Source organism: Pseudomonas sp. FW305-E2 (assembly GCF_058782925.1).
The window spans coordinates 32,412-88,109 of the sequence record NZ_JBYSYE010000004.1; the positions used below are offsets into that span (position 1 = coordinate 32,412).

A 55,698-nucleotide genomic window follows, 5' to 3' on the forward strand; every position below is an offset into this window, starting at 1 on the left:
GGGCGTAGCTCAGTTGGTAGAGCGCTGGATTGTGATTCCAGTTGTCGTGGGTTCGATTCCCATCGTCCACCCCATATTTTTCAAGGGCGCCTCGATAGCATCTGGCGCCTTTGTTTTAAGCGTTACGCGGACGTGGTGAAATTGGTAGACACACTGGATTTAGGTTCCAGCGGCGCAAGCTGTAAGAGTTCGAGTCTCTTCGTCCGCACCATGCTTCTGTAAGGTTGTACCGCAAGACCGCAATATGGTGGGCGTAGCTCAGTTGGTAGAGCGCTGGATTGTGATTCCAGTTGTCGTGGGTTCGATTCCCATCGTCCACCCCATATTCCTGAAAGGCGCCTTGATCGTGAGATCGGGCGCCTTTTTGTTTTGGGTCTGCGTAGCGGTGATGAGCCGCGCCTCAGCCAAAACACCTCCTGCCCCTTGTAATCCTCTGGTGGCACCCCAATAAAAGCTGTTAGATTTCAGCCGGTTGAAACACCGGCCTGTTCGGCCGGCAAAGGACATCACGATGATTGCAAAAGAAGCCCGTCAGGCCCTGGCGCTGCAGCGCTTTGCCGACGCCAATCCGCAGTTGCTCGAGGAGATCCGCGAGCTGGATGCGCGCGAACAGGCCCAGCAGATCGAGTGGGCGTTCGAGGATGCCGCCGAGGAGCAGGGCATTGAGCCCTGGGAGCTGGCGCTGCAATTGATTGCTGAGTCCCCGGAGCAGTTGCAGGCCATGCGCCTGGAAACGCACCGTGAAGTGGCTGAGGCGCTGGGGCTGGAATGGGAGGAATACTGCCAGTTCAACGACATTGATCCTCAATAAAGGAGGCGAATGCGTTGCGGGTAGTTGTTTGACAAAGTATTTCGGCTGCAGGCCGCCCTCCGGCGCCGTGCAGCCCCTGTTGGAAGCAGGCCTGGCGCTGTGCCGTGCGGGCCTTGAAAGTTAATCGACCGGCGTTGTTTTCAGTCGTCCCGTGTGGGGTGACTTCTGCTGCGTGACTCACTAGAATGTTTGCCCTTGATTCTGGAGTCGGGCTAACGCCGGCTAACGTCTGTGCAACGAGGAATATCCATGCAAGTTTCTGTTGAAAACACTTCCGCTCTCGAGCGCCGCATGACCATCGCCGTTCCGGCCGAGCGCGTCGAGAACGAAGTCAACAAGCGTCTGCAGCAGACTGCCAAGCGCGCCAAGATTGCGGGCTTCCGTCCTGGTAAAGTACCGATGACCGTGATCCGTCAGCGTTTCGAGGCGGACGCTCGTCAAGAGGCTTTCGGTGACCTGGTCCAGGCCTCCTTCTACGAAGCCATCGTCGAGCAGAAGCTGAACCCGGCTGGCGCCCCGGCTGTAGAGCCCAAGTCCTTCGAAAAGGGCAAGGATCTGGAGTTCGTCGCCATCTTCGAAGTGTTCCCTGAGTTCACTGTTGCGGGCCTCGAGTCGATCAAGGTCGAGCGCCTGAGCGCCGAAGTGGCTGACAGTGACCTGGACAACATGCTGGAAGTGCTGCGCAAGCAGAACACCCGCTTCGAGGCCGTCGAGCGCGCTGCGCAGAATGACGACCAGGTCAACATCGACTTCGTCGGCAAGGTCGACGGTGAAGCGTTTGCCGGTGGTTCGGCCAAGGGCACCCTGCTGGTGCTGGGCTCCGGCCGCATGATCCCAGGCTTCGAAGAGGGCCTGGTAGGCGCCAAGGCTGGCGAAGAGCGCGTTGTCAACGTGACCTTCCCAGAGGACTATCAGAACCTGGACCTGGCTGGCAAAGCCGCCGAGTTCACCATCACCGTCAACAGCGTTTCGGCACCTGTACTGCCAGAACTGAACGAAGCGTTCTTCGCCCAGTTCGGCATCAAGGAATCGACGCTGGAAGGCTTCCGCGCCGAAGTTCGCAAGAACATGGAGCGTGAGCTGCGTCAGGCGATCAAGACCAAGGTCAAGAACCAGGTCATGGACGGTCTGCTGGCCGCCAACCCGATCGAAGTGCCAAAGGCCCTGCTGGAAAACGAAGTCAACCGTCTGCGCGTGCAGGCTGTTCAGCAGTTTGGTGGCAACATCAAGCCTGAGCAGCTGCCAGTCGAACTGTTCGAAGAGCAAGCCAAGCGCCGCGTCGTGCTGGGCCTGATCGTGGCCGAAGTGGTCAAGCAGTTCGAGCTGAAGCCGGACGACGCCAAGGTTCGCGAGATGATCGAAGAAATGGCTTCGGCTTACCAAGAGCCTGAGCAGGTCATCGCCTGGTACTACAAGAACGACCAGCAACTGAACGAAGTGCGTTCGGTTGTGCTGGAAGAACAAGTTGTAGATACTGTTCTGCAGAAAGCGACTGTGACCGACAAATCGGTCTCGTACGAAGAAGCCGTCAAACCAGCCGAGGCGCCTGCCGCTGCTGAGTAACGGTCTTCTCTCGTAGGAAACCTCCACAAGCCAGCCTTCGAGCTGGCTTGTGCGTATTCAAGCCATGACTATTTGGGAGTGAGCGCAGGACATGTCCCGCAATTCTTATATTCAGCAGAGCTCTGACATCCAGGCCGCAGGCGGCCTGGTCCCGATGGTTATCGAGCAGTCCGCCCGTGGCGAACGCGCTTACGACATCTACTCGCGCCTGTTGAAGGAGCGAGTGATCTTCCTGGTTGGCCCGGTAGAGGACTACATGGCCAACCTCGTCGTTGCGCAACTGCTGTTCCTTGAGGCGGAAAACCCGGACAAGGATATCCATCTGTACATCAACTCGCCGGGCGGTTCCGTCACCGCCGGCATGTCGATCTACGACACCATGCAGTTCATCAAGCCGGACGTTTCGACCATCTGCATCGGCCAGGCCTGCAGCATGGGCGCCTTCCTGCTGGCGGCAGGTGCCAAGGGCAAGCGTCATTGCCTGCCTAACTCGCGCGTGATGATCCACCAGCCGCTGGGCGGCTTCCAGGGTCAGGCCACCGATATCGAGATCCACGCCCAGGAAATCCTCAATATCAAGGCCCGTCTGAACGAGCTGCTGGCCTATCACACCGGCCAGGATCTCGAAACCATCAAGCGTGACACCGAGCGTGACAACTTCATGAGCGCCTCGCGCGCAGCCGAGTACGGCCTGATCGACTCGGTCTATGACAAGCGGCAACTGGCCTCCTGAACCGGGGGGTCAGAGCAGGTGGGCGTCGAAAGCGCCTACCTGCGGACTTGAAAAAGCCCGCAATTGCCTTCATCTTGTGTTGCAAGCCTACCGGATTGGATCGATCGAATGACTGACACCCGTAACGGCGAGGACAGCGGCAAATTGCTTTATTGCTCCTTCTGCGGCAAAAGCCAGCACGAAGTGCGCAAACTGATTGCCGGGCCCTCGGTATTTATCTGCGACGAGTGCGTCGACCTGTGCAACGACATCATCCGTGAGGAGGTGCAGGAAGCCCAGGCCGAGAGCAGCGCGCACAAATTGCCTTCGCCGAAAGAAATCAGCGGCATCCTGGACCAGTACGTGATTGGTCAGGAGCGCGCGAAGAAGGTGCTGGCCGTAGCGGTGTACAACCACTACAAGCGCCTGAACCAGCGTGACAAGAAGGGTGACGAAGTCGAACTGGGCAAGAGCAACATCCTGCTCATCGGGCCGACCGGCTCGGGTAAGACCCTGCTCGCCGAAACCCTGGCACGCCTGTTGAACGTACCGTTCACCATTGCTGACGCCACCACCCTGACCGAAGCCGGTTATGTGGGTGAGGACGTCGAAAACATCATCCAGAAGCTGTTGCAGAAGTGCGACTACGACGTGGAAAAGGCCCAGATGGGCATTGTCTACATCGACGAAATCGACAAGATCTCGCGCAAGTCGGACAACCCGTCCATTACCCGTGATGTCTCGGGCGAGGGCGTGCAGCAGGCACTGCTGAAGCTGATCGAAGGCACCGTGGCCTCGGTCCCGCCGCAAGGCGGCCGCAAGCACCCGCAACAGGAATTCCTGCAGGTTGATACCCGCAACATCCTGTTCATCTGCGGTGGTGCGTTCTCGGGCCTGGAAAAGGTCATCCAGAACCGCTCCACCAAAGGCGGCATCGGTTTTGGTGCCGAAGTGCGCAGCAAGGAAGAGGGCAAGAAGGTTGGTGAGTCCCTGCGTGAGGTCGAGCCGGACGATCTGGTCAAGTTTGGCCTGATTCCGGAATTCGTCGGCCGCCTGCCGGTACTGGCTACCCTCGACGAGCTGGATGAGGCTGCGTTGATGCAGATCCTCACCGAGCCGAAGAATGCCCTGACCAAGCAGTATGCCAAGCTGTTCGAGATGGAAAGCGTCGACCTCGAGTTCCGCAGCGATGCGCTCAAGGCCGTTGCACGCAAGGCCCTGGAGCGCAAGACTGGCGCTCGTGGCCTGCGTTCGATCCTCGAAGGCGTGCTGCTCGATACCATGTATGAGATTCCTTCGAAAAAGGATGTCAGCAAGGTGGTTATCGACGAGAGCGTCATTGAAGGTACCTCGCAGCCGCTGATGATTTACGAAAACAGCGAACCGCAAGCCAAAGCCGCGCCAGACGCCTGATTCAGGCAATGGCCGGTTCTCGGTTGCAAGCAAGAAGGGGGCCTACGGGCCCCTTTCTGCTTTTCCTGTGCAAGCGCTTGTAATTTCTCAAGCGTGCCCCCACATTAGGTCCAAGCATCATTTCCACCGGTTTCCGGCCATAAGGCCGCTGTAGAGGCGAAATCATGAAGACCACCCTCGACTTGCCTCTTTTGCCATTGCGCGATGTCGTTGTTTACCCGCACATGGTTATCCCGCTGTTCGTGGGGCGCGAAAAGTCCATCGAAGCCCTCGAGGCGGCGATGACGGGCGAAAAGCAGATCCTTCTGCTGGCCCAGAAGAACCCAGCCGACGACGATCCGGGTGAGGACGCCCTGTACCGCGTCGGTACCGTTGCCACCGTGCTGCAACTGCTGAAGCTGCCTGATGGCACCGTCAAGGTGCTGGTCGAAGGCGAACAGCGGGGTGCGGTCGAGCGCTTCTCCGAAGTTGAAGGGCACATCCGTGCCGAAGTCTCCCTGATCGACGAAACCGACACTGCCGAGCGCGAGTCGGAAGTGTTCGTGCGCACGCTGCTGTCACAGTTCGAACAATACGTTCAACTGGGCAAGAAGGTGCCTGCCGAAGTGCTGTCTTCGCTGAACAGCATCGACGAGCCAGGGCGCCTGGTCGACACCATGGCCGCGCACATGGCCCTGAAGATCGAGCAGAAGCAGGAAATTCTTGAAATCGTCGACTTGACGACCCGTGTCGAGCACGTGCTGGCACTGCTGGATGCCGAAATCGACCTCCTGCAGGTCGAAAAGCGCATTCGCGGCCGGGTCAAGAAGCAGATGGAGCGCAGCCAGCGCGAGTACTACCTGAATGAGCAGATGAAGGCCATTCAGAAAGAACTTGGCGATGGTGATGAAGGCCACAATGAAGTCGAAGAGCTGAAAAAGCGCATCGAAGCCGCAGGTCTGCCTAAAGATGCCTTGACCAAGGCTCAGGCGGAGCTGAACAAGCTCAAGCAAATGTCTCCGATGTCGGCCGAAGCTACCGTGGTGCGCTCGTACCTCGACTGGTTGGTGCAGGTGCCGTGGAAGGCTCAGAGCAAGGTGCGTCTGGACCTGACCAAGGCCGAGGAAATCCTCGATGCCGATCACTATGGCCTGGAAGAGGTCAAGGAACGCATCCTCGAATACCTTGCCGTGCAGAAGCGCGTCAAGAAGATCCGCGGTCCGGTGCTGTGCCTGGTCGGGCCACCCGGTGTCGGCAAGACCTCGCTGGCCGAGTCGATCGCTGCCGCCACCAACCGCAAGTTCGTGCGCATGGCCCTGGGTGGCGTGCGTGACGAGGCCGAGATCCGTGGCCACCGCCGTACCTACATCGGCTCCATGCCGGGTCGCCTGATCCAGAAGATGACCAAGGTGGGCGTGCGCAACCCGTTGTTCCTGCTCGACGAGATCGACAAGATGGGCAGCGACATGCGCGGTGACCCCGCTTCGGCACTGCTGGAAGTGCTCGACCCTGAACAGAACCACAACTTCAACGACCACTACCTGGAGGTCGACTATGACCTCTCGGACGTGATGTTCCTGTGCACCTCGAACTCGATGAACATCCCGCCGGCGCTGCTGGACCGGATGGAAGTCATCCGTCTGCCTGGCTACACCGAGGACGAAAAGATCAACATCGCGGTCAAGTACCTGGTGCCCAAGCAGGTCAAGGCCAACGGCTTGAAGAAGGAAGAGCTGGACGTCGACATCTCGGCGATTCGCGACATCATCCGCTACTACACCCGTGAAGCCGGTGTGCGGGGCCTGGAGCGGCAAATTGCCAAGGTCTGCCGCAAGGTGGTCAAGGAACATACCGGGCAGAAGCAGGTCAAGGTCAAGGTGGCCAGCGAGCAGCTGGAGCACCTGCTGGGCGTGCGCAAGTTCCGCTATGGCCTGGCCGAGCAGCAGGATCAGATCGGCCAGGTAACCGGCCTGGCGTGGACCCAGGTGGGTGGCGAGTTGCTCACCATCGAGGCCGTGGTCATCCCCGGCAAGGGCCAGTTGATCAAGACCGGCTCGCTGGGCGATGTCATGGTCGAGTCGATTACCGCCGCGCAGACCGTGGTGCGCAGCCGCGCCCGCAGCCTGGGGATTGCTGCCGACTTCCACGAGAAGCATGACGTGCACATTCACATGCCTGAGGGCGCCACGCCGAAGGACGGCCCAAGTGCCGGTATCGGAATGTGCACCGCACTGGTGTCGGCGCTGACGCAGATTCCGGTACGTGCCGACGTGGCCATGACCGGCGAAATCACCTTGCGTGGCCAGGTATTGGCCATTGGCGGGCTGAAGGAAAAACTGCTGGCGGCACACCGTGGAGGGATCAAGACGGTGATCATTCCCGAGGAGAATGTTCGCGATCTCAAGGAGATTCCTGAAAATATCAAACAGGATCTTCAGATCAAACCGGTCAAATGGATTGACGAAGTCCTGCAAATTGCGCTGCAATACGCCCCGGAGCCCTTGCCAGATGTGGCTCCGGAGATTGTCGCGAAAGACGAGAAGCGCGACGGCGATGCTAAGGAAAGAATCAGCACGCATTAGTAGTTTTTGGCTGGGGGGCTTTCCTTGACAGTATTTTCGGCGCCTTGCTATAAAGCGGCACGTTATTGTCGCCATGCCTCCCAGCACACGTTTCATAAGCTTTTCATTACATACTTAGAAACAAACTCAATAGAGAAATAAGGGGACTTAGAGTGAACAAGTCGGAACTGATTGACGCTATCGCCGCATCTGCAGACATCCCGAAAGCTGTAGCCGGCCGTGCGCTGGACGCAGTCATCGAATCCGTCACCGGCGCCCTGAAGCAAGGTGACGATGTGGTACTGGTTGGCTTTGGTACCTTCTCGGTCAAGGAGCGCGCCGAGCGTACCGGCCGCAACCCGCAAACCGGCAAGGCAATCAAGATCGAAGCCGCCAAGGTTCCAGGTTTCAAGGCAGGCAAAGGCCTGAAAGACGCCGTCAACTAAGTCGTCTTTCAGCCGGACCCGGCCTGGCCTGGTCCGAGCACGGTGATGGCGGGGCGCAAACGTTCCCGCCTGACACGTTTGCTAAGAAAAGGCGCATCCTCGGATGCGCCTTTCTTTTATCAGGATTCTACCCACGCTCCGCGGTTGTCGACGCAGTGGTACAGCCGTTTCTGGGGGACGCATGCTGCAAAATATCAGGGACAATTCACAAGGTTGGATTGCCAAGACCATCATCGGCCTTATCGTCGTGTTGATGGCATTGACCGGTTTCGAAGCCATTTTCCAGGCCGCCACTCATAGCCAGGACGCCGCCAAGGTGAACGGCCAGACCATCAGCCAGAACGAGCTGAGCCAGGCGGCCGACATGCAGCGCCGTCAACTGATGCAACAGTTGGGCAAGGATTTCGACCCGGCGCTGTTGGATGACAAGTTGCTGCGAGAGGAGGCACTCAAGGGGCTGATCAGCCGCAAGCTGCTGCTGCAAGGTGCTGAGGATGCCAAGTTCGCATTCTCCGAGGCCGCGCTGGATCAGGTGATCTTGCAGACCCCTGAGTTCCAGGTGGACGGCAAGTTCAGCGCTGACCGTTTCGACCAGGTGATCCGCCAGATGGGCTACGGTCGCATGCAGTTCCGCGAGATGCTCGGCGAGGAAATGCTCATCGGCCAACTGCGCACCGGCCTGGCCGGCAGCAGCTTCGTCACCGATCAACAGGTCGATGCTTTTGCTCGCCTAGAGAAGCAGACCCGCGACTTCGCCTCCCTGACGTTCAAGGCCGACCCGGCCGCAGTCAAGGTCAGCGACGAAGAGGTCAAGGCGCACTACGACCAGCACGCCAAGGAGTTCATGTCGCCTGACCAGGTCGTGATCGACTACATCGAGCTGAAGAAGTCGGCGTTCTTCGATCAGGTCAAAGTGACCGACGAAGAGCTCAAGGCCCAGTACGAGAAGGAAATCGCCAACCTGGCCGAGCAGCGTCATGCCGCGCACATCCTCATCGAGGTCAACGACAAGGTCACCGACGCCCAGGCCAAGGCCCGCGCCGAAGAGATCGAGCAGCGTCTGGCCAAGGGTGAGGACTTTGCCGCTTTGGCCAAAGAGTTCTCTCAGGACCCAGGCTCCGCCACCAGCGGTGGTGACCTCGGCTTTGCCGGCCCGGGCGTATACGACCCGGCCTTCGAAGAGGCGCTGTACCAGCTGCAGAATGGCCAGGTATCTGCTCCGGTGCGCACCGAGTTTGGCTACCATCTGATCAAGCTGCTGGGCGTCCAGGCGCCAGAAGTACCGAGCTTCGCCAGCCTGAAGGACAAACTGACCCGCGATCTGAAGATGCCGCTGGTCGAGCAGCGTTATGTCGACGCCAGCAAGCAACTGCAGGATGCTGCCTACGAGGCTTCCGACCTGGCCCAGCCGGCCCAGGACCTGAACCTCAAGGTGCACACCTCCGCGGCCTTCGGCCGTGAGGGCGGTGAAGGCATTACCGCCAACCGTGCGGTGGTGCAGGCGGCGTTCTCTGAAGAAGTGCTGGATGAGGGTGCCAACAGCACCGCCATCGAGCTCGACCCTGAGACCACCGTGGTGCTGCGCGTCAAGGAACACCGCAAACCAGAGCAACTGCCGCTGGACGCTGTGGCCAAGAACATCAGGGAGCACCTGGCCAAAGAGAAGGCGACTGCCGAACTCAAGGCCAAGGCAGACAAGCTGATTGCCGGCCTGCGTGACGGTTCCATCGCAGCAGGCAGCGTTCACGAAGGCCAAGGCTGGAAAGCCTATGAAGCAGTCACCCGTGGCGAGGACGGTATTGACCCGGCCGAACTGCAGGCACTGTTCCGTCTGGGCAAGCCGCAAGCCAAGGACAAGCCTGTGTATGGCAGTGTGGTGCTGCGTGACGGAAGCCTGGTGGTGTTGCAGCTCAAGGGTGTGAACGACGGCGCTACCGCCACCGACGAAGAGAAGCAGCAGATTCGCCGCTACCTCGCGTCCCGTGCTGGCCAGCAGGACTTTGCGGCTTACCGCAAGCAGCTGGAAGCCAATGCAGACATCACCCGTTACTAAGGTGTTCGTTGCATGAAGAAACAGGCCGCCTCGTGCGGCCTGTTTCGTTTTTGCCAGCCGCGAGCACGGTCATTGTCGAAGACCACACCGCCTTCAGGGGCGACGCCAACCAGGTGCTACCGCTTCACCCCTTCATAACTGTCCAGCGTATCGCGTGCAATCTCTCGCCCCAGGGCGATGAGCTCCGGCGCTTTGTAGAACTCGAAAAACCGGCACACCCGCTTGGGCACGTTGATCAGCACATCCGGTGGATAGCCGGCAATCTTGTACTGTGCCAACGAAGTCTGCATGACCTCGAAGCTCTGGTTGATCAAGTCCAACAGCGAGGCTGGCCCCACGTTGTCGATGATGAAAGAGCCGGTGGCCGACTTCGGTGCGCCCTCGCGCTCCGGGGCCGCTGCCGGTTGCTGGTTTTCCGGGTCGGCGCTGTCGGCAAGCCACGGGCTTGGCGGTGCCAACCCCTCGGCGACGATTTCCTTTTCGATGCGGATCAGCTCTTCCGCCGGTTTGCGCCGGAATGGCAAGCGTGAACCCAGCGAGCTCAACAAGGCGTCAAAGCGCATCTTGAATGCCGCCGGGCGCTCGATCACCGGCAACTGGTACTGCTTCTGGTTGGTGGCGTTGAGGTTGACCGCGATGATCAGGTCGCAATGGCTGGACACCACCGGCACGATTGGCAGCGGGTTGAGGATGCCACCGTCGACAAGCATGCGGTTGCCTTGCATCACTGGCGTGAACAGGCTGGGAATGGCCGCTGAGGCGCGCATGGCCTGATGCAGGCAACCCTCCTGGAACCAGATTTCCTGCTGGTTGGTAAGGTCGGCGGCCACTGCGGTGTAGGGTATGCGCAGTTGCTCGATGTTTATCTCGCCGACGATCTTGCGGATCTGCCCGAACACCTTGTCGCCGCGAATCGCACCGAGGCGAAAGCTGACGTCGACCAGGCGCAGCACATCCAGGTAGTCGAGGCTTTCGATCCAGTTGCGATACTCGTCCAGCTTGCCGGCGGCATAGATACCGCCAATCACCGCGCCCATGGAACACCCTGCGACGCAGGCTATGTCGTAGCCGCGGCGCTCGATTTCCTCAATCACGCCGATGTGCGCATACCCTCGGGCGCCGCCCGATCCCAGTACCAGTGCCACACGTTTGCTCATGAACTTTCCCCGGCCAGTGCCATCATGGTCCTACAATGCACCCATCGCTGCCTGTGCTTCAATGTAGATCGTGCTGAGCTACTGTAATAAAACTGGCCAGGCAAAGCCGGCTGGGCATGGCACTTTCCAGCTGTCGGAGCGTCGAACAGCCACTGTTTTTCCATAGAGGTATTACTGATGAAAGCCTGGATCTGCCTTCCACTGATTGCCTTGGCCCTAGCTGGCTGCGCGGGCAAGACGGCCTACCGTGACAGCTGCGCGACCCAGCTGGATGCCGCCTGGAAGGAACTGGACCTGGCCAAGGCCGAAGGCTTTGCCGGTGCTGTAAGTTATTCCAAAGCCTTGTCACTGCTGACCGGGGCCAAGACCCAGCAGCAGTTCGAAGGCTACGAAAGCTGTACCCGCAAAGCCGAAAAGGCGCGGTTCTACATTCGTGAATCTCGCGCCGGGCGCTGAACAGGGAGCATCGTATGTCAGCCATGCTCGACCATGTCGTTGCCCAGATACTGACCTTGCAGGTGCGCTTGCTGGCCTGTCGTGAACGCCTGGCTGCCAATACCGACAGCGAGGCCTTGCACGACCTGCGTATCACCTTGCGGCGCCTGCGCAGTCTGCTGAGGCCGCTGCGTGGGCTGCCTGGCGTGGAGCAGCTGGAGGATGCTGCACGTTCGCTGGGGACCCTTACCACGCCGCTGCGTGATCGCGAGGTGCTGGCGGCCGAGCTGATCGGGCGCGGTCATGCGGCAGCCGGCCAGCGGCGTCTGGAGGGGCGAGACAGGACTTTCGCCAGTGTCGCTGCCAGCCCACAGCTGGCCAGGGTATTGGCAATTCTCGACGCCTTTCCATTGTTCCTGCGAGCGGCGGGCCGGGAGGGGCTGGTCAAGTCGCTGGGCAAACGCATCGACAAGCGCCTGGTCAAGCAGTGGCGCAAGTTGCACAAAGCGTTGCAGGACCCGGCTCACGATCGCCACCGCCTGCGTTTGCTGATCAAGCGTGCGCGCTATGGCGATGAGGCCTACCCGCAACTCGATCACGCTGGGAAGAAACTGCAACGTCTGTTGAAAAAGGCACAGGGCAACCTGGGGGATTGGCACGACCGCCTGCAATGGCTGCTGCAAGCCCGCGATCATGCCGACCTGCTCCCCTGCAAGGCTGGTTGGGAGCAGGGGTTGCATGAGGCGGAGCGCCAGTCAGATGTGACGCTGGACGCCCTGCAAGAGGCGCTGGCGCGGCGTTATCACGGAAAATGACCGATATGCGGGCTGATTGCCCGGCGTTTGCTGGCTAGGATGAGCGGACTTTTTCTTTGCAGGCAGGAGCCGGCCAATGAATTTCAACCAACTCCTCGACGCCGTACGGGCCAACCCGGATTCGGTCAGCATTCCGCCCAGCTGGGCCCAGGGGCGCGCTGCCTTTGGCGGGCTGATGGCGGCTATGGTCTATGAAATCATGCGCCTCAAGATCAGCGACAACCGCCCGGTACGCTCATTGGCCATCAGCTTCGTGGCACCCGCGGCGGCGGATGTGCCCATCCGCTTCGAGGTGGAGGTTTTGCGCGAAGGCAAGGCGGTTAGCACGTTGCTGGGCCGCGCGGTTCAGGATGGCCAGGTGGTGACTTTGGTGCAGGGCAATTTCGGTGCGGGCCGCCCTTCGGTGGTCGAAGTGCCGGCGTTACCGGCCATTGAAATGCCTGCGCTCGAAGAAGCGGCCCCGGAGTTGCCCTATATCAAAGGCGTCACCCCGGAGTTCATGCACCATGTGGCCCTGCGCTGGGCAGTAGGCGGGCTGCCGTTCAGTGGCAATCAGTCGCGCAAGATGGGCGGCTGGGTGCGTTTGCGGGATGTGGCTGACGAGCCGGTGAACGAGGCGCACTTGCTGGCGTTGGTGGATGCGTGGCCGCCCAGCCTTATGCCGTTTCTCAAGCAGCCCGCTGCGGGCAGTACGCTGACCTGGACCATCGAGTTCATCCAGCCAACGGCGAAGCTTTCGACCCAGGAATGGTGCCGGTACTGCGTGGAGACCGAACATGCGCGGGATGGCTATGGTCATGCTGCCGCAGCGTTGTGGACGGCGCAGGGCGAGTTGTTGGCCTTGAGCCGGCAGACCGTCACCGTTTTCGCCTGATCCTTACCAGGCTGCTCACAAGCAGTGCTCCGGCAGCTGGCTCAGTGTCGGTGCTTGTGCCGTTCGCGCCAGGCCCTCCACCAGGCCCCGCTCACCACAAAGCGCGGAAAGGTGATGAACTGCTCGGTCAGTAAGCGCTGCACAGCATCCTGGCGGTTGGCGAACGGCTCGGGCTGCTGGGCTTCAAGGCGGTGGCCTTGGCGCTGCAGGCCCAGCGCGGCGACCAGGGCAATCACACCCACCGCGATCTGGCCGAGGTCGAAACCGAACAGGCCGGACAGCACCAGTAGTGTCCCTAGAATGAACAACGGCACAGCAATCAGGTGCAGCACCAGGTTGGCCGGGTGGCGGTGATTATGGTGGTAGCCGCGCCATTGCCAGGCGGGAAGATTGGGCAGGCGTTTGCTCATGGGGATTTCCTCTCGGTCATGCCCAAAGCTTAGTGCGGCCCCCACGCGGGGGCCAATCGAAGCTGGCTATGGTGACTATAGCTTGAGCTGGCCAATGGCCTTGTTCAGTTCGCCGGCCAGGGTCGCCAGTTCGCTGCTGGTGGTCGCCGAGCCGACCGTCTGCTGCACGGTCCGCTCGGTGACATCGCGGATGCTGACCACCGCGCGGTTCATTTCCTCGGCTACCTGGCTTTGCTGCTCGGCCGCTACAGCGATCTGGGTATTGCTTTCGCGCATCTGCGCCACGGCACCGGTGATTTCAGCCAGCGCCTCACCGGCTTCCTGTGCCTGACGCACACAGTCGTCGGCCTTGTACGAGCTCTCCTGCATGAACTCCACCGCATCGCGGGTGCCCGACTGCAGGGCCGAAACCATGGTGGTGATCTCATCCGTAGAGGTTTGCACGCGTTTGGCCAGGTTGCGCACTTCATCGGCCACCACGGCAAAGCCACGGCCCAGGTCGCCGGCGCGCGCGGCTTCGATGGCAGCGTTAAGCGCCAGCAAGTTGGTCTGTTCGGCAATACTGTGGATCACACTGACTACACCGTTGATCTTCTGGCTGTCCTCGGCTAGTTGTCGAATCATCTCGGCAGTTTGTTGCACGCCGCTGGAAAGCCCGGAAATCGAATCCTGCACTCGGCTGACCACCGCTTGACCGCTGCCGGCCAAGGTGTCGGCGGTTTGTGACAAATCGCGGGTGGCACCGGCGTGCTGGGCAATGTGGTGCACGGTCGCCGACATTTCGTTGATGGCAGTGGCGGCCTGGTCGGTTTCACTCTGCTGGCCGAGCATGCCATGGCGTACGTCGCTCATGCTGGCGGCCAGGCGTGCAGCGCCCGAGTCCAACTGTGCTGCGCTGTGGGCGACGGTGCTGACCACGCGGTGATAGGTGGACTGCATGGCGTTGAAGGCCCCAGCCATCTGGCCGACCTCGTCGCCACTGGCTAGCGGTACGCGGGCCGACAGGTCGCCGGTCTTTTCCACGTGCAGCATCACGTCCTTGAGGGTGTTGAGTTGGCTGAGCAGGAAGCGGATCAGCAGTTGGGAGGCGCCGAGCATGGCCAGCATCAGGATCAGCACACACACCGCGTAATTGCTGAAACGATCGAAGAAGACCTGGCGCAAACTGGGTGACTGGGCCAGCACAGCTAACTGCTGGTCGCCACTGCGCAGCACCTGTGCGCCACGCAGTGGGTTCTCGCCGAGGACCCAGGCGCTCGGCAATGCTACCCAGCCTTGGGCGTTGCGCAGGGCATCGAGCGCCTCCCCGGCGTAGGTTGGCGTTTGCCCGGTTGACCAACTGATGACGTTGGCCGGGCGTGGCAGTGCTTGCCCGGCTGGCCAGGCGGCCAGCAACTGGGCTTGTGCGACCGCCTGGCCCTGAGCCGCCTCGGCACGTGCGCGTTGCTCCAGGTGCACGGCGTACAGCACCAGCAGCAAGGTGGTGACAAAGGCCACTGCGTTGACGGCCCAGAACTTGTACTTCAGGGAAACATTGCTAAGCCAGGCACCCATGGGCAGGTCTTCTCTGAGTTGAGCGGAAACAATATTGGCAAGGTGCCATCATTGTGCCCTCATCCTCCTAGACATGTGTTGATGCATATCAACTGTGCTCACCCGCCCCGCAGAAACACGCGAGACTCAGGGGAGCTGGAAGAAAGCCCGCGCCGTTGCCGTCGTATGCGCCGCCGTGTGCTCGGCTGATTCACCGCGATGCGAGGCCACCTCGCGCAGTACCTCCGGCAAGAACGCCGGCTCGTTGCGCCCGCTCTTGGGCTTGGGCCGCAAGCTGCGCGGCAGCAGGTAGGGCGCGTCGCTTTCCAGCATCAGCCGGCCTTGAGGAATGTTGCCCACCAGCGGGTGCAGGTGGGTGCCGCGGCGTTCGTCGCAGATCCAGCCGGTAATGCCGATGTGCAGGTCCAGGTCCAGGTAAGCGAACAGCGCCTCACGCTCACCGGTGAAGCAGTGCACCACCGCGCCGGTCAGGTGGTCGCGGTAGTCCTTGAGAATCGCCAGCAAGCGCTCGCTGGCATCGCGCTCGTGCAGGAACACCGGCAGACGCAGCTGCGCAGCCAGTGTCAGCTGGGCTTCCAAGGCTTTCTCCTGCAGCGGGCGAGGGGAAAAGTCGCGGTTGAAATCCAGGCCGCATTCGCCCACCGCGCGTACGCGCGGTTCACTCAGCAACCGTCGCAGCTGGCGCTCGCTGTCGGCATCCCAGGCCTTGGCATCGTGAGGGTGCACGCCGGCCGTGGCGAACAGGTGGGCGCCGCTTGCATCCAGTTGTTGGCACAGTTCCAGGGCTTGTTCGCTGACCGCCAGGCTGGTGCCTGTCAGCAGCATTTGCGTAACGCCGGCCTCCAGCGCGCGCTCGACGATTGCGGCCTGTTGGTCGTGGAAACTGCTGTTGGTCAGGTTGACGCCGATATCGATCAGTTGCATGGTGCTATCTCGTGCCGCGGGGCGGCCAGCATAGCAAAAAGCGCGTTTTTCTGAAAAAACCAAGAACTTCATGCTGTTGCCGTGGTCATTTACCGTCGTTTATCACTTGGCGGTGCAACCCATGGATGCCGCTCACCGACCACGGACACGTTTTCGCATGCAGCGATGCTGGCTCATTTTTCTGCTGACGTTGGGGTTGATCTTTACCGGCCCCGCCCAGGCGCGCTCGCCGGGCCCACAGCAGCACATACCGCCTGCCAAGGTGCGTGACCTGCCGCAGATTCGTACCAGCAAAGTACTGCGAGTGCTGGTCAACCAGAGCCGCAACAGTTCCGGTGAGGTCAAGGGCGAGCCAGTCGGCATTGAGTATTATCGCCTGCGCGCCCTGGAGCATTTCCTCAATGCTCGTACGGCCGACGACCAGCAGATCCAGCTAAAGCTCATCCCGCGGGCCAAGGAACAGTTGCTGGGCGCCCTGGCCCGCGGCGAGGGTGACCTGGCCGCGCCAGGCGAGCTGCTTGACCCCACTACGGTGAATGGTGTTCGTAGCAGCGCGCCGATACTCGACCAAGTGCCGCTGATGCTGGTCGGGCGCAAAGGCGAGCGAAGTTTCAGCAAGGTCGAACAGCTGTCAGGGCGTACCGTGGCGTTGACCAGCGCCAGTGCCGCCGGACCATTGATCCAGCAGGTCAACCAGCAACTGGCACTGCGCAAGCGGCCGCCGATCAAAGTGGAGTGGGTCGATTCGACGCTGGCGGTGGAGGATGTGCTGGAGATGGTACAGGCAGGCATCTACCACCTGACCATGGTCGAGCAGCCCATTGCCCGGCGTTGGGCCCGGGTTATGCCGCGCCTGCGCCTGGACAGCCGGGTGCGCCTGGGTGCGCCGCAAGCCATGCGCTGGTATGTAGGGCGTGATGCGCCGCAATTGTTGGCCGCAGTCGATCACTTTCTGCAAGGTTACCGCGCGCCAGATAACCAGGATGCGGCGTTCGAGCGCATCTACCGCCGCCAGTACCGGGTACACAACCCGTTGGCCAGCAAGGACCGCCAGCGTCTGGCATCGGTGCGGGCGGTGTTGCAGAAGCATGGCCAGGCGCAACAGATCGACTGGCTCAACCTGGCTGCATTGGCCTTCAAGGAGTCGACGCTCAACCCGGCTGCACGCGGTACTGGCGGTGCCCATGGCCTGATGCAGATTACCCCTTCGGCAGCCCAGCGGGTGGGGGTGAGCAACACTGCAACGGTAGATGGCAATGTCCTGGCCAGTGCCCGTTACCTGGCGCTTATCCGGCGCAAGTTTTTTGCCAGTGCCAAGATCAACGAGCGTGAGCGCATGGCCTTTGTGCTGGCAGCCTACAACCTCGGCCCCGAGCGGGTTCAGGCCATGCGCGCAGAGGCTCGACGGCGAGGTCTAAACGGTAACCAGTGGTTCTTCCAGACCGAACGCATCGCCATGGAGCAAGTGGGGATGGGACCGGTCAATTTCGTCAATAGCATCAACAAGTACTACCTGGCGTTCAACCGCGAACGCGCGGCACTGGAGCGCGTGGCGAAGCGTTAAAATCGATTTTATCGATTGTTATGTTGGGTTTTTTGCGATTTTCATATCAGTGGAATTGATTATGATGGCGCCCATACCCACACAACTGCTTCACTTCAAGGACGCTTCGACATGAACAACACTACCCTCAACGCGCTGTTCTCTACACGTGCTGGCGCTGGCTTGAGCGTTATCCGCATCCTGGTCGGCATCATCTTCATGGCTCATGGTGCGCAAAAACTCTTCGGCCTGTTCGGTGGCTACGGCCTGGAAGGCACCGGCCAATGGATGGAAAGCATCGGCCTGGCGCCGGGTTATCTGATGGCCCTGCTGTCCGGCAGTGCCGAATTCTTCGGCGGCCTGGCCTTGGTGGTCGGCCTGCTGGCTCGCCCGGCGGCCCTGGCGCTGACGGTGACCTTGGTAGTGGCGATCGTTTCGGTGCACATCGGCAACGGCCTGTTCATGTCCAACAACGGCTATGAGTTCGCCCTGGCGCTGTTGGCCGGCACTGTTGCAGTCATGATCGAAGGCGCTGGCCGCTTCTCGCTCGACCGCCTGATCGCCCGGTAATCAGCTGCACGCTGTGAGCTACGAGCCGCAGGCAAGCGCGGGCCAATACTCGGCGTGTTCTTGCTTGCGGCTTGTCGCTTGCAACTTGGGGCTCATCGCTCTAGCATACCGCCTGCGCCGATTTAAACAGCTACTTGCGGGGCGCAGGAAAGCCCCACCTCCGGGCCGTCCGAAATACCGCTAAAGCGCTGGTTCGGTGACGCCTCCCACCGCTGCCCAGCGGGATTCGCGAGGCGGAGAGAAGCTCCATGAGTTGCCCACGTACCAGTGTCTGTTTAAGCCCTTTGCCTGCCAGCCAGGCGTCCCGCACACCGCGCATCCTGCTCGGCGGCCGGCATCAACCCACCCTTTTGCGTCATCTTGAAGGCCTGTCACGGCGCAAGGGGCAGGCGCGTGCCTTTCTGATCCAGTTCGCCGACAGTGGCTGCCACCTCGCGCAGTATGGCAATGACCGTTTCGACCTGGCTGTGATCCAGGCGCCGGCACCGGACGAGGCCGCCGAAGTCATCGGCCATCTCACCCGCATCGCGCGTCAAGGCCTGATTACCCGCCGCTGAGGAATGCGCTATTGAGCACCAATATCATCACCACAGAAGGCCATGAGGCGCTGAAGAAAGAGCTGGACCACCTGTGGCGGGTGTATCGTCCGGAAATCACCCAAAAGGTTGCCTGGGCCGCTTCGTTGGGTGACCGCAGCGAGAACGCGGACTACCAGTACAACAAGAAGCTGTTGCGAGAAATCGACCGCAGGGTGCGATACCTGCGCAAGCGGCTTGAAGATGTGAAAGTGGTGGCGTACTCGCCCGAGCAGGAAGGCAAAGTGTTTTTCGGTGCCTGGGTTGAGATCGAGAACGACGAGGGCGAGACCATGAAGTTTCGCATTGTCGGCTACGACGAGATCTACGGGCGCAACGATTACATCTCGATCGATTCGCCCATGGCCCGTGCCTTGCTGAAGAAGGAGGAGGGTGATGAGGTGGTGGTGCATACACCTACCGGTGAAGCGACCTGGTATGTGAGCAGCATCCGTTACGGCCAGTCAGTTTCGACGGACTGACTGGCCCGTCTTGCGTCAGCTTGAGGCCTGTGCTGTCCCGGCAGAAGCGCTGACAGCCAGGCCTCAAGCCTCGCGCAACACCGCCAGCGGGCTGGCATTCAACGCCCGCCGCGTTCCCAGCACCCCCGCACCCCCTACCAGCAATGCCCCTGTCAGCGGCAACACCAGCAGCCACGGGTGCGGGCTCCACTGCAAGTCGAAGGCATAGCGGTACAGCACCCAGGTAATCAGTTCGCAGCCCACGGCCGCCAATAGCCCGCTGGCCGCGCCCAGCAGGCCGAACTCGATACGTCGGGCTTTTACCAGCAAGGGCCGCGCCGCGCCCAGTGCGCGCAACAGTGCGCCTTGGCGAATGCGCTCGTCCAGCGTGGCCTGCAAGCCAGCGAACAACACTGCCAGCCCCGCGGCCAGCACGAACAGCAGCACATACTCCACCGCCAGGGTTACCTGGGCGAGAATGCTGCGCAGCTGGTCGAGCAAGGCATCCACCTGCAGGATGGTCACCGCCGGAAATGCCCGTGACAGCGCGACGACATCCAGGTCATGCCCCAGTGCCAGGTAGAAGCTGGTCAGGTAAGTGGTCGGCAGCCCCTGCAGCGTGCCAGGCTGGAAGATCATGTAGAAGTTCGGCTGGAAGCTGTCCCAATGCACGTTGCGCAGGCTGCTGACGCGGGCCTGGCGCTGCTGGCCGCCAATATCGAACGTCAGCAGGTCGCCCATCTGCAGTTTCAGGCTGCTGGCCAGTTCCGCCTCCACCGAAACCCCGGGGATATCGTTGTCGGCTGGCAAGGCTTGCCACCAACTGCCTGCGGTCAGCACGTTGCCTTCGGGCAACTCGGCGGCCCAGGTCAGGCTGAGGTCGCGCTGCACGGCGCGCTCGCCTGCCGAGTCCTTGCTGACCACCTGCTGTACCGGTTTTTCGTTGATTTGCACCAGGCGCCCGGGCGTCACCGGGTACAGCGGCGCTGAGGCGGCATTGACCTGGTGCAGGTGTTGGATGAACGGCTCACGGTCATCTGGCAGGATGTTCAGGGCGAAGTGGTTAGGCGCATCCTTGGGTAGCTGTGCTTGCCAGGTATCGAGCAGCTCTGCGCGCAGCAGGGCGACCAAGGCCATGGCCAGCAGTATCAGGCCGAATGCCAGGGCCTGGCCTGCTGCCGCCATGGGGTGGCGCAATAGCTGGCCCAGCCCCAGACGCCAGGTGAGTGGCGCACCGGCCAGCAGCTGGCGCAGGCTGCGTAAACCGAGCAACAGCAGGCCGCCGAGCAGAAGTGCAGCGACCAGGCCACCACCGAGCAGGGCGAAGGTGAGCAGCAGATCGAGGCTCAGGCGCCACATGATCAGGCCCAGGGCGAGCAGGGCGGCGCCGTACACCAGCCAACTGCTCGCAGGTATCGGCAGCAGGTCACGGCGCAGCACGCGCAGTGGCGGCACCTGGCCCAGCGCCGCAATGGGCGGCAGGGCAAAGCCAGCCAGTGCCACCAGTCCGGTACCGATACCTGCCAGCGCAGGAACGATGCCGCCAGCGGGCACCACGCTCGGCAGCAAGCCGTGCAGCAGGCGGAACAGGCCCAGCTGAGCCAGCCAGCCGAGCAAGGCGCCGGCCAGGGCAGCGACCAGGCCGAGCATGGCCAGTTGCAGGCAATACAGGCCCAATGCCTGGTGGCGCGACAGGCCCAGGCAGCGCAGCAGGGCACTGGCGTCCAGTCGGCGTGCAGCATAGCGACTGGCCGACAGTGCCACGGCTACGCCTGCCAGCAATACAGCCACCAGGCTGGCCATGTTCAGGTAGCGTTCGGCTTTGCCCAGCGCGCCGCCGATCTGTTGGTTGCCATCACGGGTGTCACGCAGGCGCTGGTTGGCGGCCAGGTCTTTTTCCACGGCCTGACGGTACTGCGCCAGCGCCTCGGCATCGCCGCGCCACAGGTCACGGTAGGTGACCCGGCTGCCCGGCTGGATCACGCCGGTGGCCTCCAGGTCGGCCAGGTTCATCATCACGCGCGGGGTAAGGCTGTAGAAGTTGTTGGCGCGGTCCGGTTCGTAGGTAAGCACACGGCTCATGCGCAGGGTTTTCATGCCCACGTCGATGCTGTCGCCGATTGCCAGCCCCAGTGCTGCCAACAGGCGTGGTTCGACCCACACTTCGCCAGGGGCAGGGCCGCCGCCGGGTGTTTCTTCGGCATAAGGTGCCGGAGCGCTGCGTACTTGCCCGCGCAACGGGTAGGCGCCGTCGGCGGCCTTTACGCTGGACAGCTGGATGCCATTGTCGCCGCCGACCACGCTGGTGAACTCGACCACGCGTGCATGGCGCAAGCCCAGTGCCTTGCCGGCATCGAGTTGTTGCTCGCGGGCCGGGGCGCTGCCCTGCAGTACCAGATCGGCGCCCAGGAACTCGCTGGCGCGCAGCTGCATGGCGCCGTTTAGGCGGGCGCCGAAATAGCCGATGGCGGTGCTGGCAGCTACCGCCACCAACAGGGCAAAGAACAGCACGCGCACTTCACTGGCGCGAACATCGCGCAGCAACTGGCGCAGTGCCAGGCCACACAGGCGGGACAGCGGCATACGGCTCACCGGGCCTCCATCGGCGCCACAAGGCGGCCCGCGTCCAGGCGGATCTGGCGCCGGCAGCGGCGGGCCAGGCGTTCGTCATGGGTGACCAGCACCAAGGTAGTGCCGCGCTCCTTGTTCAGCTCGAACAACAAGTCGCTGATGCGTTCGCCGGTGTGGCTGTCGAGGTTGCCGGTGGGCTCATCGGCGAACAGCACCGCAGGCTGCGCGGCGAAGGCGCGGGCGATTGCCACGCGCTGCTGCTCGCCGCCCGACAGCTGCCGAGGTGTGTGGCTCAGGCGCTTGCCCAGGCCGACCCGCTCCAGCAAAGTGCGAGCCTGTTCGCGGGCATCGCGGCGGCCGTCCAGCTCCAGTGGCAGCATGACGTTTTCCAGTGCATTGAGGCTGTCGAGCAGCTGGAACGACTGGAACACGAAACCCACATGTTCGGCGCGCACACGGGCGCGTTGGTCTTCATCCAGTGGCCCCAGGTCGTGGCCGGCGAGCACGACATTGCCAGCGCTGGGGCGGTCGAGGCCGGCGAGCAAACCGAGCAGGGTCGACTTGCCAGAGCCCGAGGCGCCGACGATGGCCAGGCTATCGCCTTGGGCCAGGTCGAGAGACAGTGCGTGGAGGATGGTAAGGTCACCTTCCGCGCTGGGGACCACTTTGCTAAGGTTCTGCGCAACGAGAATGCTGGGGCTCATGGAGAATCCGATGCGAGTGTGGTGGTTGAGTGCCGGTCTGGCCCTGTATTGCCTGGCCCAGAGCGCAGCGGCAGGAACACTGCTGGTTGTTGGCGATAGTATCAGCGCCGGTTTTGGCCTGGATAGCCGTCAGGGCTGGGTGTCTCTCTTGCAGGCCCGCCTCAGGGACGAAGGTTTTGACGACAAAGTGGTCAATGCTTCGATCAGTGGCGACACCAGCGCAGGTGGCCAGGCGCGGCTGCCGGCGCTGCTTGCAGCACATAAACCGAGCCTGGTGGTGCTGGAGCTGGGCGGCAACGATGGCCTGCGCGGGCAGCCGCCTGCACAATTGCAACAAAATCTTGCCTCGATGATCGAGCGTTCGCGTCAGGCAGGGGCCAAGGTGCTGCTATTGGGCATGCGCCTGCCGCCCAATTATGGTGTGCGTTACACCACCGCCTTTGCCAAGGTGTATGAACAGCTGGCAGCGGACAAACAGGTTCCCTTGGTGCCGTTTTTCCTCGAAGGGGTAGGGGGCGTACCTGAACTGATGCAGGCTGATGGCATCCATCCGGCCCAGGGGGCTCAGCAGCGCCTGCTGGAAAATGCCTGGCCAGCGATAAAACCCTTGCTGTGAAGCTTTAAACGGGGGCGCCTTTCGGCTAATGTTGCGCCCCCCGTTTCGAGTGCTCCAAATGCCGCGCCCTGCCTGGTCCCTGTATGCCTATCAACTGATCGAGCCCGACGAGCAGCTCGACCTGTTCGCCTGCCAGGAAATCCGCGTCCACCTCGTGGCCCGCCAGCTTGAGCTGGGCGTGCCGGTCGACCGTACCTTGTGTGGCGGCCTGCTGCCAGCCCAGCCGCGTTGGTCGGGGGTGCCGCGATCGATTTACCGCGATGGCCGCCTGTGCGAGCTGTGCCGTGCCATCCTCGATGCCCAGCGACGCGGCATGCGCCCGGTGTGGCCTGAGCTGCATGGCAGCTGAACGACAAGCGCCTTTCATCATCTGAAACGCTTGCAGCGTGCCAATGCCTCCCGCTTGCATCGGCGCGGGTGTACAATCGATTCTCTTGACCCATCTTTCGAAGGATTTACCGGATGTTGCCGCGCTTTCCTGCCGTCACCCGTAGCCTGTCCCTGGCCGCCCTGTTGGTAGCGGGCCCCGCTGCTGCGCTGGAGCTGCCACTGCCACCGCCCGGTGAAGACATCGTCGGCCAGGTGCATGTGATCAAGGCAAAGTACGAGGACACGTTCGCCGATATCGGCACCGCAAACGACCTCGGCTACCTGGAAATGATTGCCGCCAACCCCGGCGTGGACCCTTGGCTGCCGGGTGCCGGCACCGAGATCATCCTGCCGACCCGTTTCGTTCTGCCGCCGGGGCCGCGCGAAGGCATCGTCATCAACCTGGCCGAGTACCGCATGTACTACTTCCCCAAGGGGGAGAGCGTGGTGTACACCTTCCCGCTGGGCATTGGTCGCGAGGGGTGGGGGTCGCCGATCGCCAACACCAAGATCACCGCCAAGACGCCCAACCCGACCTGGACGCCGCCCGCTTCGATTCGCAAAGAGCACGCCGAGGACGGTGACATCCTGCCGACGGTGGTGCCGGCTGGCCCGGACAACCCGCTGGGGCCGTTCAAGTTCACCTTGGGCGTACCGGGCTATCTGATCCATGGTTCGAACAAGAAGTTCGGCATTGGCATGCGCACCAGTCACGGTTGCTTCCGCATGCTTAACAACAATGTGCTTGAACTGTCGAAGATGGTGCCGGTGGGGACGCCAGTGCGCATCATCAACGAGCCTTACAAGTTCGGTATCAGCGCCGGCAAGGTCTATCTTGAGGCACACACGCCGCTGGATGACCAGGGTAACCCGTCAGTGGTCGACAAACACACCGCAGTTATCAATGCCTTGCTCAAGCGTGAAGACCTGGCCAATAACCTACGCATGAACTGGGACATGGTACGTGACGTGGTGGCTGCAGAAGATGGCATGCCGGTAGAAATTGCCGTGCCGGTGGAAAACCAAGGGGCCGCACCGATGGTGTCGAGCATTCCGCCCGAACTGCAGTAAGGTGATTTCGACACACCCAGGCCTGCCTTAGTGCAGGCCTTTTTGTACCTGCTGGCCGCGTTTGTCGGATTCAAAGGCAATAAAAAAGCCGACCCACAAGTGGGTCGGCTTCTTAACAATCCGTGAGGATTATTACTTGCGGCTGGCTTTGTCCAGCATACGCAGAGCGCGCTCGTTGGCTTCGTCAGCGGTCTGCTGAGCCTTCTGAGCGGCTGCCATTGCGTCGTCAGCCTTACGGTAGGCTTCGTCAGCACGAGCTTGAGCGCGAGCTGCTGCGTCTTCAGTCGCAGTCAGACGAGCTTCGGTTTCTTTGGATACGCTGCTGCAACCGGTAGCCAGAACTGCGGCCAGAGCCAGAGCAGAGAATTTCAGAACGTTGTTCATCGTGTTCCCCTTCAAGGACTTTCTATTAAATAGCCATCTCTCAGGAAAGAGAAACTGGCCGGCGTACATAGTACCCATTACTTGTAGTAAGTAAACTGACAGAGCGCAAGAACTGCAAAAAAAATGTTGCTTGACTCCGCGCCGACAAGATTTGCGACGTGTCTGTGAAAAAAATGTGCAGGGTTCGCAAGCGGTTGTGGTACAGGAACTTTTTTGTTGAACTAAGGGTGACTTTAACTGTCGATCAGCGTCTTAAGCCCTAGAACATCCGGTGGCTGTTGCGCGGGCTTGGGAAAGTCACCCGGGCGGCGTTTTGACCTTTTTTAAGCGCCACCACCTTGAGCAATCCCGCTCGCGGTGCCTACTATCTTGTGAGTGCCAGACGATCCGAACGATTACAATCGTCCAATGGTCGAAGCGGCAACAGGTGGCGTAGAGGATTCTGTGCCGGATAAACCACCATCGGTTAAGGTAAGGGTCTGCCGAGAAGACCTGCGAGGAGTAGTGATGAGCGAAGCGCTGACCATCCACCATGACCAGGCCGGTCATCAGTTCGAGACCAACGTGGACGGTCATCGTGCCTACCTGACGTACATGGATCTGGGCAAGCAGACGCTGGACATCTATCGCACCTTCGTGCCCAACGCCCTGCGCGGCCGTGGGATCGCTGCCGCCCTGACCGAGCGGGCGCTGGAGTACGCCGAGCAGATGGGCTACACGGTGATCCCGTCTTGCTCGTATGTGGAGCGTTACATGGAGCGCCAGCAGCGGCATTCGAGCAAGGCCTGAGCTGACCATAGGCCCCGACACAACAAAAAAAACGCCGGGCAGTGCCCGGCGTTTTTTATTCCCGCAATGTTCAGCTGCGCTTACGCTGCGGCAGCACATCCTTGAGCTTGGCATGCATGCTGCGCAGGGTTTTCTCGGTCGCCGACCAGTCGATGCAGGCGTCCGTGATCGACACGCCATACTGCAACTCGTCCAGGTTTTTCGGAATGGACTGACAGCCCCAGTTCAGGTGGCTTTCGACCATCAGGCCGATGATCGACTGGTTGCCTTCGAGAATCTGGTTGGCGACGTTCTCCATCACCAGCGGTTGCAGGGCCGGGTCCTTGTTGGAGTTGGCATGGCTGCAGTCGACCATGATGTTGGCCTTGATCTTGGCCTTGGCCAGGTCCTGTTCGCACAGGGCGACGCTGACCGAGTCGTAGTTCGGCTTGCCATTGCCGCCGCGCAGTACCACGTGGCCATATGGGTTGCCCTTGGTGGTGACGATCGACACGCCGCCTTCCTGGTTGATGCCCAGGAAGCGGTGCGGCTTGGACACCGACTGCAGGGCATTGATGGCAACGGTCAGGCCGCCGTCGGTGCCGTTCTTGAAACCCACCGCCGAGGACAGGCCCGAGGCCATCTCGCGGTGTGTTTGCGATTCGGTGGTGCGGGCACCGATGGCCGACCAACTGATCAGGTCTTGCAGGTACTGCGGGGAAATCGGGTCGAGCGCTTCGGTGGCAGTCGGCAGGCCCATTTCGGCCAGGTCCAGCAGCAGCTTGCGGCCGATGTGCAGGCCGTCCTGGATCTTGAACGAGTCATCCAGGTACGGATCGTTGATCAGGCCTTTCCAGCCGACGGTGGTGCGCGGCTTTTCGAAGTACACGCGCATGACCAGGTACAGCGTATCGGACACTTCTTCGGCCAGCACTTTCAGGCGCTCGGCGTATTCGTGGGCGGCCTTGATGTCGTGGATGGAGCAAGGCCCGACCACGACGAACAGGCGATGGTCCTTGCCGTCGAGAATATTGCGCACCACTTCACGGCCGGCAGTCACGGTCTGCAGGGCCTTGGCGCTGAGGGGGATTTCCTTCTTGAGCTGATCAGGGGTAATCAGGGTCTCGTTGGAGGCAACGTTCAAGTCATCGATCGGTAAATCAGCCATCGTGTTACTCGTCAGGTCACGGGTGCCGGCCGCCAACTATCCCCGTGCGGCCCAGCAGCAAGAATAATCGCAGCGGGGAGCCGAACCTTAGCGCGTTACAGATGGCACGACAATGGGCTGAACCCAGTCATTGTGGGGTTTTTACCTGAGCGAGGGGGTTGCGCGCGAATGGACTGCCCAGGGCTACGTAACCTGTGTAAAAAGAGTGCTGACCCTTTACTTGGAGATTGGCATGCATTCGCACCCCCCTCGCATCGGCATCATCGGCAGTGGCGCCATCGGCGGTTTTTATGGGTTGATGCTGGCTCGCGCCGGTTTCGATGTGCATTTTCTGTTGCGCAGCGAGTACCAGGCCGTTTGTGAACGCGGACTGAGCCTGGACAGTGCCGTGCATGGCGCACTGCACATGAGTGTGCAGGCTTACGTCAGCGCCGCCGACATGCCGCCCTGTGACTGGCTTCTGATCGGGGCCAAGGCCACCAGCAACGAGCAGTTGGCACCGTTGATCGTCCAGGCTGCTGCGCCCGGTGCCAAGGTGGTGCTGTTGCAGAACGGCCTGGGTGTCGAGGAGCAGTTGCGTCCGGCCTTGCGCAGCGACATGCACCTGCTCGGCGGCCTGTGCTTCATCTGCGTCAACCGCCAGGCGCCAGGTGTAATCCGCCACCAGGCGCTGGGGGCGGTCAACCTGGGGTATCACAGCGGGCCGGCCACCGATTGCGGTATTGCGCTGGTGAATGAAGGCGCCGGGTTGTTCCAGGCGGCGGGGATCGACTCGCAGGCCATGCCGAACCTGGCCTTGGCGCGCTGGCAGAAGCTGGTGTGGAACGTGCCTTACAACGGGCTGTCGGTGCTGCTGGGGGCCAGCACTTCGCCACTGATGGCCGACAGCAATAGCCGCGAGCTGATACAGGCCTTGATGGCCGAGGTGGTGCAGGGGGCGGCAGCCTGTGGCCATGTACTGCCCGAGGGCTATGCCGAGCACTTGTTCCAGGTGACCGAGCGCATGCCTGACTACTGGCCGAGCATGCATCACGACCATGTCCACAAACGCCCGTTGGAGCTGGGGGCCATTTACGCCGAGCCGTTGGCACGCGCTCGGGCGGCAGGCTGCAGCATGCCGCGCATTGAAATGCTGTACCAAGCGCTGAGTTTCATCGACAGCAGCAACCGGCCTGCCTGAGAGGGTGGCCGAGGCTTCGGCGGGGCCCTCCAGCCCACGGCGGCAGCGCGCCGGACGGCAAAGCGAGCGTCCGGCGCGCTGCTAAGCTGAAGCTTGCTCTGCCGCTGCGGCAGTCGAGGAGGTCGAATGATCCGCTCCATGCTGTACGCCACCGACCTCGGTGTCTACGCCCCTTTCGTGATGCAACACGCGCTTGCCCTGGCGCGCACGTTCGGTGCCGAGTTGTATGTGATCCACGCGGTCGAGCCGATGGGCCAGTTCGCCGAATCCCTCCTGCAAAGTTACCTCGATGAGCAGACGCTCGATCAATTGCACAGCCAGGGGGTGAACACCGTGATGGCGAACATAGAGCAGCGTGTACTGGAAAACTTTCGCGACGAGCTGGGCGAAGAGGCTGACCTGGCGGTGATCAAGGCCGTGCGTGTGCGTCAGGGCGACCCGGCGCAGGTGATTCTCGACCAGGCCCAGCGGCTAAGCGTCGACCTGTTGATATTCGGTAGCCACAGTGCCGGTGCCGGGGTGGATGTACCGCTGGGGCGCACGGCGGTGCGGCTGCTGCAGCTGTCGCCGGTGCCGGTGTACATGGTGCCCTTGGCGCAGCATCTGGGGCGTAGGAAAACGTGAAGATAGGTGCAGTCCCTTTCCGTGGGCATGTAACAAAATAGTTCTAGATTTATTTCCAGAACCACTAATATAGTTATATATCGTCGCTGCCTGCTGCCGCGGACTCACCGCTGAACCGAGGGAAACCTATGAAGCTTCAACAACTGCGCTACATCTGGGAAGTGGCGCACCATGACCTCAACGTCTCCGCGACGGCGCAGAGCCTGTATACCTCCCAGCCAGGTATCAGCAAGCAGATCCGCCTGCTCGAAGACGAATTGGGTGTTGAAGTCTTTGCCCGCAGCGGCAAGCATCTGACCCGCGTGACCCCGGCCGGTGAGCGCATCATCAATACCGCAGGCGAAATCCTGCGCAAGGTCGAGAGCATCAAGCAGATTGCCCAAGAGTTCTCCAACGAGAAGAAGGGCACGCTGTCCATCGCCACCACCCACACCCAGGCGCGCTACGCGTTGCCGCCGGTTATCAGCAGCTTTATCAAGCAGTATCCGGAGGTGTCCCTGCACATGCATCAGGGTTCGCCCATGCAGATTGCCGAGATGGCTGCGGACGGTACGGTCGATTTCGCCATCGCCACCGAGGCGCTGGAGCTGTTCGGCGATCTGATCATGATGCCGTGCTACAAGTGGAACCGTTGCGTTGTGGTGCCACAGGGGCACCCGCTGGCCAAGCTGCCGAAACTGACCCTGGAAGCCGTCGCCGAATACCCGATCGTCACCTACGTGTTCGGTTTCACCGGGCGCTCGAAATTGGATGAAGCTTTCAATCACCGCGGCCTCACGCCAAAGGTGGTCTTCACCGCGGCTGACGCCGACGTCATCAAGACGTATGTGCGCCTGGGGCTGGGCGTGGGTATCGTTGCTGGCATGGCTGTGGACGCCAAGCTCGACAGTGACTTGGTGGCGCTGGATGCCAGTGAGCTGTTCGAAGCCAGTATCACCAAGATCGGCTTCCGTCGGGGTACCTTCCTGCGCGGCTTCATGTGCGACTTCATTGAGAAGTTTGCCCCGCACCTGACCCGTGAAGTGATGGCCAAGGCCATTCAGTGCCATAACAAGCAAGAGCTGGAAGCGTTGTTCGAAGGTGTCGAGCTGCCGGTTCACTGATTCGGGAATGATGGGGCCGCTGTGGGAGCGGCGGCTTTGGTCGCGATCACCGGCAAAGGCGGTGCCACGCACCGCGTCGCCTGCTTCGCGGGTAAACCCGCTCCTACAGACCGCCCTGGCTATCTCAAGCCTTGCTGATCAGGTTGCCCGCATGCAACCCGCATTCCTTCTGCGTCGACTCTTCCCACCACCAGCGCCCTTCACGCTCGTGCTGGTTTGGCAGCACCGGGCGGGTGCATGGCTCGCAGCCAATGCTGATGAAGCCTCGCTCGTGCAGGCTGTTGTACGGCAGCTCGAGCATGCGGATATAACCCCATACCTCTTCACTGCTCATCTGCGCCAGCGGGTTGAACTTGTACAGCGTGCGCTCAGGCGTGGAAAAGGCGCTGTCGATTTCCAGTGCTGCCACCTGGCTGCGGGTGCCCGGGCTTTGGTCGCGGCGCTGGCCGGTGGCCCAGGCGCTGACGGTGGCCAGCTTGCGTCGCAGCGGCTCGATCTTGCGAATGCCGCAGCACTCGCCATGGCCGTCCTTGTAGAAGCTGAACAGGCCCTTTTCCTTGACGAACGGGTCGAGCTTGGCGCGGTCCGGGCTGAGGATTTCGATCGGCAGGTTGTACTGTTCGCGTACCTGGTCGATGAACCGGTAGGTCTCCGGATGCAGGCGCCCGGTGTCGAGGCTGAATACCTTTACCTGCTTGTTCAGCTTCCAGGCCATGTCGACCAGCACCACATCCTCGGCGCCGCTGAAGGAGATCCACAGGTCATCGCCGAAGTGCTCGAAGGCAAGCTTGAGGATGTCCTGCGGGGACTTGTTGGCATAGGTCGCGGCCAGGGCGGCGACGTCGAAGGGTTGGCTCATCAGGCGGTTTCCATCTTGGCTGTGGCGCTGTGCGCTCGTAGTAGGGGGATGGTAACAAAAAAACGTGGTCTAGATGGGCTCACAAGCCCTGCAGGGTCTGCATCAGCACCCGCACTTTGGCGATCGACTCTTCATACTCGGCCTGCCACTGCGAGTCGGCTACCACCGCGCCGCCGCCCCAGCAACTGACCTGTCCATCTTTGATCAGCAAGCTGCGAATGGCGATCGAACTGTCCATTTCGCCGCGCACATCCACATACAGCAGCGAGCCGCAGTACAGCGCGCGGCGCGCGGGTTCCAGTTCGTCGATGATCTGCATGGCGCGGATTTTCGGCGCGCCGGTAATCGAGCCGCCAGGGAAGCTGTCGCCGATCAGGTCCAGCGCGTCCTTGTCGCTGGCCAGCTGGCCGGTGATGCTGCTGACCAGATGGTGCACGTTGGGGTAACTCTCCAGGCTGAACAGTTCCGGTACCTTCACTGAGCCGATCTCACACGTGCGCCCCAGGTCGTTGCGCAGCAGGTCGACGATCATCAGGTTTTCCGAGCGGTCCTTCGGGCTGTGCAGCAGTTCTTGGGCATTACGCTGGTCTTCAACCGGGTCGTTGGCGCGTGGGCGGGTGCCCTTGATCGGCCGGGTTTCCACCTGGCCCTGGCTGACGCGGATGAAGCGCTCGGGCGAAAAGCTCAGCAGGGTACTGCCGTCGGCCAGTTGCTGGTAGCCGGAAAAAGGGGTCGGGCAGGCCTGGCGCAGGGCCTGGTAGGCCCGCCATGGATCGCCTTGGCAGGGCGCGCGAAAGCGTTGGGTGAGATTGATCTGGTAGCAGTCACCGGCCTGGATGTAGCGTTGTACCTGGTCGAAAGCGGTTTTGTATTGCTCCGGCTCCAGGTCACCGGCCATCGGCGCGAGCAGCCGGAAGTCGCCGGTGGTGGTGCTGGTGTCCTGGAACAGGCTGATAAGGCGTTCGCGTTCGTCGCCTGCCAGGCTCGGGTGGAACACCAGCTGGCTGGTGCCGAGCAGATGATCGCTGACCAGTGCCCAGGCATACAGGCCCAGTTGTGCGTCTGGCAGGCCGAGGTCGTCCACGGCCAGGCTTGGCAGGTGTTCCAGGCGGCGGCCGAAGTCGTAGCTCAGGTAGCCGATCAGGCCCCCGACAAAGGGCAGTTCTACACCGTTGGGCAAGTCGGCGTGGCCCAGTTGTGCCAGGCCAGCGCGCAGGCGCTGGAGGAAGACGCGGCCATCTTCATCGGGCTGCGCCTGCAGTTGTTGCAGCGGCCAGGCGCTGAGCAGGTCGAAACGCCCGCGTTCGGCGCCGGGGCGGGCGCTGTCGAGCAGGATCGCACCGGGGGCCTGGCGCAGGTGGGCGAAATAGGCGGCAGGGTCGGGTTGGTAGGGCAGGGGGTGTAGCGTGCAGGTCGGCATCAGTATGGACGGCGATGTAAAAGCGAGGAGGGCGATTGTAGACCTGTGCAGGAAAAGCGCCTAGCGCTGGGTACGACATTCAACATTGTGTTTGGCCCATACGCAGCACAAGGCAGTTCCTGCAGGTTGAGCGAAGCGCATGATTCAACTGCAGTGCTTGCAGGAGCAACCTTGTGCTGCGAATGGGCTGCAAAGCAGCCCCTGTATTTCAGCGGTTGGGCACATGCCCGAACAGACCCTGTGCTACCCGTACCCGCTGCTCGGCGTCTTCGGTCACACCCTCCTTGGCCAGTGCTTCGATGTGCGCCTCAATGGCATGGGTGCGCTGAGTCAGGCCGCAGTCGTTGGCGATCTGGATGTTCAGCCCCGGGCGGGCGTTGAGCTCCAGAATCAGCGGGCCCTTGTCCTGGTCAAGCACCATGTCCACGCCGATATAGCCCAGGCCGCACAGTTCATAGCAGCCAGCGGCCAGCTTCATGAAGCCGTCCCAGTTAGGCAGTTGCACGCCGTCCACCGCGTTGGTGGTGTCCGGGTGCTTGCTGATGATGTTGTTCAGCCAGGTGCCGCGCAGGGTCACGCCGGTGGCCAGGTCGACACCCACACCGATGGCGCCCTGGTGCAGGTTGGCCTTGCCGCCAGACTGGCGGGTCGGCAGGCGCAGCATGGCCATCACCGGGTAGCCCATCAGGACGATGATGCGGATGTCCGGTACACCTTCGTAACTGATGCTCTTGAAAATCTGGTCCGGGGTCACGCGGTACTCGATCAGCGCGCGGTCGCGGTGCCCGCCGAGGGAGTACAGCCCGGTGAGGATGCTGGAAATCTGGTGCTCGATTTCCTCATGGCTGATGATCTTGCCCGACACTGTGCGGTAGCGGTCCTCGAAGCGGTCGGCGATTACCAGGATGCCGTCACCGCCGGCGCCTTGCGCCGGCTTGATGACGAAATCGCTGCGACCGCCGATGATCTGGTCGAGCTTATCGATCTCTTTTTCGGTCTCGATGATGCCGTACATTTCCGGCACATGGATGCCGGCCGCCAGTGCGCGCTCCTTGGTGATGATCTTGTCGTCGACGATCGGGTACAGGCTGCGCTTGTTGTACTTCAGCACATAGTCCGCGTTACGTCGGTTGATCCCCATGATGCCCCGGGCCTCCAGGGCTTTCCACGTCTTGATCAGGCCAAACATCAGGTGTCTGCCTTTTTCAGGAAGGCTTTGAAGCGCACGAGCTCGGTCAGGCGGTAGCCGCGATAACGGCCCATCGCCAGCATGAAGCCCACCAGGATCAGCAGCACCGCCGGGAAGGTGAACACGAAGTACACCAGCTCCGGCACCATCATCAGCAGGTGTGCCAGGGAGGCGGCGAACAGGGTGCCGATGGCCACTTTCATGGCATGGCCGCCACCACGCTCCTCCCAGGTGATCGACAGGCGTTCGATGGTCATGGTCAGGATCACCATCGGGAACAGTGCTACCGACAGCCCGCGTTCAAGTCCCAGCTTGTGGCTGAACAGGCTGATGGCGGCAATCAGCACCACGACGAACGTCAAGACCACCGACAGGCGTGGCAGCATCTGCAGCTTGAGGTGTTCCAGGTACGAGCGCAGCGACAGGCCCAGGGCAGTGATCACCGTGAACAGCATGATACCGAAGCCCAACTGGGTTTCGCGGAACGCCAGGGCGATCAGCACCGGGGTGAATGTGCCCAGGGTCTGGATGCCGATCAGGTTGCGCAGCACCAGGATCACCAGCACGCCGATCGGGATCATGACCATGATCATGAAGGTTTGCTGGGTTTGCAGCGGCAGACCGTACAGCGAGTATTCGAGGAAGTCGGCGTCGGTGTTCTCGTCGGTCAGCTTGGCCAGGCGGATGGCGTTCATCTCGCTGTTGTTCATGCTGAAGGTGACAGTGGCCTTCTTGCCGCCATCGACGGTGATCAGGTTGTCGTCACCGGTCCACCACAGCAGGCGGTCGCTCGGCAGGCCTTGCTCACCGGTGTCCGGGTTGAAGTACAGCCAGTCGTCGCCGTTGAAGCTGCGCAGCCACAGCTCCGGGGTTTGCGGGGTGTCGGCCAGCAGGCGGATGGTGTGCACCTTTTCCATCGGCACGTGGGCGATCGACAGCAGCAGGTCGATGACCTGGGCCTTCTTCATTGCCGAAGTATCGCCGGCCAGCAGCAGCTTGACGTTGTCGTCGTTGAGGTTGTTGACCCGCTTGATGGTCTCGCTGACAAAGGTCTCGACGTCGGCCGAGTGCTGACGTATAGGCGCCATCAGCGCTTCAGCGGCGATCTTCTCGGGGCCTTCGACGGCCAGGCTGTCACGGAAGGTCGGGCCTTTGATCTTGGTCTTCTCGTTGCTGTAGCGCTTGGTCAGTACCAGGCGGTAGTAGAGGGTCTGGTTGCCACTGGCGCGACGTGCCGACCAGGTAACCTTGCGGTTGCCGTCGGCGCGGTTGATGCTGACCCCGTAGTTGTTGGAGATGAAGCTCTCGTTGAGGCTGACGTAGTCGCGGTTCAGCGGTGGCACGAACATCTGCACCTTGACCGGGTCTTTGCTGCTGGCCACGAACTCGACCTTGGCGTCGATGTTCCACAGGTCGTCGGTTTCATCCTCGGTCACCGGGATGCCGAGCACGAAGATCTGATAAGCCGTGACCGCCACGCCCAATAGCACCAGCACGGTGATCAGGACTTTCAGATGGAGGGTGAGAGAGCGCATCGGGATTACTCTGCTTTGGGAGCGTCGGTGGCACAGGCAGGTTTGCCGGCCGCATATTTAAGGCTTGGGTCAACCAGTGCGTCGAAGTGCTTGAGCGCCTCGGAACCGATCAGCAGCGGGAACTGGAAGGCGCTGCGGTCGGTGAGGTTGACTTCGATGGTGCGCCTGGTCTGGCCCATGCAGATTTCGAGTTCGATGACCGGGCGGGCCGTGTAGGCCTTGCCTGATTCGGCATCATAGTCGCCGGCCCGGCGCTTGATCTTGCTGACGCGTGCCAGTGGGCGTTCGATCGGGTGCGAATGGGCCGCATCGATGGCGAGGTAGAAGCGTACCCAGCTTTCGCCATTGCGCTTGAACCGCTTGATGTCGCGGGCGCTGAGCGAGGCGGTCTTGGCACCGGTGTCGAGCTTGGCGGCCACTTCCAGGTCCAGGTCGCCCAGATGTGCGTATTCGTTGAGACCATACACGGTCTTGCCCGCAGCCTGGCCAAGGGCCGGCAGCAGGGTGAGGCATAGCAGCAATAAAACGGGTGTAAGTCTCATATTCCTGGCGCGGTGCATTGCAAGGTTCTAGGCAAGGTTCAGGTCAAGGTGACTGGCAATTACTGCGCAAGCTTCCTCGTTGATCTGTCAACAGGCACGAATGCATGACAGACAGGCTATCCATACCCCATCGGAGGCGCGGCATTCTATCACGCCGACGTCTTGACGCCAGCGGTGCGCGATCTGACAGCGTTGTAGTGGTGATAGTTCGCGATTAGACGATTGTCGACAATATTCATTTTGTCTTTGACTTGGAGGGCTCGTTTCGTTAGTTTCTGGCGAAGAGATTTAAAAGGTGTCGACAATATGCAGGACCTTTCCACCCCCGGCCCGGTGCTGACAGACGAAACGGAAACCCTCTCCGAAAACGTCTTCCGGCGCATCCAGGCGGCCATTGTCAAGGGTGATATCGCCCCCGGCAGCAAGATTTCCGAGCCGGAGTTGGCGCGCACCTATGGCATCAGCCGCGGGCCGCTACGCGAAGCTATCCACCGCCTTGAAGGCCAGCGCTTGCTGGTGCGCGTGCCGCATGTGGGCGCGCGGGTGGTATCGCTCAACCACGCCGAACTGATCGAGCTGTACGAAATTCGCGAGTCGCTGGAAGGCATGGCCTGCCGCCTAGCCGCCGAACGCATGAGCCAGGCCGACATCGACGAACTGCGCCGGGTGCTCGACACCCATGAGCGCGATGCCGCGTTCCAGGCCGGCCTGGGGTACTACCAGCAGGAAGGCGACTACGACTTCCATTACCGGATTATTCAGGGTAGCGGCAATCAGACCCTGGTCAAGATGCTCTGCGGCGAGCTGTACCAACTGGTGCGCATGTACCGTATCCAGTTCTCTGCCACCCCCAACCGGCCACGCCAGGCCTTTGCCGAGCATCATCGCATTCTTGATGCCATCGCCGACCGTGACGGCGAACTGGCCGAACTCCTGATGCGCCGCCACATCGGCGCGTCCAAGCGCAATATCGAGCGTCACTACCTGGACGCCCACAACAACAGCACACGAGGTGAGAAATGACAGTCAAGAGCACCCCCGGTCAGCGTTTCCGTGACGCCGTTGCCGCTGAACACCCGCTGCAGGTAGTTGGCGCCATCAACGCCAACCATGCCCTGCTGGCCAAGCGTGCCGGCTTCAAGGCCATCTACCTGTCAGGTGGCGGCGTGGCCGCTGGCTCCCTGGGCCTGCCAGACCTGGGCATCACTGGCTTGGACGACGTGCTCACCGACGTGCGTCGTATCACCGACGTGTGCGACCTGCCGCTGCTGGTGGATGTCGACACCGGCTTCGGCGCTTCGGCCTTCAACGTTGCCCGTACCGTGCGCTCGATGAGCAAGTTCGGCGCTGCCGCTATCCATATCGAGGACCAGGTTGGCGCCAAGCGTTGTGGCCACCGCCCCAACAAGGAAATTGTCAGCCAGCAGGAAATGGTCGACCGTATCAAAGCTGCCGTCGACGCCCGCAGCGATGACAGCTTCGTGATCATGGCGCGTACCGATGCGCTGGCCGTCGAAGGCCTGAACGCCGCCCTGGACCGTGCCGAGGCGTGTGTCGAAGCGGGCGCCGACATGATCTTCCCGGAAGCCATCACCGAGCTGCAGATGTACAAGACTTTCGCTGATCGGGTGAAGGCACCGATCCTGGCCAACATCACCGAGTTCGGTGCCACGCCGCTGTACACAACCGAAGAGCTGGCCTCGGTCGACGTGTCGTTGGTGCTGTACCCGCTGTCGGCGTTCCGCGCCATGAACAAAGCAGCCGAGAACGTGTATACCGCGCTGCGCCGTGACGGCACGCAAAAGAACGTGATCGACACCATGCAGACTCGCATGGAGCTTTACGATGCCATTGGTTATCACGCCTTCGAGCAGAGCCTCGATGCACTGTTTGCCCAGAAGAAGGGCTAAGCGCTAGCGCCCGAATTAGCCAGAAAGCATCCATAACAAATTCAAGAAAGGAGAAACACCATGGCCGAAGCAAAAGTACTCAGTGGCGCAGGCCTGCGTGGCCAGGTGGCCGGCCAGACTGCACTGTCGACCGTGGGCCAGGCCGGTGCCGGGCTGACCTACCGTGGTTATGATGTGCGTGACCTGGCGGCCGGTGCCGAGTTCGAAGAAGTCGCCTACCTGCTGCTGTACGGCGAGCTGCCAACCCAGGCCGAACTGGCCGACTACAAGCGCAAGCTCAAGGGCCTGCGTGACCTGCCGCAAGCCTTGAAGGAAGTGCTTGAGCGCATCCCGCGCGATGCCCACCCGATGGACGTCATGCGCACTGGTTGCTCGGTACTGGGCACCCTCGAACCAGAACTGACCTTCGAAGCCCAGCGCGACAAGACCGACCGCCTGCTGGCGCTGTTCCCGGCCGTGATGTGCTACTGGTACCGCTTCACCCACCATGGCGTACGCATCGACTGCACCACTGATGAAGACACCTTGGGTGGCCACTTCCTGCACCTGCTGCACGGCAAGAAGCCGAGCGAGCTGCACGTCAAGGTCATGAACGTGTCGCTGATTCTCTACGCTGAACACGAATTCAATGCCTCGACATTCACTGCCCGCGTCTGCGCCTCGACCCTGTCTGACCTGTACTCCTGCGTTACGGCAGCCATCGGCTCGCTGCGTGGCCCGCTGCACGGCGGTGCCAACGAGGCTGCGATGGAACTGATCGAACGCTTCCAGAGCCCGCAGGAAGCCACCGCCGAGCTGCTGCGCATGCTCGAGCGCAAAGACAAGATCATGGGCTTTGGCCATGCCATCTACAAAGAGTCCGACCCGCGCAACGAGGTGATCAAGGGCTGGTCGAAGCAACTGGCTGATGAAGTGGGTGACAAGGTGCTGTACCCGGTGTCCGAAGCCATCGACAAGACCATGTGGGAGCAGAAGCGCCTGTTCCCCAACGCCGACTTCTACCATGCCTCGGCGTACCACTTCATGGGCATTCCGACCAAGCTGTTCACCCCGATCTTCGTCTGCTCGCGGCTGACCGGCTGGGCGGCGCACGTCTTCGAGCAGCGCGCCAACAACCGCATCATCCGCCCGAGCGCCGAGTATGTCGGCGTCGAACAGCGCCAGTTCGTGCCGATCGAGCAGCGCTGAATAGCTATAGAGAGGCAACCCGTTCCCCTTGTGGGAGCGGGTGTGCCCCCGAATGCGCCGGCCTCGCAACCACTGTGCACCTGCTGACGCATTCGCGGGCACGCCCGCTCCCACAGGTACGGTGAAACCTTCCGAATCCTGTGACCGAGCCTGATTCCATGATGAACACTGCATACCGCAAGCACCTGCCAGGCACCGACCTGGACTACTTCGATGCCCGCGCGGCGGTCGAGGCGATCAAGCCCGGCGCCTACGACGGCTTGCCATACACGTCCCGCGTGCTCGCCGAGAACCTGGTGCGCCGCTGCGACCCTGCTACGCTCGATGCCTCGCTGAGCCAACTGATCGAGCGCAAGCGCGACCTCGACTTCCCGTGGTTCCCGGCCCGCGTGGTGTGCCATGACATCCTTGGCCAGACTGCGCTGGTCGACCTTGCCGGCCTGCGTGACGCCATTGCCGACAAAGGCGGCGACCCGGCCCAGGTCAACCCGGTGGTGCCGGTGCAACTGATCGTCGACCACTCGCTGGCCGTCGAGTGCGGTGGTTTCGACCCGCAGGCCTTCGAAAAGAACCGCGCCATCGAAGATCGCCGCAACGAAGACCGCTTCCACTTCATCAACTGGACCAAGAAGGCGTTCAAGAACGTCGACGTGATCCAGCCGGGCAACGGCATCATGCACCAGATCAACCTGGAGAAGATGTCGCCGGTGGTCCACAGCGACCACGGCGTCGCCTACCCGGACACCTGCGTCGGCACCGACAGCCACACGCCGCATGTCGATGCACTGGGTGTGATCGCCATCGGCGTAGGCGGCCTGGAAGCCGAAAACGTGATGCTCGGCCGCGCCTCCTGGATGCGCCTGCCGGAAATCGTCGGCGTCGAGCTGACTGGCAAACTGGCCCCGAACATCACTGCCACCGACCTGGTACTGGCCTTGACCGAATTCCTGCGCAAGCAGAAAGTGGTTGGCGCTTACCTGGAGTTTCATGGTGAGGGTGCTCGCGCCCTGACCTTGGGCGACCGCGCCACCATTTCCAACATGGCCCCGGAATACGGCGCCACGGCGGCGATGTTCGCCATCGACCAGCAGACCATCGACTACCTGCGCCTGACCGGCCGTGAAGAGCAGCAGGTCAAACTGGTGGAAACCTACGCCAAGGCCACCGGCCTGTGGGCGGACAGCCTGGGCGGCGCCGTCTACGAGCGCACCCTGAGCTTCGACCTGTCGAGCGTGGTACGCAACATGGCCGGCCCGTCCAACCCGCATGCTCGCGTCGCCACCAGCGACCTGGCGGCCAAAGGCATCGCCGGCAGCTGGGAAGAAGTGCCGGGGCAGATGCCGGACGGCGCGGTGATCATCGCTGCCATCACCAGTTGCACCAACACCAGCAACCCGCGCAACGTGATTGCCGCAGGCCTGATTGCGCGCAATGCCAACAAGCTGGGTCTGACCCGCAAGCCGTGGGTCAAGTCGTCGCTGGCACCTGGCTCCAAGGCCGTGCAGCTTTACCTGGAGGAAGCAGGGCTGGAGAAGGAGCTGGAGCAACTGGGCTTTGGCATCGTCGCCTTCGCCTGCACCACCTGCAACGGTATGTCCGGCGCCCTGGACCCGGTGATCCAGCAAGAAATCATCGACCGCGACCTGTACGCCACTGCCGTGTTGTCGGGTAACCGCAACTTCGACGGGCGTATCCACCCGTACGCCAAGCAGGCCTTCCTGGCTTCGCCACCGCTGGTGGTCGCCTACGCCATAGCCGGTACCATCCGCTTCGACATCGAGAAGGATGTACTGGGGGTGGTCGACGGCAAGGAAATCCGCCTCAAGGACATCTGGCCCAGCGACGAAGAAATCGATGCGGTGGTGCGTGCTGCGGTCAAGCCGGAGCAGTTCCGCAAGGTCTACATCCCGATGTTCGCCATCGAGGAAGACCGCGGGCCAAAAGTTGCGCCGCTGTATGATTGGCGCCCGATGAGCACCTACATCCGCCGCCCTCCCTACTGGGAAGGTGCCCTGGCCGGCGAGCGCACCCTGCGCGGCATGCGTCCCCTGGCGGTGCTGCCGGACAACATCACCACCGACCACCTGTCGCCGTCCAACGCGATCATGCTCGACAGCGCTGCGGGTGAGTACCTGGCGAAAATGGGCCTGCCGGAAGAAGACTTCAACTCCTACGCTACCCACCGTGGCGACCACCTGACCGCCCAGCGCGCCACCTTCGCCAACCCTAAACTGTTCAACGAAATGGTGCGCAACGACGATGGCAGCGTGAAGCAGGGCTCGCTGGCGCGTATCGAGCCGGAAGGCAAGGTTACCCGCATGTGGGAGGCGATCGAGACCTACATGCAGCGCAAGCAGCCGCTGATCATTGTCGCCGGTGCCGACTACGGCCAGGGTTCGTCCCGTGACTGGGCGGCCAAGGGCGTGCGTCTGGCCGGTGTCGAGGCGATCGTGGCCGAAGGCTTCGAGCGTATTCACCGCACCAATCTGGTAGGCATGGGCGTGCTGCCGCTGGAGTTCAAGCCGGGCACCGACCGCAAGACCCTGGGCCTGGATGGCAGCGAAACCTATGACGTGCTGGGTGCGCGTACGCCACGGGCGACCCTGACCCTGGTGGTTACCCGTGCCAATGGCGAGCGCCTTGAGGTACCGGTGACCTGCCGTCTGGACACCGCCGAGGAAGTGTCGATCTACGAAGCGGGCGGGGTGCTGCAGCGCTTTGCCCAGGACTTCCTCGAAGCGACCGCCTGAGCATGAATCGGGGGCCGCTTTGCGGCCCTTTCGCGACACAAGGCCGCTCCCACAAAGGGCGGCGCAGTACCTGTGGGAGCGGCCTTGTGTCGCGAAAGGGCTGCAAGGCAGCCCCAGGGTATTTCACCGGACTATCAGGATGCCCAAGAAAATGGCACATGTACCCCAGATCAAAATCCCCGCCACCTACATCCGCGGCGGCACCAGCAAAGGCGTGTTCTTCCGCCTGCAGGACCTGCCCGAGCAGGCGCAAATTCCAGGTCCCGCTCGCGATGCGCTGCTGCTGCGGGTAATCGGCAGCCCCGACCCTTACGGCAAGCAGATCGACGGCATGGGCGGCGCCACGTCGAGCACCAGCAAGACCGTGATCCTGTCGCAAAGCATCAAACCTGAGCACGATGTCGACTACCTGTTTGGCCAGGTCAGCATCGACAAGGCTTTCGTCGACTGGAGTGGCAACTGCGGCAACCTGTCCGCTGCGGTCGGTTCGTTTGCCATCAGCAGTGGCCTGGTCGACCCGGCGCGTATTCCGCGCAACGGTATCGCCACCGTGCGTATCTGGCAGGCGAATATCGGCAAGACCATCATCGCCCACGTCCCGATCACTGAAGGTGAAGTGCAGGAAACTGGCGACTTCGAGCTGGACGGGGTCACCTTCCCGGCGGCCGAGGTGCAGCTGGAGTTTCTTGACCCTGCAGCCGATGAAGACGGCGGTGGCGGTGCCATGTTCCCCACTGGCAAGCTGGTCGATGACCTGGAAGTGCCGGGGATCGGTACGTTCAAGGCGACCCTGATCAATGCCGGTATCCCGACCATTTTTGTCAATGCTGCCGATATCGGCTACACCGGTACCGAACTGCAGGACGCCATCAACGGCGATGCGCAGGCGCTGCTGCGCTTTGAGACCATTCGCGCCTACGGCGCGGTGCGCATGGGGCTTATCGACAACGTCGACCAGGCTGCCGGGCGTCAGCACACGCCGAAAGTGGCGTTCGTCGCGCCGCCGAGCACCTACACTGCCTCCAGTGGCAAGGCGGTGCAGGCCGGTGAGATCGACCTGCTGGTGCGGGCCTTGTCGATGGGCAAGCTGCACCATGCCATGATGGGTACGGCTGCGGTGGCAATTGGCACTGCGGCGGCCATTCCGGGCACGCTGGTCAACCTCGCCGCTGGCGGAGGCGAGCGCAGCGCTGTGCGTTTCGGTCATCCTTCGGGCACCCTGCGGGTCGGGGCCGAGGCACGCCAGGTGAATGGTGAGTGGACGGTAACCAAGGCAATCATGAGCCGTAGTGCTCGCGTGCTGATGGAGGGCTGGGTTCGCGTGCCTGGCGACAGCTTCTAACGCACCACTGGCGCTCGGCTTTAGTTCGTTGGGGCCGCCAAGCGGCCCTTCGCGGGCTTGCCCGTTCCCACAGGGTAACCACAGGTTCTGAATGCCGTGGTCAACCTGTGGGAGCGGGCAAGCCCGCGAAGGGCTGCGCAGCAGCCCCGGCAATTCTGAAGGGAGCTGGATATGAGCGCCAACGTAGACCTCAACGACCGCCCGGATTACGACCGGGTGCTACAAACCCTGGCCGATTACGCCCTCGGCTACCGGGTCGAATCCCGCGAGGCCCTGGACACCGCGCGCAACTGCCTGATGGACACCCTCGGTTGCGGCCTTCTCGCCTTGCGCTTCCCTGAGTGCACCAAGCTCCTTGGTCCTCAGGTGGAAGGCACGCTGGTCCCGAATGGTGCTCGCGTCCCCGGCACCTCCTATCGCCTCGACCCGGTCAAGGCCGCCTGGGACATTGGCTGCACGGTGCGCTGGCTGGACTACAACGACACCTGGCTGGCCGCCGAATGGGCTCATCCCTCGGACAACCTTGGCGGCATCCTGGCAGTGGCTGACCACCTGTCACAGAAGCGTGTTTCCGCGGGTGAACAGCCACTGCTGATGCGTGATGTGCTGGAGGCCATGGTCATGGCGCATGAAATCCAGGGCGTACTGGCGCTGGAAAACGCCTTCAACCGCGTCGGCCTCGATCACGTGATTTTGGTGAAGGTCGCCTCGACCGCCGTATGTGCCAGGCTGATGGGGGCCAATCGTGAGCAGATGCTCTCGGCCTTGTCCCACGCCTTCGTCGACGGCCAGGCCCTTCGAACCTATCGCCACGCGCCCAACGCCGGTTCGCGCAAATCCTGGGCTGCGGGTGATGCCTCCAGCCGAGGTGTGCGCCTGGCCGACATCGCCTTGCGCGGGGAGATGGGCGTGCCAGGCGTGCTCACGGCGACGCAGTGGGGGTTCTACGATGTTTCGTTCAGCCACACCAACAAAGACCTGGCGCTCAAGCCCGCCGGGCAGTACGAGCTGCGCCTGCCCCAGGCGTTGGGCAGCTATGTGATGGAGAACGTGCTGTTCAAGGTCAGTTTCCCTGCTGAGTTCCATGCGCAGACCGCCTGTGAGGCAGCAGTAGCCCTGCATCCACTTGTGCGTAATCGTCTGCATGAAGTCGACCGCATCGTCATCACCACCCAGGAATCAGCGATCCGCATCATCTCCAAGAGCGGCCCACTGGCCAATGCCGCCGACCGTGACCACTGTCTGCAGTACATGGTGGCCGTGCCGCTGATCTTTGGTCATCTGGTGGCGGAGCATTATGAGGACGCCTTCCATGCCAACCACCCCAGTATCGACCGCCTGCGCGAGAAGATGGAGGTGGTGGAAGACCCGCGCTTCAGTCGCGAGTACCTGGAGCCGGACAAGCGTTCGATCGCCAACGCGCTGCAGGTGTTCTTCAAGGATGGCAGCAGCACCGAGCAAGTGGTGGTGGAATACCCGATCGGGCATCGTCGGCGGCGCGGGGAGGGGATACCGTTGCTGGAGGCCAAGTTCAGGGCCAACCTGGCGACCCGCTTTGCCCGGCAGCGGTGTCAGCAGGTTTTCGAACTGTGCAAGGACCAGCAGAAGCTGGAAGGCACGGCTGTGCACAGGTTCGTGGACTTGTTTGTGATATGAAGCGGCCGGCACAGGCCCAAACAACAAAGCCCCGGCATCGCTGCCGGGGCTTTGTTTACAGCGTGTAACTCAGCTTACGCCTGGACCACCGGGATCTTGGCGTTGGCTGCCGCTTCGCGGAACTCGGCGATCTGGTCGAAGCTCAGGTAGCGGTAAACGTCGGCAGCCATGCTGTCGATGTCTTTCGCGTACTGCATGTACTCTTCGACGGTCGGCAGTTTGCCGATGATCGAAGCGACAGCGGCCAGCTCGGCCGATGCCAGGTACACGTTGGTCGCGTCGCCCAGACGGTTCGGGAAGTTACGGGTCGAGGTGGAGACCACGGTCGAACCGGTCTGCACACGTGCCTGGTTGCCCATGCACAGCGAGCAGCCTGGCATTTCCATGCGTGCACCGGCCTTGCCGTAGATGCCGTAGTAGCCTTCTTCGGTCAGCTGGTGAGCGTCCATCTTGGTTGGCGGAGCCAGCCACAGACGGGTCGGAATGCCACCCTTGACCTTCTCCAGCAGCTTGCCGGCAGCGCGGAAGTGACCGATGTTGGTCATGCACGAACCGATGAACACTTCGTCGATCTTCTCGCCTTGTACCGAGGACAGCAGGCGGGCATCGTCCGGGTCGTTCGGCGCGCAGAGCACAGGCTCCTTGACGTCGGCCAGGTCGATTTCGATGATTTCGGCGTATTCGGCATCGGCGTCGGCCGACAGCAGCTCAGGCTTGGCCAGCCAGGCTTCCATGGCCTGGGCACGGCGCTCCAGGGTGCGGGCATCGCCGTAGCCTTCGCCGATCATCCAGCGCAGCAGGGTGATGTTGGACTGCAGGTACTCGGCGATGGCCTTTTCCGGCAGCTTGATGGTGCAACCGGCAGCGGAACGCTCGGCCGAGGCGTCGGACAGCTCGAAGGCTTGCTCGACGGTCAGTTCGTCCAGGCCTTCGATTTCCAGGATGCGGCCGGAGAAGGCGTTTTTCTTGCCTTTCTTCTCGACGGTCAGCAGGCCCTTCTGGATGGCGTAGTAAGGGATGGCATGAACCAGGTCACGCAGGGTGATGCCTGGCTGCAGTTTGCCCTTGAAGCGCACCAGGATCGATTCTGGCATGTCCAGCGGCATGACGCCGGTGGCGGCAGCGAAGGCCACCAGGCCGGAACCGGCCGGGAACGAGATGCCGATCGGGAAGCGGGTGTGCGAGTCGCCACCGGTACCTACGGTGTCAGGCATCAGCATGCGGTTCAGCCAGCTGTGGATGATGCCGTCGCCCGGGCGCAGCGACACGCCGCCACGGGTGCGGATGAAGTCTGGCAGGGTGTGGTGGGTGGTGACGTCGATCGGCTTCGGATAGGCCGCGGTGTGGCAGAACGACTGCATGACCAGGTCAGCAGAGAAGCCCAGGCATGCCAGGTCTTTCAGCTCGTCGCGCGTCATCGGGCCCGTGGTGTCCTGGGAGCCGACGGTGGTCATTTTTGGCTCGCAGTAGGCGCCTGGGCGCACGCCCTGGCCTTCTGGCAGGCCACAGGCACGGCCGACCATTTTCTGCGCCAGGGTGAAGCCCTTGCCGGAATCGGCAGGCTGCTCTGGTTTCTTGAACAGGTCGGAAGCACCCAGGCCCAGCTCGGCGCGGGCTTTTTCGGTCAGGCCGCGGCCGACGATCAGCGGGATACGGCCGCCAGCGCGGACTTCATCCAGCAGCACTTCGGTTTTCAGCTCGAAGGTGGTGACCAGCTCGTCGCTGTCGTGACGGCGTACTTCACCTTTGTATGGGTAAACGTCGATGACGTCGCCCATGCCCAGGTTGGTGCAGTCGAATTCGATCGGCAGGGCGCCGGCGTCTTCCATGGTGTTGTAGAAGATCGGGGCGATCTTGGTGCCGAAGCAGAAGCCACCGGCACGCTTGTTCGGCACGTAAGGGATGTCGTCGCCGAAGAACCACAGTACCGAGTTGGTAGCGGATTTACGCGAGGAACCGGTACCGACCACGTCGCCGACATAGGCGACCGGGAAGCCCTTGGCCTTGACGGCTTCGATCTGGGCCAGCGGGCCGACCGAACCAGGCTGCTGCGGTTCGATGCCGTCGCGGGCCATTTTCAGCATGGCCAGGGCGTGCAGCGGAATGTCAGGGCGCGACCAGGCGTCCGGGGCAGGCGACAGGTCGTCGGTGTTGGTTTCGCCAGGCACCTTGAACACGGTCAGGGTGTACTTGTCGGCGATGGCCGGGCGCGAGGTGAACCACTCGCCGGCAGCCCAGGATTCCAGGACGGCCTTGGCGTGCGTGTTGCCGGCCTTGGCTTTTTCGGCCACGTCGTGGAAGGCATCGAACATCAGCAGGGTGTGCTTGAGCTGTTCGGCCGCGACGGCGCCCAGTTCGGCGTCATCCAGCAGTGCGACCAGCGTTTCGATGTTGTAGCCGCCCTGCATAGTGCCCAGCAGTTCGGTGGCGTGCTTGCGGTCGATCAGTGGCGACTTGGCTTCGCCCTTGGCGACGGCGGAGAGGAAAGCGGCCTTGACGTAGGCAGCTTCGTCGACCCCTGGCGGTACGCGGTTGGTGATCAGGTCTACGAGGAAGGCTTCTTCGCCGGCCGGCGGGTTTTTCAGCAGCTCGACCAGGCCTGCAGTTTGTTCGGCGTTCAGCGGCTGGGGAACGATACCCAGGGCGGCGCGCTCTTCGATGTGTTTGCGGTAGGCTTCAAGCACAGTTATTTCCCTCATCAGTGGTCCCTAAAGGGGGTCCGGGACGCTTATCCAGCATTCAGTGCACCCATGCGCTGCTGCGGCTTTGTGGGCCGCCCAACCAGGGTCGCAAGGAATCCTTACAGAAGCTGCTTTCAAAGTTTTACGCCTGCAGAACGGGACTGATGAGGGCTGGCGCGGGCATGCGAGGGATGCATGGCCCGGGCCAACGCCGTTCTACCGGATCAACTGTGCTCGTGACGCTTTGAAAACAGCTTCCAACGGACATTGTTGCCTTTGAAAAGGCCGGGTGATTCTACGGTAAAAAAAGCCTGAAGGTAAGGCGGTGTTCATGACTTTAACGAGTGACCCTGGTTAGACAAAGGGCTAACATGGGCCTGTGTTCCATCGCCAAGCTGTTGTTTTTCCATGTCCAACCAATCCATCAAAACCCCATGTGTCGGCCTTTGCTCCACGGTGTATGGAGACACGGTATGCCGTGGCTGCAAGCGTTTCCACCATGAAGTGATCCACTGGAACGGCTACGACGACACGCAAAAGCGCGCCGTGTGGTTGCGCCTTGAGCAGCTGCTGGTGCAGGTGATGATGGCCAAGCTTGAGGTGTTCGACAAAGGCCTGCTGCGCCAGCAACTGGAGCAGCGCTCCATCCGCTTTGTCGAGCAGCAGTCGGCGTATTGCTGGGCTTACCAGCTGATTGCCCGCGGGGCGCGGATGATCCGTGACCTGGAGGCCTATGGCATGGTGTTGCTGCCGGAGTTCCGTGACTGGGAACTGCCCCAATTGCGCGATGCGATCGATCGCGAGTTCTTCCTGCTTTCAGAGGCGCACTACCAGCGCTACATCGCCCCCAGCTTCCTGCGCGATGCCATGGGCAGCGCGCAGGGCCAGTGAGCCGGGCGAATCAGTCGCCGGTGTATTCGCAACCGCTGGTGCAGGTTTCATGAATACGCACCTTCGACAGCTCCGGCATCAGCGGCTTGACCTGGTCCCAGATCCACTTGGCGATCACTTCGCTGGTGGGGTTTTCCAGGCCGGGGATGTCGTTCAGGTAGTTGTGGTCCAGCTGATCATAGATCGGCTTGAAGATCGCCTTGACTTCGGCGAAGTCGCGGATCCAGCCCGTGTGCGGGTCGAGCGGGCCGGTCAGGTGCAGGCCGACCTTGAACGAGTGGCCATGCAAACGGCCGCATTTGTGCCCTTCAGGGACGTGGGGCAGGCGGTGGGCCGATTCGAATGTGAATTCCTTGAAAATTTCCACGCTGTCATAACTCTGTGTGAATCAATAATGCGCGCAGTCTACCAGCATGGCCGCTACAAGGCTTGCAGGCGTTCATGCAGCCGCCCGGTGGCGGTCAGTTCCAGCAGTTCATCACCCAGGCGCTGGCTTTCGGCGATGGCCTTGTACCAATAGCGCTTGCGCCCTGGCGCATCGCCTATGAAGCGCTTGAAGTCGTTGCGGTCGGGCAGTTTGCCGTAGGGCAGGGCGGCCAGGTATTGCGGCGAAGGCGTCATCAGCAGCACGTTTTGCAGGCGGGTGGCATCGCCCTTGCGCCAGGGCAGGGCCTTGTCGAACCAGCCGGGTACGACCTTGTCGGTGAAGTGCGGGTACAGCACCAGGTCGTCGCCGCGGTAGGGCAGGTCGAGGTGATAGTCGAGCAGGCCGCCGTCGCGGTAGGTGCCGGCGCCGGCACCGGGGATGTCCTTCACGCCCTGCATGACCATCGGTATCGACCCGGAAGCGAGCAGGGCGTGGCGCAGGTTGGTCAAGTCCAGCGGCAGGTAGCGTGAGGGGAAGTCGGTCAGCGTGTCGAGCGGAGGCGCGGCGCGCCCATCGTGCAGAATGATGCGCTCGAAGTGGCGGGCCAGGCGCGAACGGCCCAGGAGGTTACTGGCAACCACCGAGCCCAGGCCCAGGCCCAGGCGGCCGCGATGGTCGTGAGCGAGCTGGCCATGGCTTTTCACCACCAGAATGTTCAGGCGGTAGTGTGGGTTGGCCAGCAGCTGGCCGTCGCGGCCCTCCAGCAGGTCATCGAGCATGCGTTGGCAGCTGCGGCTGATTTCGGCCGGGGTGACGCCCTTGGCGAAATCCTGCTCGGTGTATAGCTCGCCCAGGCGACGGATGCCGGCGACCGGGTCGTCGAGGCAGGCGCTGGCAAAGCGCCAGGCACCGATCGAAGCACCGATCAGGGCACGCTGACGGGGTGCCGAGGGTAGCCACTCGCCGAACAGCGCCAGGTCAAGGCCCTGGATGCCCAGCGGCTTCGGCCCACCCGCCGCGCCCGGCAATACCCCGACATCGGCCGCCTGCAGGCCGCGCTCGCGGATGTGTCGCAAGGCACGCTGGCCGGCCTTGAAGGTGAGGGCGGGGTATTTGATGTGGATGGCGCTCATGGCGGGTCTCTTGGGCGAAAAGCAGCCGTTACAGATAACACACCTGTAGGTGCCTGTATTGGCCCTTTCGCAGCACAAGGCCGCACCTTGCACGGGGCCGAGTCGGGTTGGCGGCGTAACTGCGCTATCATGCCGCCAGCTGTTTTCAGGTTGAATTAAGGACCGCTGGTTAATCTTAACCCCGTAGACAACTTGCACAGTTCTCAGGAGAGAAGAACGATGAAAACCATGACTGCCCTGATCACCGCCGCTGCCCTCGCCCTGGGCGCCAATGCCGCCTTCGCCAAGGACGTTCAGCCTGACGAAGTGGTCAAACTGGTCAACGCCAAGACCATCAAGTCGCTGGACGAACTCAAGGCCGCTGCCGTGGCCAAGCACCCAGGCGCCACCGTCACTGACTCGGAGCTTGAAGACGAGTACGGCCGCTACATCTACAAGGTCGAACTGCGTGATCCGCAGAACGTCGAATGGGACGTCGACATGGATGCCAAGACCGGTGAGGTGCTCAAGGACGAACGAGACAACTGATGATCCATGTATCCCGGACGGCACGTTACCTGGCGCTCTCGCTGCTTGCCGTCTGCTCCTTGGCTGTTGCCCGCGACCTGGACCAGGATGAAGCCCTGAAGCTCCGTCAGAAGGGCATCATCCTGCCGCTCGAACAACTGCTCGAAACCGCCCTGGGGCGTCACCCCGGGGCGCGTCTGCTGGAAGCCGAGCTGGAAGAAGAGGATGATCGCTACGAATATGAAGTCGAGTTGCTGACGACTGAAGGTGTGGTACGCGAGATCAAGCTCGATGCCAGCACCGGCGCCCTGCTCAAAGACGAGGAAGATGACTGAATGCGCCTGTTGCTTGTCGAGGACAACGTACCGTTGGCCGATGAACTGACCGCCGGCCTGCAGCGCCAGGGCTATGCCGTGGACTGGCTGGCTGATGGCCGTGACGCGGTTTACCAGGGGCAAAGCGAGCCTTACGACCTGATCATCCTGGACCTCGGCCTGCCTGGCTTGCCTGGCCTGGACGTGCTGGCCCAGTGGCGCGCCGCTGGCCTGGCCACACCGGTATTGATCCTCACCGCCCGCGGCTCCTGGGCCGAGCGCATCGAAGGGTTGAAGGCCGGGGCTGACGATTACCTGAGCAAGCCCTTCCACCCCGAGGAGCTGCAACTGCGCATCCAGGCGTTGCTGCGCCGTGCCCGTGGCCTGGCCAATCAGCCGAAGCTGGAAGCGGCCGGCCTGCACCTTGACGAAAGCCGTCAGTGCGTGAGCCGCGAGGGTGTGGACGTGCAACTGACTGCCGCCGAGTTCCGCCTGCTGCGCTACTTCATGCTGCACCCGCAGCAGATCCTGTCCAAAAGCCACCTGGCCGAGCACCTCTACGACGGTGAAACCGAGCGCGACTCGAACGTGCTGGAGGTCCACGTCAACCATTTGCGCCGCAAGCTGGGCCGCAGTGTGATCGAAACCCGTCGCGGGCAAGGCTACATCTATGCCGGGAGCGGCGAGTGAAGTCGATCCAGGCGCGCCTGAGCCTGGGCCTGGTGGCGGTATTGGTGGTGGTCGGCGTGGTGCTGGCGCAACTGACCTTGTGGCTGTTCGAGGCCGGCCTGCAACGTTATCTGGAAAACGGCCTGCGCAACGAAAGCGAGAACCTTCTGGTGGCATTGGTGCGCGGGCCTTCCGGCCTGCAGCTGGATGAGCGGCGCATCTCGGCTGCCTATCAGCGGCCGTTTTCCGGTTACTACTTCCGCATCGATTTCGACCAGGGTACCTGGAGGTCTCGTTCGCTGTGGGACCTGGACATGCCCAAGCCCGCAGCGCCCGGGCTTTCCGATAGCCATGAACTCGGCCCGGAAGGCCAGCAACTGCTGGCCCTGCGTGCCGACTACCGGCGCCTGGGCCAGGACATTTCGATCAGTGTGGCTCAGGACTATTCGCCGGTGCGCGAAGGTTTTCGGCGCTTGCAGCAGATCGGCCTGGGCATGGGCCTGGTGGCGCTGATCCTGATTCTGGTGCTGCAGCGCATCACGGTTACCCGCTCGCTGCGGCCGCTGGAGCGGGCGCGCCAGCAGATCGCCCAACTGCAGCAGGGGCAGCGTTCGCAGCTGGATGCCGAGGTGCCCAGCGAGTTGGTACCGCTGGTGGGGCAGATCAACCATTTGCTTAGCCATACCGAAGACAGCCTGCGCCGTTCACGCAATGCCCTCGGTAACCTCGGCCATGCGCTGAAGACGCCGCTGGCGGTGCTGCTGAGTCTGGCCTCCAGTGAACGCTTGCAGGGTCTGCCGGAGGTGCGCGCGCAAATGCGTGAGCAGTTGCAGCAGATTCAGGAACGCCTGGCGCGGGAGCTGAACCGTGCACGTCTGGCAGGGGATGCGCTGCCGGGCGCGCAGTTCGATTGTGATGCCGAACTGCCGGGGTTGCTCGGGACCTTGGGCATGATTCATGGCGAGGGCCTGCTGCTGGCAAGTGATGTGTCGCCCGGGCTGTTGTTGCCCTGGGACCGCGAGGACGTTCTGGAACTGTTGGGTAATCTGCTGGACAACGCCTGCAAGTGGGCAGACAGCGAAGTGCGCGTGGGTATCGCGCCGAACGCCGAGGGCTACCGGCTGTGGGTTGATGACGATGGCCCGGGTATACCGCAAGACCAGCGGCAGCAGGTGCTGGAGCGTGGTTCGCGGCTGGACGAACAGGTGGCTGGGCATGGGCTGGGGTTGGGCATCGTGCGCGATATCGTTGACGCATGGGGCGGGCGCCTGGCCTTGCTGGAGAGCCCGCTGGGCGGGTTGCGAGTGAGCATCGACCTGCCGCGCAAGGCTCGTTAATGCCGGGGCCGCTGTGCGGCCCATCGCGACACAAGGCCGCTCCCACAGGGGTACGCAATCCCCTGTGGGGCCTTGTGTCGCGAAAGGGCGCGCAGTGCCCCTTTGGCCCTATCAGTACTGCAAAAAAATTGCAGTACAGCCGCAGTTTTTTGAATTAGCCCAAATTCCCCCCACCCGGCAAAATCCCCCCACGAAACCCTGCGGTTTCCATCTCTCCACGGACGGAGCCCCTTGTGGTATTGCATGCGCAATACGAGGCCCAGGCCAACTCGGCTGGGCTTTCTTTTTAAACAGAAAAACCAAAGATCCCGATTGCCCAAATGTCTGCCTCGCGTTCCGAAAGTCGTCTGCAGCGGCTGTTGCCGGCCCCTCTCAACATCCCCCCAAAAGAATGGTTGCGTGCCGGTATCGGTGCGCTGCTTGGGCTTTTCCTCGCGGGCTGGCTGACCAGCATGGTCTATGGCCCCAGCATCGCCCTGCACTTGCTCGGCCCGCTGGCAGCCTCGGCGGTACTGGTGTTTGCGGTGCATTCCGGCCCCTTGGCCCAACCTTGGCCGCTGTTGGGCAGCTACGCCCTGGCGGGTGCAGTGGGGCTGGCCATGCGTGAAGGCTTCGGCGCCGAGCTGTGGGTGGCCGCTGCGGCGCTCGGCATCTCGATCCTGGTCATGTGCCTGTTGCGCTGCCTGCACCCGCCGGGTGGCGGTGTGGCAGTGAGCGCGGTGCTGGCCGACCCGGGGTTGACCGCCATGGGCGATCACCTGCTGGAGCCGGTGCTGCTCAATGCGCTGATCCTGGTGACAGTGGCAATCGCCTACAACCGTTTGACGGGTGTGCGCTACCCGAAAGGCACGGTGCCACGCAAAGACCTGTACCACACCCATGACCCGCTGCCCGGCGAGCGGGTCGGCATCCGCAGTGAAGACCTGGACCAGGCCCTGGAAGAGCTGGGCGAGTTCGTCGATGTCACCCGTGACGAGCTGGAGCGCATCATCCTCGCCACCGAGCAGCACGCCCTGCAGCGCAGCCTTGGCGGTATCACCGCGGCCTCGGTGATGTCCCGCGATGTGCAGTTCGTCACGCCTGATACCACGCTGGAGCAGGCCTGGAAAATGCTCGCCAGCCATCACCTGAAAACCCTGCCAGTCCTGCAGCACGGCGAGCTTGTAGGCATCGTCAGCCTCAGCGACCTGGTTGGCCCGGCGATGCAGCGTGGGCGTTTCAGCTGGCGCGGTCTGTTCGGCCGCCAGGCAGTGCGCATGGCGCAAGTGATGAGCAGGCGGGTTGTCAGTGTCAGCAGCCAGCACCCGTTGGAACGCCTGCTGCCCTTGTTGTGCGAACAAGGCCTGCACTGCTTGCCGGTGCTTGATGGCGACACGCTGGTGGGGGTGATCACCCAGACCGACCTGATTGCCGGCCTCAAGCGTCAGTTGCTCAGCAAGACCGAGGCTTCAGATAACCGGGTCCCAGCGCTGTGACCAGTCGCTGGCGCCGGCAGCGACCAGCCGGCGCAGGATCGCGAAGGCCTGTTGCAGGGCTTCGCTGTCACGTTTTCGCGGGTACACCAGAAAGGTCGGGTAGGTGAACTCCGGAGCCTGAGGTACCCGCTCGAACACGCCGCTGTCCAGATAGGCCTGCACCACCCGCGTGCGGAAGTAGCCACTGCCACCTTGGTCGAGTATGAACTGCAGGGCCAACGGGCCAAGGTTGAAGCTAAGCGCCGGGCGCGCGCAGTCGGGCAGGGCCGCATCATGCTGGCGGCGGAAGGCCTCGCCCCAGTCGATGTAGATGTACGGCTCGGGCCGCTCGACCCGGCGCACGCGAATCAGCTTCTCTTCCATCAACTGTTCCACCTGCAGGCCTGGACCGTAGGTCGGCTGGTAGACCAGCGCGGCGTCCAGCAAGCCCATCTCGACCTTTCGCAGCAGCGACTCTCCATCGCTGACTTCGCTGCGGATGGCATGGCTGGGCAGTTCACGGTGCAGGGCACTTACCCAGTCGAGCATCATCGGGTTGCCCAGGCTCACCTCACCGCCCACATGCAGCACCTGCTGGCAACCTTCAGGCAACGGCAGGTCGCGGCGCGCAGCTTCCCAGGTTTGCACCAACTGGTTGGCATAACTGACGAACGCTTCGCCATCGCTGGTCAGGCTGGCGCCGCTGCGGCTACGCACGAACAGCTGGCAACCCAGTTGCTGTTCCAGGCGCTGCACGCGCGCGGTGATCGCGGTTTGTGACACGAACAGGCGTTCGGCCGCGGCGACCAGGCTGCCGCAACGCACTATTTCCAGGAAGGTACGGGCCTGATCGATGTCCATGGGCTGCTCGGTGTTTGAAGGGGTTGCCTATTCTAGAGGCTTTGCACCGTTATGGGGCGCTATTGCGTTGTCTGCAAATTTGCAGGTCGGTTGTGACTTTAGTCCCATGGCGGCGCGGGTATAGCGGTCCATACTCAAGTTTCGCCCTTCAATAACAACAAGTACCGGGTTTCTAACGACATGAGCTACCAGCACAGCTACGCCCATTCCATTTCCGACCCTGCCGCGTTCTGGGCGGAACAGGCCGCACACCTGGCCTGGCACCGCAAGCCTGCCTTGACCCTGCAAGACAACGCCGACGGTACCCACCGCTGGTTCGCTGACGGCCGCCTCAACAGCTGTTACCTGGCCCTCGATCACCAGATCGAGCAGGGCCGGGGCGAGCAGTTGGCGCTGATCTACGATTCGCCAGTGACCGGCGTGCAGCAGACCTACACCTACAACCAGTTGCGCGACGAGGTAGCACGCCTGGCCGGTTTGCTGCGCCAGCTGGGGGTGAACAAGGGCGATGGCGTGATCATCTACATGCCCATGGTGCCGCAAGCGGCCATGGCGATGCTGGCCTGCGCGCGGATCGGCGCGGTGCATTCGGTCGTGTTCGGTGGCTTTGCCGCCAACGAGTTGGCCCTGCGCATCGATGACGCCCGGCCCACCTTGTTGCTGACGGCATCGTGCGGGCTGGAGTTCGACCGGGTCATTGCATACAAACCACTGGTTGACCGTGCCCTGCAACTGGCCCGTCACCAGCCGCGCAATGTGCTGGTGCTGCAGCGGCCACAGGCGCACGCTGAACTGCTGCCAGGCCGCGACCTGGACTGGCAGGCGGCCTTGGCCGGCGCCGAGCCGGTGGCGCCCGTCGAGCTGGATGCCGGCGACCCGCTGTACATCATGTACACGTCGGGCACCACCGGGAAACCCAAGGGTATCGTCCGGGAAAACGGCGGCAATGCCGTGGCGCTGTGTTACGCCATGCGCCATATCTATGGCATGCAGGCCGGCGATGTGTGGTGGGGCATTTCCGACGTCGGTTGGGTGGTCGGCCATTCACTGATCGTCTATGGGCCGTTGATGAGCGGCTGTACCACGGTGTTCTACGAAGGCAAGCCGATCCGCACCCCGGATGCTTCGGCCTATTGGCGGGTGGTGGAGCAGTACCAGGTCAACGCGCTGTTCTGTGCACCTACGGCCATGCGCGCCATCCGCAAGGAAGACCCGGAGGGCGACCTGATTCGCAAGCATGACCTCAGCTCGCTGCGTCAACTGTTCCTGGCGGGGGAAAAGCTGGATTCCAGCACCCATGAATGGTTGGAGCGGGTGAGTGGCAAGCCGGTGCACGACCATTGGTGGCAGACCGAGACCGGCTGGCCGGTCACCGCGCCTTGCGTCGGGCTGGAGGGCAGCGCGGCGAAGCCAGGGTCGAGCAACCGCGCGGTGCCGGGTTACCACGTTCGCGTACTGGATGACGAAGGCCACTTGCTCGGGGCCAACCATCAGGGTTCGATCGTGATTGCACTGCCACTGCCCCCCGGCTGCAGCCAGACGCTGTGGGGGGATCACGAGCGCTACCTGCAGGCCTACCTGCGCACGTATCCGGGGTATTACCACACGGGCGATGGCGGCTATCTGGACGATGATGGCTTCGTCTACATCATGGGGCGCACCGATGATGTGATCAACGT

At 62.2% G+C, this 55,698-nt stretch carries 51 protein-coding genes and 2 tRNA genes (1 of these 53 cut by a window edge); 36 read left to right on the plus strand and 17 right to left on the minus strand.

Features of this window, described 5'->3' with window-relative positions:
* Positions 1–126: 126 nt before the first annotated feature.
* The 9 genes from AC3WLP_RS05300 to AC3WLP_RS05340 all read left to right on the plus strand — a co-directional run bounded on the left by AC3WLP_RS05300 (position 127) and on the right by AC3WLP_RS05340 (position 9,538).
* A tRNA-Leu gene (locus tag AC3WLP_RS05300) sits at positions 127–211 on the plus strand.
* Between the two features lie 36 nt (positions 212–247).
* Positions 248–323: transfer RNA gene (locus AC3WLP_RS05305), tRNA-His, on the plus strand.
* 188 nt (positions 324–511) lie between these two features.
* Positions 512–811 (plus strand): DUF6388 family protein, encoded by a 300-nt coding sequence (locus AC3WLP_RS05310; RefSeq protein ID WP_012053070.1) that lies wholly within the window; start codon positions 512–514, stop codon positions 809–811.
* Between the two features lie 249 nt (positions 812–1,060).
* Complete coding sequence (gene tig, locus AC3WLP_RS05315) at positions 1,061–2,374, plus strand: trigger factor (protein WP_003250238.1); 1,314 nt, start codon at positions 1,061–1,063, stop codon at positions 2,372–2,374.
* A 91-nt stretch (positions 2,375–2,465) separates the two neighbouring features.
* Positions 2,466–3,107 carry an ATP-dependent Clp endopeptidase proteolytic subunit ClpP gene (gene clpP, locus AC3WLP_RS05320; RefSeq protein WP_003259400.1) on the plus strand — a complete coding sequence of 214 codons (642 nt, stop codon included), beginning with the start codon at positions 2,466–2,468 and terminating at the stop codon, positions 3,105–3,107.
* 108 nt (positions 3,108–3,215) lie between these two features.
* Positions 3,216–4,499, plus strand: coding sequence for an ATP-dependent Clp protease ATP-binding subunit ClpX (gene clpX, locus AC3WLP_RS05325; protein ID WP_003250242.1), 1,284 nt, complete (start codon positions 3,216–3,218; stop codon positions 4,497–4,499).
* 164 nt (positions 4,500–4,663) lie between these two features.
* The gene (gene lon, locus AC3WLP_RS05330; protein WP_012053069.1) at positions 4,664–7,060 is read left to right on the plus strand and encodes an endopeptidase La; all 2,397 of its coding nucleotides are present in this window, start codon (positions 4,664–4,666) and stop codon (positions 7,058–7,060) included.
* A gap of 152 nt (positions 7,061–7,212) precedes the next feature.
* Entirely contained in the window at positions 7,213–7,485 is a 273-nt protein-coding gene (gene hupB / locus AC3WLP_RS05335) for a nucleoid-associated protein HU-beta (RefSeq protein WP_003250246.1), read from the plus strand.
* A 181-nt stretch (positions 7,486–7,666) separates the two neighbouring features.
* On the plus strand, positions 7,667–9,538 hold the full coding sequence (locus tag AC3WLP_RS05340) for a SurA N-terminal domain-containing protein (protein ID WP_003250248.1): 1,872 nt from the start codon (positions 7,667–7,669) through the stop codon (positions 9,536–9,538).
* A 116-nt stretch (positions 9,539–9,654) separates the two neighbouring features.
* Here the strand turns inward: AC3WLP_RS05340 and AC3WLP_RS05345 are convergent, their stop codons facing one another.
* Positions 9,655–10,695 carry a patatin-like phospholipase family protein gene (locus AC3WLP_RS05345; RefSeq protein ID WP_003250250.1) on the minus strand — a complete coding sequence of 347 codons (1,041 nt, stop codon included), beginning with the start codon at positions 10,693–10,695 and terminating at the stop codon, positions 9,655–9,657.
* Between the two features lie 177 nt (positions 10,696–10,872).
* Here AC3WLP_RS05345 and AC3WLP_RS05350 point away from each other — a divergent pair, with 177 nt between their 5' ends.
* From AC3WLP_RS05350 to AC3WLP_RS05360, 3 genes are all read left to right on the plus strand, one after another.
* Complete coding sequence (locus AC3WLP_RS05350) at positions 10,873–11,151, plus strand: lipoprotein (protein WP_003250254.1); 279 nt, start codon at positions 10,873–10,875, stop codon at positions 11,149–11,151.
* Between the two features lie 14 nt (positions 11,152–11,165).
* Complete coding sequence (locus tag AC3WLP_RS05355) at positions 11,166–11,945, plus strand: CHAD domain-containing protein (protein WP_014753843.1); 780 nt, start codon at positions 11,166–11,168, stop codon at positions 11,943–11,945.
* 76 nt (positions 11,946–12,021) lie between these two features.
* On the plus strand, positions 12,022–12,819 hold the full coding sequence (locus AC3WLP_RS05360) for an acyl-CoA thioesterase (RefSeq protein ID WP_088512911.1): 798 nt from the start codon (positions 12,022–12,024) through the stop codon (positions 12,817–12,819).
* Between the two features lie 41 nt (positions 12,820–12,860).
* On the opposite strand, the gene AC3WLP_RS05365 is transcribed toward AC3WLP_RS05360, so the two are convergent.
* The 3 genes from AC3WLP_RS05365 to AC3WLP_RS05375 all read right to left on the minus strand — a co-directional run bounded on the left by AC3WLP_RS05365 (position 12,861) and on the right by AC3WLP_RS05375 (position 15,707).
* Positions 12,861–13,229: an Mpo1-like protein gene (locus AC3WLP_RS05365; protein ID WP_004576795.1), complete on the minus strand. Its 369-nt coding sequence runs from the start codon at positions 13,227–13,229 to the stop codon at positions 12,861–12,863.
* A 75-nt stretch (positions 13,230–13,304) separates the two neighbouring features.
* On the minus strand, positions 13,305–14,783 hold the full coding sequence (locus AC3WLP_RS05370; RefSeq protein ID WP_012053065.1) for a methyl-accepting chemotaxis protein: 1,479 nt from the start codon (positions 14,781–14,783) through the stop codon (positions 13,305–13,307).
* Positions 14,784–14,909: 126 nt separating this feature from the next.
* The gene (locus AC3WLP_RS05375; protein WP_088512910.1) at positions 14,910–15,707 is read right to left on the minus strand and encodes a TatD family hydrolase; all 798 of its coding nucleotides are present in this window, start codon (positions 15,705–15,707) and stop codon (positions 14,910–14,912) included.
* Between the two features lie 157 nt (positions 15,708–15,864).
* Between AC3WLP_RS05375 and AC3WLP_RS05380 the strand changes: the two genes are divergently transcribed.
* The 4 genes from AC3WLP_RS05380 (at position 15,865) to greB (ending at position 18,877) form a co-directional block, all read left to right on the plus strand.
* Positions 15,865–17,271, plus strand: coding sequence for an MltF family protein (locus AC3WLP_RS05380; RefSeq protein WP_017147776.1), 1,407 nt, complete (start codon positions 15,865–15,867; stop codon positions 17,269–17,271).
* Positions 17,272–17,382: 111 nt separating this feature from the next.
* Complete coding sequence (locus AC3WLP_RS05385; RefSeq protein WP_014861840.1) at positions 17,383–17,820, plus strand: DoxX family protein; 438 nt, start codon at positions 17,383–17,385, stop codon at positions 17,818–17,820.
* 248 nt (positions 17,821–18,068) lie between these two features.
* Positions 18,069–18,377, plus strand: a complete 309-nt coding sequence (locus tag AC3WLP_RS05390; protein ID WP_003250272.1) for a hypothetical protein — start codon at positions 18,069–18,071, stop codon at positions 18,375–18,377.
* Between the two features lie 11 nt (positions 18,378–18,388).
* Complete coding sequence (gene greB / locus AC3WLP_RS05395) at positions 18,389–18,877, plus strand: transcription elongation factor GreB (RefSeq protein ID WP_088512909.1); 489 nt, start codon at positions 18,389–18,391, stop codon at positions 18,875–18,877.
* 63 nt (positions 18,878–18,940) lie between these two features.
* On the opposite strand, the gene AC3WLP_RS05400 is transcribed toward greB, so the two are convergent.
* Positions 18,941–21,448 carry an ABC transporter permease gene (locus AC3WLP_RS05400; RefSeq protein ID WP_088512908.1) on the minus strand — a complete coding sequence of 836 codons (2,508 nt, stop codon included), beginning with the start codon at positions 21,446–21,448 and terminating at the stop codon, positions 18,941–18,943.
* Positions 21,445–22,131 carry an ABC transporter ATP-binding protein gene (locus AC3WLP_RS05405; protein WP_003250278.1) on the minus strand — a complete coding sequence of 229 codons (687 nt, stop codon included), beginning with the start codon at positions 22,129–22,131 and terminating at the stop codon, positions 21,445–21,447. The genes AC3WLP_RS05400 and AC3WLP_RS05405 overlap by 4 nt, the downstream gene beginning before the upstream one ends.
* Positions 22,132–22,141: 10 nt before the next feature.
* Here AC3WLP_RS05405 and AC3WLP_RS05410 point away from each other — a divergent pair, with 10 nt between their 5' ends.
* The 3 genes from AC3WLP_RS05410 (at position 22,142) to AC3WLP_RS05420 (ending at position 24,187) form a co-directional block, all read left to right on the plus strand.
* Positions 22,142–22,747, plus strand: coding sequence for an arylesterase (locus AC3WLP_RS05410; protein ID WP_003250280.1), 606 nt, complete (start codon positions 22,142–22,144; stop codon positions 22,745–22,747).
* A gap of 58 nt (positions 22,748–22,805) precedes the next feature.
* The gene (locus AC3WLP_RS05415) at positions 22,806–23,096 is read left to right on the plus strand and encodes a hypothetical protein (RefSeq protein WP_003250283.1); all 291 of its coding nucleotides are present in this window, start codon (positions 22,806–22,808) and stop codon (positions 23,094–23,096) included.
* 113 nt (positions 23,097–23,209) lie between these two features.
* Positions 23,210–24,187 carry a L,D-transpeptidase family protein gene (locus AC3WLP_RS05420; protein WP_003250286.1) on the plus strand — a complete coding sequence of 326 codons (978 nt, stop codon included), beginning with the start codon at positions 23,210–23,212 and terminating at the stop codon, positions 24,185–24,187.
* Positions 24,188–24,319: 132 nt separating this feature from the next.
* Here AC3WLP_RS05420 and AC3WLP_RS05425 read toward each other — a convergent pair whose 3' ends face one another.
* A complete protein-coding gene (locus tag AC3WLP_RS05425) occupies positions 24,320–24,571 on the minus strand; it encodes an Lpp/OprI family alanine-zipper lipoprotein (RefSeq protein WP_003250288.1) in 252 nt (83 codons plus the stop codon).
* 507 nt (positions 24,572–25,078) lie between these two features.
* On the opposite strand from AC3WLP_RS05425, the gene AC3WLP_RS05430 reads away from it, so the two are divergent.
* The gene (locus tag AC3WLP_RS05430) at positions 25,079–25,360 is read left to right on the plus strand and encodes a GNAT family N-acetyltransferase (RefSeq protein ID WP_003250290.1); all 282 of its coding nucleotides are present in this window, start codon (positions 25,079–25,081) and stop codon (positions 25,358–25,360) included.
* A gap of 70 nt (positions 25,361–25,430) precedes the next feature.
* Here the strand turns inward: AC3WLP_RS05430 and AC3WLP_RS05435 are convergent, their stop codons facing one another.
* Positions 25,431–26,507, minus strand: coding sequence for a 3-deoxy-7-phosphoheptulonate synthase (locus AC3WLP_RS05435; protein WP_014753832.1), 1,077 nt, complete (start codon positions 26,505–26,507; stop codon positions 25,431–25,433).
* 232 nt (positions 26,508–26,739) lie between these two features.
* Here AC3WLP_RS05435 and AC3WLP_RS05440 point away from each other — a divergent pair, with 232 nt between their 5' ends.
* The 3 genes from AC3WLP_RS05440 (at position 26,740) to cysB (ending at position 29,414) form a co-directional block, all read left to right on the plus strand.
* Positions 26,740–27,687 (plus strand): putative 2-dehydropantoate 2-reductase, encoded by a 948-nt coding sequence (locus AC3WLP_RS05440; RefSeq protein WP_088512934.1) that lies wholly within the window; start codon positions 26,740–26,742, stop codon positions 27,685–27,687.
* A 126-nt stretch (positions 27,688–27,813) separates the two neighbouring features.
* On the plus strand, positions 27,814–28,311 hold the full coding sequence (locus tag AC3WLP_RS05445; RefSeq protein ID WP_003250295.1) for a universal stress protein: 498 nt from the start codon (positions 27,814–27,816) through the stop codon (positions 28,309–28,311).
* Positions 28,312–28,439: 128 nt separating this feature from the next.
* Positions 28,440–29,414 carry an HTH-type transcriptional regulator CysB gene (gene cysB, locus AC3WLP_RS05450; protein ID WP_003250297.1) on the plus strand — a complete coding sequence of 325 codons (975 nt, stop codon included), beginning with the start codon at positions 28,440–28,442 and terminating at the stop codon, positions 29,412–29,414.
* A 124-nt stretch (positions 29,415–29,538) separates the two neighbouring features.
* On the opposite strand, the gene AC3WLP_RS05455 is transcribed toward cysB, so the two are convergent.
* The 5 genes from AC3WLP_RS05455 to rloA form a co-directional block, all read right to left on the minus strand.
* Entirely contained in the window at positions 29,539–30,273 is a 735-nt protein-coding gene (locus AC3WLP_RS05455) for a phosphoadenylyl-sulfate reductase (RefSeq protein ID WP_003250299.1), read from the minus strand.
* A 79-nt stretch (positions 30,274–30,352) separates the two neighbouring features.
* Entirely contained in the window at positions 30,353–31,693 is a 1,341-nt protein-coding gene (gene pabB, locus AC3WLP_RS05460) for an aminodeoxychorismate synthase component I (RefSeq protein WP_088512907.1), read from the minus strand.
* A gap of 208 nt (positions 31,694–31,901) precedes the next feature.
* Positions 31,902–32,882 carry an alpha-L-glutamate ligase-like protein gene (locus tag AC3WLP_RS05465; protein ID WP_003250303.1) on the minus strand — a complete coding sequence of 327 codons (981 nt, stop codon included), beginning with the start codon at positions 32,880–32,882 and terminating at the stop codon, positions 31,902–31,904.
* Positions 32,882–34,417, minus strand: coding sequence for an osmotic stress tolerance membrane protein RloB (rloB, locus tag AC3WLP_RS05470; RefSeq protein WP_012053057.1), 1,536 nt, complete (start codon positions 34,415–34,417; stop codon positions 32,882–32,884). The genes AC3WLP_RS05465 and rloB overlap by 1 nt, the downstream gene beginning before the upstream one ends.
* 5 nt (positions 34,418–34,422) lie before the next feature.
* Positions 34,423–34,959 carry a retropepsin-like aspartic peptidase RloA gene (gene rloA, locus AC3WLP_RS05475; protein ID WP_010953297.1) on the minus strand — a complete coding sequence of 179 codons (537 nt, stop codon included), beginning with the start codon at positions 34,957–34,959 and terminating at the stop codon, positions 34,423–34,425.
* Between the two features lie 306 nt (positions 34,960–35,265).
* On the opposite strand from rloA, the gene AC3WLP_RS05480 reads away from it, so the two are divergent.
* From AC3WLP_RS05480 to prpD, 6 genes are all read left to right on the plus strand, one after another.
* Entirely contained in the window at positions 35,266–35,982 is a 717-nt protein-coding gene (locus AC3WLP_RS05480; RefSeq protein WP_003250308.1) for a GntR family transcriptional regulator, read from the plus strand.
* Complete coding sequence (prpB, locus tag AC3WLP_RS05485) at positions 35,979–36,869, plus strand: methylisocitrate lyase (RefSeq protein WP_012053054.1); 891 nt, start codon at positions 35,979–35,981, stop codon at positions 36,867–36,869. The genes AC3WLP_RS05480 and prpB overlap by 4 nt, the downstream gene beginning before the upstream one ends.
* 60 nt (positions 36,870–36,929) lie before the next feature.
* On the plus strand, positions 36,930–38,057 hold the full coding sequence (prpC, locus tag AC3WLP_RS05490) for a bifunctional 2-methylcitrate synthase/citrate synthase (RefSeq protein WP_003250313.1): 1,128 nt from the start codon (positions 36,930–36,932) through the stop codon (positions 38,055–38,057).
* Positions 38,058–38,218: 161 nt separating this feature from the next.
* Positions 38,219–40,807: a Fe/S-dependent 2-methylisocitrate dehydratase AcnD gene (gene acnD, locus AC3WLP_RS05495; RefSeq protein ID WP_017147772.1), complete on the plus strand. Its 2,589-nt coding sequence runs from the start codon at positions 38,219–38,221 to the stop codon at positions 40,805–40,807.
* Positions 40,808–40,958: 151 nt separating this feature from the next.
* Positions 40,959–42,149 (plus strand): 2-methylaconitate cis-trans isomerase PrpF, encoded by a 1,191-nt coding sequence (prpF, locus tag AC3WLP_RS05500; RefSeq protein WP_088512906.1) that lies wholly within the window; start codon positions 40,959–40,961, stop codon positions 42,147–42,149.
* A 171-nt stretch (positions 42,150–42,320) separates the two neighbouring features.
* Complete coding sequence (prpD, locus tag AC3WLP_RS05505) at positions 42,321–43,805, plus strand: 2-methylcitrate dehydratase (RefSeq protein ID WP_088512905.1); 1,485 nt, start codon at positions 42,321–42,323, stop codon at positions 43,803–43,805.
* 74 nt (positions 43,806–43,879) lie between these two features.
* Here the strand turns inward: prpD and acnB are convergent, their stop codons facing one another.
* Positions 43,880–46,489, minus strand: a complete 2,610-nt coding sequence (acnB, locus tag AC3WLP_RS05510; protein WP_012053050.1) for a bifunctional aconitate hydratase 2/2-methylisocitrate dehydratase — start codon at positions 46,487–46,489, stop codon at positions 43,880–43,882.
* Positions 46,490–46,894: 405 nt separating this feature from the next.
* Here acnB and AC3WLP_RS05515 point away from each other — a divergent pair, with 405 nt between their 5' ends.
* Positions 46,895–47,377, plus strand: a complete 483-nt coding sequence (locus AC3WLP_RS05515; RefSeq protein ID WP_088512904.1) for a DUF1289 domain-containing protein — start codon at positions 46,895–46,897, stop codon at positions 47,375–47,377.
* A gap of 10 nt (positions 47,378–47,387) precedes the next feature.
* On the opposite strand, the gene queD is transcribed toward AC3WLP_RS05515, so the two are convergent.
* Complete coding sequence (queD, locus tag AC3WLP_RS05520) at positions 47,388–47,744, minus strand: 6-carboxytetrahydropterin synthase QueD (RefSeq protein WP_003250327.1); 357 nt, start codon at positions 47,742–47,744, stop codon at positions 47,388–47,390.
* Positions 47,745–47,797: 53 nt separating this feature from the next.
* Positions 47,798–48,877, minus strand: coding sequence for a patatin-like phospholipase domain-containing protein (locus AC3WLP_RS05525; RefSeq protein WP_088512903.1), 1,080 nt, complete (start codon positions 48,875–48,877; stop codon positions 47,798–47,800).
* Between the two features lie 219 nt (positions 48,878–49,096).
* Here AC3WLP_RS05525 and AC3WLP_RS05530 point away from each other — a divergent pair, with 219 nt between their 5' ends.
* The 5 genes from AC3WLP_RS05530 (at position 49,097) to AC3WLP_RS05550 (ending at position 53,179) form a co-directional block, all read left to right on the plus strand.
* Positions 49,097–49,405 carry a PepSY domain-containing protein gene (locus tag AC3WLP_RS05530; RefSeq protein WP_088512902.1) on the plus strand — a complete coding sequence of 103 codons (309 nt, stop codon included), beginning with the start codon at positions 49,097–49,099 and terminating at the stop codon, positions 49,403–49,405.
* The gene (locus AC3WLP_RS05535; protein ID WP_088512901.1) at positions 49,405–49,719 is read left to right on the plus strand and encodes a PepSY domain-containing protein; all 315 of its coding nucleotides are present in this window, start codon (positions 49,405–49,407) and stop codon (positions 49,717–49,719) included. The genes AC3WLP_RS05530 and AC3WLP_RS05535 overlap by 1 nt, the downstream gene beginning before the upstream one ends.
* Complete coding sequence (locus tag AC3WLP_RS05540) at positions 49,720–50,388, plus strand: response regulator transcription factor (protein ID WP_003250345.1); 669 nt, start codon at positions 49,720–49,722, stop codon at positions 50,386–50,388.
* Positions 50,385–51,704 carry an ATP-binding protein gene (locus AC3WLP_RS05545; protein ID WP_088512900.1) on the plus strand — a complete coding sequence of 440 codons (1,320 nt, stop codon included), beginning with the start codon at positions 50,385–50,387 and terminating at the stop codon, positions 51,702–51,704. Before AC3WLP_RS05540 ends, AC3WLP_RS05545 begins: the two co-directional genes overlap by 4 nt.
* A 320-nt stretch (positions 51,705–52,024) precedes the next feature.
* Positions 52,025–53,179: an HPP family protein gene (locus AC3WLP_RS05550; RefSeq protein ID WP_088512899.1), complete on the plus strand. Its 1,155-nt coding sequence runs from the start codon at positions 52,025–52,027 to the stop codon at positions 53,177–53,179.
* On the opposite strand, the gene AC3WLP_RS05555 is transcribed toward AC3WLP_RS05550, so the two are convergent.
* The gene (locus AC3WLP_RS05555) at positions 53,153–54,019 is read right to left on the minus strand and encodes a LysR family transcriptional regulator (RefSeq protein ID WP_004573884.1); all 867 of its coding nucleotides are present in this window, start codon (positions 54,017–54,019) and stop codon (positions 53,153–53,155) included. The two genes, AC3WLP_RS05550 and AC3WLP_RS05555, sit on opposite strands and share 27 nt — an antisense overlap.
* Before the next feature lie 180 nt (positions 54,020–54,199).
* On the opposite strand from AC3WLP_RS05555, the gene AC3WLP_RS05560 reads away from it, so the two are divergent.
* Positions 54,200–55,698, plus strand: the 5' portion of a protein-coding gene (locus tag AC3WLP_RS05560) for a propionyl-CoA synthetase (protein WP_014753818.1). The gene runs 391 nt beyond the window's last position; the window shows 1,499 of its 1,890 coding nt (coding positions 1–1,499); the start codon lies at positions 54,200–54,202; the stop codon falls past the right edge of the window.

What these genes read in the sequence shown, in the direction of transcription:
- AC3WLP_RS05310 (WP_012053070.1), top strand. Translation starts at nt 512, where the DNA reads ATGATTGCAAAAGAAGCCCGTCAGGCCCTGGCGCTGCAGCGCTTTGCC.
- tig (WP_003250238.1), top strand. Translation starts at nt 1,061, where the DNA reads ATGCAAGTTTCTGTTGAAAACACTTCCGCTCTCGAGCGCCGCATGACC.
- clpP (WP_003259400.1), top strand. Translation starts at nt 2,466, where the DNA reads ATGTCCCGCAATTCTTATATTCAGCAGAGCTCTGACATCCAGGCCGCA.
- clpX (WP_003250242.1), top strand. Translation starts at nt 3,216, where the DNA reads ATGACTGACACCCGTAACGGCGAGGACAGCGGCAAATTGCTTTATTGC.
- lon (WP_012053069.1), top strand. Translation starts at nt 4,664, where the DNA reads ATGAAGACCACCCTCGACTTGCCTCTTTTGCCATTGCGCGATGTCGTT.
- AC3WLP_RS05340 (WP_003250248.1), top strand. Translation starts at nt 7,667, where the DNA reads ATGCTGCAAAATATCAGGGACAATTCACAAGGTTGGATTGCCAAGACC.
- AC3WLP_RS05345 (WP_003250250.1), bottom strand. Translation starts at nt 10,695, where the DNA reads ATGAGCAAACGTGTGGCACTGGTACTGGGATCGGGCGGCGCCCGAGGG.
- AC3WLP_RS05350 (WP_003250254.1), top strand. Translation starts at nt 10,873, where the DNA reads ATGAAAGCCTGGATCTGCCTTCCACTGATTGCCTTGGCCCTAGCTGGC.
- AC3WLP_RS05355 (WP_014753843.1), top strand. Translation starts at nt 11,166, where the DNA reads ATGTCAGCCATGCTCGACCATGTCGTTGCCCAGATACTGACCTTGCAG.
- AC3WLP_RS05360 (WP_088512911.1), top strand. Translation starts at nt 12,022, where the DNA reads ATGAATTTCAACCAACTCCTCGACGCCGTACGGGCCAACCCGGATTCG.
- AC3WLP_RS05365 (WP_004576795.1), bottom strand. Translation starts at nt 13,229, where the DNA reads ATGAGCAAACGCCTGCCCAATCTTCCCGCCTGGCAATGGCGCGGCTAC.
- AC3WLP_RS05370 (WP_012053065.1), bottom strand. Translation starts at nt 14,783, where the DNA reads ATGGGTGCCTGGCTTAGCAATGTTTCCCTGAAGTACAAGTTCTGGGCC.
- AC3WLP_RS05375 (WP_088512910.1), bottom strand. Translation starts at nt 15,707, where the DNA reads ATGCAACTGATCGATATCGGCGTCAACCTGACCAACAGCAGTTTCCAC.
- AC3WLP_RS05380 (WP_017147776.1), top strand. Translation starts at nt 15,865, where the DNA reads ATGCAGCGATGCTGGCTCATTTTTCTGCTGACGTTGGGGTTGATCTTT.
- AC3WLP_RS05385 (WP_014861840.1), top strand. Translation starts at nt 17,383, where the DNA reads ATGAACAACACTACCCTCAACGCGCTGTTCTCTACACGTGCTGGCGCT.
- AC3WLP_RS05390 (WP_003250272.1), top strand. Translation starts at nt 18,069, where the DNA reads ATGAGTTGCCCACGTACCAGTGTCTGTTTAAGCCCTTTGCCTGCCAGC.
- AC3WLP_RS05405 (WP_003250278.1), bottom strand. Translation starts at nt 22,131, where the DNA reads ATGAGCCCCAGCATTCTCGTTGCGCAGAACCTTAGCAAAGTGGTCCCC.
- AC3WLP_RS05410 (WP_003250280.1), top strand. Translation starts at nt 22,142, where the DNA reads ATGCGAGTGTGGTGGTTGAGTGCCGGTCTGGCCCTGTATTGCCTGGCC.
- AC3WLP_RS05415 (WP_003250283.1), top strand. Translation starts at nt 22,806, where the DNA reads ATGCCGCGCCCTGCCTGGTCCCTGTATGCCTATCAACTGATCGAGCCC.
- AC3WLP_RS05420 (WP_003250286.1), top strand. Translation starts at nt 23,210, where the DNA reads ATGTTGCCGCGCTTTCCTGCCGTCACCCGTAGCCTGTCCCTGGCCGCC.
- AC3WLP_RS05425 (WP_003250288.1), bottom strand. Translation starts at nt 24,571, where the DNA reads ATGAACAACGTTCTGAAATTCTCTGCTCTGGCTCTGGCCGCAGTTCTG.
- AC3WLP_RS05430 (WP_003250290.1), top strand. Translation starts at nt 25,079, where the DNA reads ATGAGCGAAGCGCTGACCATCCACCATGACCAGGCCGGTCATCAGTTC.
- AC3WLP_RS05435 (WP_014753832.1), bottom strand. Translation starts at nt 26,507, where the DNA reads ATGGCTGATTTACCGATCGATGACTTGAACGTTGCCTCCAACGAGACC.
- AC3WLP_RS05440 (WP_088512934.1), top strand. Translation starts at nt 26,740, where the DNA reads ATGCATTCGCACCCCCCTCGCATCGGCATCATCGGCAGTGGCGCCATC.
- AC3WLP_RS05445 (WP_003250295.1), top strand. Translation starts at nt 27,814, where the DNA reads ATGATCCGCTCCATGCTGTACGCCACCGACCTCGGTGTCTACGCCCCT.
- cysB (WP_003250297.1), top strand. Translation starts at nt 28,440, where the DNA reads ATGAAGCTTCAACAACTGCGCTACATCTGGGAAGTGGCGCACCATGAC.
- AC3WLP_RS05455 (WP_003250299.1), bottom strand. Translation starts at nt 30,273, where the DNA reads ATGAGCCAACCCTTCGACGTCGCCGCCCTGGCCGCGACCTATGCCAAC.
- pabB (WP_088512907.1), bottom strand. Translation starts at nt 31,693, where the DNA reads ATGCCGACCTGCACGCTACACCCCCTGCCCTACCAACCCGACCCTGCC.
- AC3WLP_RS05465 (WP_003250303.1), bottom strand. Translation starts at nt 32,882, where the DNA reads ATGTTTGGCCTGATCAAGACGTGGAAAGCCCTGGAGGCCCGGGGCATC.
- rloB (WP_012053057.1), bottom strand. Translation starts at nt 34,417, where the DNA reads ATGCGCTCTCTCACCCTCCATCTGAAAGTCCTGATCACCGTGCTGGTG.
- rloA (WP_010953297.1), bottom strand. Translation starts at nt 34,959, where the DNA reads ATGAGACTTACACCCGTTTTATTGCTGCTATGCCTCACCCTGCTGCCG.
- AC3WLP_RS05480 (WP_003250308.1), top strand. Translation starts at nt 35,266, where the DNA reads ATGCAGGACCTTTCCACCCCCGGCCCGGTGCTGACAGACGAAACGGAA.
- prpB (WP_012053054.1), top strand. Translation starts at nt 35,979, where the DNA reads ATGACAGTCAAGAGCACCCCCGGTCAGCGTTTCCGTGACGCCGTTGCC.
- prpC (WP_003250313.1), top strand. Translation starts at nt 36,930, where the DNA reads ATGGCCGAAGCAAAAGTACTCAGTGGCGCAGGCCTGCGTGGCCAGGTG.
- acnD (WP_017147772.1), top strand. Translation starts at nt 38,219, where the DNA reads ATGAACACTGCATACCGCAAGCACCTGCCAGGCACCGACCTGGACTAC.
- prpF (WP_088512906.1), top strand. Translation starts at nt 40,959, where the DNA reads ATGGCACATGTACCCCAGATCAAAATCCCCGCCACCTACATCCGCGGC.
- prpD (WP_088512905.1), top strand. Translation starts at nt 42,321, where the DNA reads ATGAGCGCCAACGTAGACCTCAACGACCGCCCGGATTACGACCGGGTG.
- AC3WLP_RS05515 (WP_088512904.1), top strand. Translation starts at nt 46,895, where the DNA reads ATGTCCAACCAATCCATCAAAACCCCATGTGTCGGCCTTTGCTCCACG.
- AC3WLP_RS05525 (WP_088512903.1), bottom strand. Translation starts at nt 48,877, where the DNA reads ATGAGCGCCATCCACATCAAATACCCCGCCCTCACCTTCAAGGCCGGC.
- AC3WLP_RS05530 (WP_088512902.1), top strand. Translation starts at nt 49,097, where the DNA reads ATGAAAACCATGACTGCCCTGATCACCGCCGCTGCCCTCGCCCTGGGC.
- AC3WLP_RS05535 (WP_088512901.1), top strand. Translation starts at nt 49,405, where the DNA reads ATGATCCATGTATCCCGGACGGCACGTTACCTGGCGCTCTCGCTGCTT.
- AC3WLP_RS05540 (WP_003250345.1), top strand. Translation starts at nt 49,720, where the DNA reads ATGCGCCTGTTGCTTGTCGAGGACAACGTACCGTTGGCCGATGAACTG.
- AC3WLP_RS05550 (WP_088512899.1), top strand. Translation starts at nt 52,025, where the DNA reads ATGTCTGCCTCGCGTTCCGAAAGTCGTCTGCAGCGGCTGTTGCCGGCC.
- AC3WLP_RS05555 (WP_004573884.1), bottom strand. Translation starts at nt 54,019, where the DNA reads ATGGACATCGATCAGGCCCGTACCTTCCTGGAAATAGTGCGTTGCGGC.